Consider the following 55,787-nt stretch of genomic DNA (forward strand, 5'->3'; position numbering starts at 1 on the left):
AACCCCTGACCCCCTGCATGCCATGCAGGTGCGCTACCAGCTGCGCCACAGACCCGTATTCGTTTGTTGCGTTGTTTCGGGGCTCCCCGGACAACTCATTCAGCGTACTACACGCGGGCTACGCAACGAAAATCGGGGGCGCAGCCCGGGCGTGTGACACCGGCGGATCAGTCGAAGAGCTCGCTGAGCCTGTTCTCGCGCTTCTTCGTGTGGGGCCGCTGCCCGTATTCGTCGCGGCGGGCGTGCGTGTCCCGGCCCCGGTAATCGTCCTGAGCGGTGTGCGACGAATGTGCGGGCTGAGCGCGGTCGATGATCTTGTCGAGCTCGCCGCGGTCGAGCCAGACGCCCCGCACTGCGGCGCTATTCGGCGGTGTGCACCGGCAGCTCGAGCGGAAGCACCGGGCAGTCCTTCCAGAGCCGCTCGAGCGCGTAGTACATGCGGTCCTCCTCGTGGAAGACGTGCACGACGAGATCGCCGAAGTCGAGCAGGATCCAACGCCCCTCTGCTTTGCCCTCGCGCCGCAGCGTGCGCACACCGGCGTCGTTCAGGCGGTCCTCCACCTCCGACGCGATGGCGATGACGTTGCGCTCGACGGAGCCGGAGACCAACAGGAAAGCGTCGGTCAGCGGAAGCGGACCGGACACGTCGAGCGCGACGAGGTCGATACCCCCCTTCGCGTCGGCGGCGGCGGCCGCGATCTGCAGGATGTCCCGGGCGTGCGGGGAGGCGGTCACAGAGAGTCCTTCATGATTGAGCGGTGCGGCGTCGAGCGGGTCATCGGTTCACGCAGCATCAGAAGACGTTGAGGACGTAGGCCGCGATCAGGAGTCCGATCACCCCGACCGCGAGGACGCCGGCGGTCACCATGAGCACGACCGGCAGCGTGTTGCCGCGCTTCTTGGGCGGCGCGATCACTCCGCGGGTGGAGGTGTGCGTGCTGATGGCGCGGGAGGCGCGCACCGGCGCGACCTCCGACGTGTTGAACTCGTTCTCCTCGCCGTCGAGTAGACGGTCGATGTCGGACGAGTCGATGCGGTCGTGGGCACCGGTCGCGCCGAGTGTTCGCGGAAGATCGATCGAACCGGTCACCAGGATCTCGCCGGTACTCGTCAGCGGACCGGTCGCATCGGCCTGCGGGAGTGCGGGGAGGATCAATGCGTTGGTGGTCGTCGCGGCCGTCGAGTGCCCGACGTTGCGGGACGTGATCGGCTCGGACCCATCCTCCAGCTCGGCCGCCGTGGACCAGTGACCGGTCGGCGGCGTGAACGGGCGGCGCTCGTGCCCCGAGAGGTCCTCGTCGGAGTCTGCGGTCTCCACCCGCGCCGGCTGCGCCGGGGCGGCGGACGCCGTGGCCGCTGCGGCCGGAACCGCTGCGGTGGGCGCGCCGAACGCCGTGAACATCGAGGTGGGCGACGCGCTCACGTCGGTGTCGGAGCCACCATCGGCCCGACGTGCGCTCACCGGCGCTCCCGCCGCGGCCGCGGGAGCGCGCTGGTCGGTCGCGGCCGCGTCGGCGTCTGTGAACGTCACCGGGAACACCGGCTCCGCGATCGCCGGCGAGTGGTTGGCCTGTTGATTGGCGGCCTGCGCCTGCAGCATCGCGCGCAGTTCGCGGCGCGTCAACGTACGCTCCCCGCTCTCGTGCGCATCGGTCGACGCGGGAGCGGCAGCCGGCGTGGATGCGGCCGACGGCGAGGCAGGCGAGGTCGCCGGACGAGGCGCCGCCGCCGGCGCCGGCACGACCGCCATCGGCTGGGTCACCGGCTCGGGTTTGGACGGATCCGGCGCCTGCCGGAACAGATCGAAGGCCGACGCATCGGATGTGGCGTCGGCCTCGCTCCGCTTCGGAGCGCTGAAGACCAGGTTGTCGAAGCTGCCCGCGCCCGACGGCGAGGTCACACCGGGTTCGGCGAAGGCGGTGGCCGGGATGGAGACACCCCCGTCCTCAGCGACCGACGCGCCGGGGGTGGTGGACGTCTCGGGGATCTCGCCCGCAGGAGTGGGCTCAGAGGTGCCGGCCCGGCGCGCCGCCTGGCGCGCCGCAGTACGCTCGTTCTCTCTGGCCTGTCGCCGTGTCTGCGGCGGCTGGCTCGCTTCCGCTGGCTCTTCAGGCCAAGACGTCATGCCACACTCCGATACAAGTGATGTTTGGAGATGTACTGGACCACCCCGTCGGGGACGAGGTACCAGACGGGGAATCCCCTGCTCACCCGGCTCCGGCAGTCGGTGGACGAGATCGCCAGGGCCGGAACTTCCAACAAGCTTACGTCTTGTTTCGGCAATCCAGAAATATTGAGGTCGTGTCCCGGGCGACTCACAGCCACGAAGTGCGCGAGCTTCCAGAGCTCGTCGATGTCGCGCCAACTGAGGATCTGGGCGATGGCGTCCGCTCCCGTGATGAAGAACAGTTCGGCGTCGGGCCGCTCGTCGCGGAGGTCGCGCAAGGTGTCGATCGTGTAGGTCGGCCCGATGCGGTCGATGTCGACCCGGCTCACCGTGAATCGCGGGTTCGAGGCCGTGGCGATCACCGTCATGAGGTACCGGTGCTCGGCGGGGGTCACCTCGCCCTTCTGCCACGGCTGACCGGTGGGCACGAACACGACTTCGTCGAGGTCGAACGACTGCGCGACCTCGCTCGCGGCGACCAGGTGGCCGTGGTGGATGGGATCGAACGTTCCACCCATCACGCCGATGCGCGGTCGGCTCTTCTCGGTCAGCTCCATGCCGGGAGGCGGCTCAGTGCCCCTGGGTCGGGTGGCCGGTGCCGTGGTGCGTCGCGCCGGGAGCCCCCGCGTGCGACGCCGCGTCGGCTGCCGAACGGTGGCTGTGGCGGTTCGCGACGTCGCGGTAGCTGAAGAGGACACCGAGCAGCGCCAGGAAGGTGACGATGGCGATCGCGCCGAATGCCCAGGTGGGCATGGGCAGCTCGACGTGGGTCTCCGCCGCTGCGAGGATGGTCGTCAACTGGGACATCGGTGGTGTTCCTTTCGGGCGCTGTGATGTAGGCGCGGTGGCGCGTGGCCGCTGTTCAGTCTAGTGGGCGGTCACCCTCGGATCTGGCCGGACCCGCGGACGATCCACTTGGTGCTCGTCAGCTCCGGCAGACCCATGGGACCACGGGCGTGCAGCTTCTGCGTCGAGATGCCGACCTCGGCCCCGAAACCGAACTCCCCGCCGTCGGTGAACCGCGTCGATGCGTTGACCATGACGACGGCGGAGTCGACCTCGGCGAGGAAGCGCTCGGCGTTGCCGAGATCGTTCGTGACGATCGCCTCGGTGTGCTGGGTCGAGTAGCGGCGGATGTGTGCGATGGCGGCATCCAGGTCGTCGACGACACGCACCGAGATGTCGAGGCTCATGTGCTCCGTGGCGTAGTCCTCGTCGGTCACCGGCACGCCTCCCGGCGCGTACGGCAGAGCCGCTTCGTCGGCGTGGATGGTCACCCCGGCCTCGGCGAGCGAGCCGAGCACCGCCGGAAGAAGGCGGTCGGCGGCGGACCGGAGCACCAGCAGGGTCTCCACCGCGTTGCAGACGCTGGGTCGTTGCACCTTGGCGTTGCGGACGATGTCGACGGCCCAGTCTTCACGCGCGCTCTCGTCGAGCACGATGTGCACCACCCCGGCGCCGGTCTCGATCACCGGGACGCTCGACTGCGTGACGACCGCCTGGATCAGCTCGGCGCTCCCCCGCGGGATGAGCACGTCGACCAGGCCCCGGGCTCGCATCAGCTCGTTCGCGCCGTCGCGTCCGAACTCGTCGATGGTCTGCGCCGCATCGGCCGGAAGTCCCGCGCTGTCGAGCGCATCGCGGACGACACCGACGAGCACACGGTTGGTGTTGAGCGCGGCAGTCCCCCCGCGGAGGACGACCGCGTTGCCGCTCTTGATCGCGAGCGATGCGATGTCGACGGTGACGTTGGGCCGGGCCTCGTAGATGGCGCCGACGACGCCGAACGGAACGCGGGTCTGGGCGATCTTGACACCGTTCGGGAGGTCGCTGCCCCGGACGACCTGGCCGACCGGGTCGGTCAGGGCCACGACCTCCAGCACCGCGTCGGACAGAGCGCGGAGCCGGGCGGGACTCAGTGTCAACCGGTCCAGGAGACCGGCCGACAGGCCGTTCTCGCGACCGTTCGCGAGATCCAGCTCGTTCGCCGCCAGGACGGCCTGCTCGGCCGCGACCACCCCGGAGGCGATCGCACGCAGTGCGCTGTTCTTCTGCTCCGTGGTCGCCGTCGCCAGTCGCAGGGACGCGGCCTTCGCCGCGGAGAGACGGTCTGCGAGCGAAACCGGGACGGCAGTGGTCGAAGACATGAGTCGATTCTAGGCCGTGGCGTCGTCGGCGTACTCGGCGTAGGCGACATCGGCCGTACTCGGCGCGGGTGCGAACCACGTCCCGACCGGCTCGCCGCGGAGGGCCTCGGACACGAGGGCGGTCGACGTGAGGATGACAGCCGTGCCCTGCTCGGCGGCCTGGCGTGCAGCGGACACCTTGGTGAGGGCTCCCCCGGTTCCCACCCCGGAGAGGCCGGTCGAGCCGATCTCGACCCCCGCGAGCTCGTCGCCCCAGGCGACGACCGCGATGCGCTCGGCGCCGGGCTGCTGCGGCGGCTTCGTGTAGAGCGCGTCCACGTCCGAGAGCAGGACCAGCAAGTCCGCCTCGACCAGCAGTGCCACGAGCGCGGCCAGCCGGTCGTTGTCGCCGAAGCGGATCTCGTGGGTGGCGACGGTGTCGTTCTCATTCACGATCGGCAGGATCCGCAGGTCGAGCAGACGCTCCATCGCGCGCTTCGCGTTGCTCCGGTGCGTCGGGTTCTCCATGTCGCCCGCCGTCAGAAGCACCTGCCCCGCCACGATCTCGTAGCGGTCGAGGCTGTCCTGGTAGCGGTAGATGAGCACGTTCTGGCCGACGGCGGCAGCGGCCTGCTGGGTCGCCAGATCCGTCGGTCGTGCATCGAGCGACAGGTACGGGATGCCGGTGGCGATCGCACCGGACGACACCAGGATGACCTGGGTGCCGCGCCCGTGGGCTTCGGCGAGGGCGTCGACGAGCGGGCCGATCTGCCCGGCGTTCTCACCGCTGATCGACGACGAGCCGACCTTCACGACGATCCGTCGGGCGGTCGGGACCTGGGCGCGCTCGTCGATCGTCATTCCTTGCCCGTCTCACCTTCCGCCGCACCCCGGGAGCCCGAGTCCTGGCCGTCGTAGTCGTCGTAGTCGTCGTCCTGCCACAGACCCGCCTCCTTCTCGCGGAGGAGTTCGGCACGGGCCTCGGCCTTGCCGTCCATCCGGTCGAAGTAGTCCTCGCGGCGCTGGGCCCTGGTGGGCCGGTGCCCGGCGTCGATGCGGGCATCCGTGCCGCGCGGCGAGGTGATCAGCTCGGCGGTGGAGGTCAGTGTCGGCTCCCAGTCGAAGACCACGCCGTTGTCGCGGCCGATCACCACAGTGGAGCCGGCGACCGCACCCGCGCCGAACAGCCGGTCCTCGACTCCGAGCTTGGCCAGACGGTCGGCGAGGTACCCGACGGCCTCGTCGTTGGCGAAATCGGTCTGGGCGACCCAGCGTTCGGGCTTGGCGCCCAGGATCCGGTAGACCGGGCCGTCCGAGCCGCCCTCGACCTTCACGGTGAACCCCGAGTCGTCGACAGCCTTCGGGCGGATCACGATCCGCGGACGCACCTGGGCCTCGGACGCCTCGGCCTTCCTGGCGTCCTCGACCAGCTCGGCGAGGGCGAACGACAGGGCTCTCAGGCCCTCGTGGGAGGCGGTGGAGATCTCGAACACGCGGTAGCCGCGCGCTTCGAGGTCCGGACGGACGAACTCCGCCAGTTCCCGGGCGTCGGGCACATCGATCTTGTTGAGCGCGATCAGCTGCGGGCGCTCCAGCAGCGGCACCTGGCCCTCCGGAACCGGATAGGCGGCGAGCTCGTCCCGGATCACCTCGAGGTCGCTGATCGGGTCGCGCCCGGGCTCGAGCGTGGCGCAGTCGAGCACGTGCAGCAGCGCCGAGCAGCGCTCCACGTGCCGCAGGAATTCGAGCCCGAGCCCGCGGCCTTCGCTCGCGCCCTCGATCAGGCCCGGGACGTCGGCGACGGTGTAGCGCACGTCGCCGGCCTGTACCACGCCGAGGTTGGGGTGCAGCGTGGTGAACGGGTAATCGGCGATCTTCGGCTTCGCGGCCGACAGCGCGGCGATCAGGCTGGACTTGCCGGCGGAGGGGTAGCCGACGAGGGCCACGTCTGCGACGGTCTTCAGTTCGAGGAGGACGTCGCCCTCCCAGCCCGGCGTGCCGAGCAGGGCGAACCCCGGCGCCTTGCGCTTCGGAGTGGCGAGCGCCGCGTTGCCGAGACCGCCGAGGCCGCCGGCGGCGGCGACGAAGCGCATGCCGGGCTCGGTGAGGTCGGCCAGCTCTTCGCCGTCGGCGGACTTGACGACGGTGCCGACCGGCACGGGGAGTTCGAGCTCGCCGCCCGTGTGGCCGCTGCGGTGGTCGCCCATCCCGAAGCCGCCGTTGTCGCTCGAGCGGTGCGGGTGACGGTGGTAGCCAAGCAAGGTCGTCACCTGCGGGTCGGCCACGAGGACGATGTCACCGCCGTTGCCGCCGTTGCCGCCGTCGGGACCGGCGAGCGGTTTGAACTTCTCGCGGCGGACCGAGACGCACCCGTTGCCGCCGTTCCCCGCGCGCAGGTGGAGCGTCACGCGGTCGACGAACGTTGCCATGGGTACTCCTCGTTCCAGGGGGTAAACGACGGATGGGCGGGCCGAAGCCCGCCCATCCGTGAAGTGCAGTCGTGGGTGAGGCTCAGGCCTCGACGGCCACGATGTTGACGACCTTGCGGCCGCCCTTGTTGCCGAACTCGACCGAGCCCGCCGCGAGGGCGAACAGGGTGTCGTCGCCACCGCGGCCGACGTTGACGCCCGGGTGGAAGTGCGTGCCGCGCTGACGGACCAGGATCTCGCCGGCGTTGACGGTCTGGCCGCCGAAGCGCTTCACGCCGAGACGCTGCGCGTTCGAGTCACGACCGTTGCGAGTGGAGCTCGCTCCCTTTTTGTGTGCCATGTCTTCTTCTCCTCGAGACGTTCGCTGTCGGCTACTTGATGCCGGTGATCTTGACGCGCGTGAGCTCCTGGCGGTGGCCCTGGCGTTTCTTGTAGCCGGTCTTGTTCTTGAACTTCTGGATGACGATCTTCGGGCCGCGCAGGTCGCCGAGGACCTCGGCGGTCACCTTGACCTTCGCGAGGGACTTCGCGTCGGAGGTGATCTTGTCACCGTCGACGAGCAGGACGGCGGCCAGCTCGACGTTGCCGTCCTTGTCGGCCTTGATGCGGTCCATCGTCACGATGGTGCCGACCTCGACCTTCTCCTGCCGGCCACCGGCGCGCACAACTGCGTAAACCACTTTCACGTACCTTTTCGTCGGGGATCAGCTCCCGGCGTCGCCGTGGATCTGTCCTGCTCTTGATTGTTCAGGGAGTTACTGGTGAGCTCGCGCCCGTCGATGGCGACGGGTGGCTCTCAGAAAACCGCGAGGATGCACCGGCATACCGGCACACACCAACGGTCAACCTTACCCGACGCCACACGACCCGTCAATTCAACGAGGGGGCGTCGAGACCGCCCGGCACCCTGCACGGGGCCGGTTCCTAGAATCATTGTATGACGGTCCTGATCGATCCCCCGGCATGGCCCGCCCACGGCATGTTGTGGTCGCATCTGGTCAGCGATACGTCGCTTCAGGAACTGCACGCGTTCGCCGTCGCGGCCGACGTCCCTTCGCGTGCGTTCGACCTCGACCACTACGACGTACCGGACCGCCGCTACGACGAGCTGGTCGCAGCAGGCGCCGTGCCGGTCGACGGCAAGGAACTGGTGACCCGGCTCATCGCGAGCGGCCTCCGGGTGCGCGCACGCGACCGCGTCCGCCGGCACTGAAGGGTGACGGGGACGCGGTCGCAAAGAACCTGATCAGGCGTCGCTCTGATCGCCGGCGAGCTCGCCGCCGGTGATGACGGCCGTGCTGGCACGACGGCCCCGGCTCCGACCCTGGCTCGGCGTCTTCGGGTGCGGGAGCGCGTCGAGCACGGAGTCGAGCAGCAGCTCGGTCTCCACCGCGGATGGCGCGGGGGCATGAGCGGGCTGCTCGGCCGGCTCCGGCAGGTCGAGGAGCGGCAGGTCGACGTGCACGTGAGTCGCGGCCTGCGCCGGTTCCGGCTCTGCGGGCGGCGCGGCGGCCTCGCCCGCCCCCTGCTGCTCGGTCGCCGACGGCTGCTGGGGCGTCGACCGCTGCTCCGCCGCCTCGCCGCGCTGCTCGTCGCGCTGACCTTTGCTCTTCCGGCGGCGCTTCTTGGGAGCGCCGTCGGCTGCCGCCGCCTGGTCGGCCTCTGCGGCGGGAGCCGAAACGGCCGTCGCATCGCCACCGGCCGCGGCGTCGCCCTCGTGGTGCAGGTGGAGGGTCGAGGCCGCGATCTGTGCCAGAGCGTTCTTGGCGTCGTCCGTGATCGCGTGGGTGCCGTTGGTGTGCGGTGCGCTCGATGCGGGCTGACCGCCCCCGTTGCCGCCGCGCGCGCGACGACGCTCGTTCTGCGGCTGCTGCTGCGGCTGACGGTGCTTGACCACGGGATCGTGGTGGACGATCACGCCACGACCGGCGCAGACCTCGCACGCTTCGCTGAAGGTCTCCAGGAGCCCGAGCCCGAGCTTCTTGCGGGTCATCTGCACGAGTCCGAGCGAGGTGACCTCCGCGACCTGATGCTTGGTGCGGTCTCGGCTGAGGCACTCGATCAGGCGGCGCAGCACCAGATCGCGGTTCGACTCCAGGACCATGTCGATGAAGTCGACGACGATGATGCCGCCGATGTCGCGCAGCCGCAGCTGGCGGACGATCTCCTCCGCGGCCTCCAGGTTGTTCTTGGTGACGGTCTCCTCGAGGTTGCCGCCGGAACCCACGAACTTGCCGGTGTTCACATCGACGACGGTCATCGCCTCGGTGCGGTCGATCACCAGCGATCCGCCGGAGGGCAGCCAGACCTTGCGCTCGAGCGCCTTCTCGATCTGCTCGGTGATCCGGAACTCGTCGAAAGCGTCGCGGTCGCCGCTGTACGCCTCCACGCGGTCGATGAGGTCGGGCGCGACCTGCCGGAGGTAGCTCTCGATCGTCTGGCGCGCGTCGTCGCCGGCGATCACGAGCTTCTGGAAGTCCTCGTTGAAGACGTCGCGGATGATCTTGATCAGGAGGTCGGGCTCGCTGTGCAGGAGCGCGGGAGCCTGCTGCGTCTCGACCTGCCGGCTGATGTCGGCCCATTGCGCGGTGAGGCGGGTGACGTCGAGGGTGAGCTGTTCCTCGGTGGCGCCCTCGGCGGCCGTGCGCACGATCACGCCGGCGTTCTCGGGGAGAACCTCCTTGAGGATCTTCTTGAGCCGCGAGCGCTCGGTGTCGGGCAGCTTGCGGCTGATGCCGTTCATCGAGCCGTTCGGCACGTAGACAAGGTATCGGCCCGGCAGCGAGATCTGGCTGGTGAGACGGGCACCCTTGTGACCGACCGGGTCCTTCGTCACCTGCACGAGGACGCGGTCGCCCGCCTTCAGCGCCAGTTCGATGCGACGCGGCTGGTTGCCCGTCTCCACGGCATCCCAGTCGACCTCGCCGGAGTAGAGCACCGCGTTGCGCCCGCGACCGATGTCGACGAAAGCGGCCTCCATGCTCGGCAGCACGTTCTGCACGCGACCGAGGTAGACGTTGCCGATGAGCGACGCCTCCTGGGAGCGCGCCACGTAGTGCTCGACCAGCACCTTGTCCTCGAGGACGCCGATCTGGATGCGGCCGCCCTTCGACCGCACGACCATCTGCCGGTCGACCGACTCACGGCGTGCGAGGAACTCGGCCTCGGTGATCACCGGGCGGCGGCGCCCGGCATCGCGGCCGTCACGGCGCCGCTGCTTCTTGGCCTCCAGGCGGGTGGAGCCCTTGACCTTCTGCGGCTCGGTGATCAGCTCCGGCTCACGCGGAGTACGCACCTTGACCACGGTGTTCGCCGGGTCGTTAGCCTCGTTACGGCCGTTCTCGCCTGCGCGACGACGCGAACGACGGCGGACCGTGCCGGTCGGCTCGTCGTCGGGAAGCGGCGGCAGCGGGAGGATGTCGGGCGCCTGGAAGAGCAGGGTCGTCGGCGGGAGACCGGGCGCGAACGCCGCGGTCACCTCGGGCTGCTCCCCGTGCCGGTCGGGCAGGGCGGGAGGCTCGTGCCCGTCAGGCGCCGCGACGGCTTGCGGGGACGGCTGCCCGGCGGGCTGCTCCTCGGTCTGCGCGCTCGCGGCTTCGGGGGCATCCACCGTCGTCTCGGCGACGACCTGCTCGGCCGCGACCTGCTCGACGGCGACCTGCTCGACGGCGATCTGCTCAGCCGCGACCTCGCGTTCCTCCGCGAAGACGGGGGTCTCCGCGGTGCCGGCCGGGCGGCTGACCCGCCGGCCGCCGAAGAGACTGCGCCGCCTTCGCCCTCCCGTGCTCTGATCGCTGCTGTTCGTGTTGTCGATATTCTCGTTTTCCACCATCGCTGGTGCACTCCTCGACCGGCGGCGGCAACCCGCTCGCCGGGTACTCTCCGTCGGAGGTGCCGCTCGGCCCCTCCGTAATCCTTGATCGGACAGCGGTGCTCGTGGCACCCTCCGCCCGGCTTTCATTTGTCTTGTGCCGGTCGTGAGCGACCGGCTGTTCATTCGGGCGCACCTGGCGCCCTCAAGCCTTCTGTGGAGTCGGCCGGCACGCTGCCGGGACGACTTATCCAACGATTATCGCATGTCGAGGACGATCGACCGGCGCGACCCGCGTTCACAGAAGAGCCGCGTCGCGTCATGCCATAATCCGACTGTGCCTGCCTCGAAGACTGCGCCCACTGCTGCGACGACCGACCCCGCACCCGCGACATACCGGCGCCCCACCGCACTCGCCGTCTTCCTGATCGTCGCGGGGCTGATCGGGCTCTGGGCCGCTTACATGCTCACCGTGGACAAGTTCCACCTGCTCGCGAACCCCGACGCCCAGTTGTCCTGCAACTTCAGTGTGCTCGTCGGCTGCAGCAAGAACCTCAACTCGTGGCAGGGATCGCTGCTCGGTTTCCCCAATCCCATCCTCGGCCTCGGCGGCTGGACGGCGACGATCGCGGTCGGCGTCGGGCTCTTCGCCACTGCTTCGCGTTTCGCCCGCTGGTACTGGATCGCCTTCAACGTGGGCGTCGTGCTCGCGCTCGCGCTCGTCATCTTCCTGATCACCGAGTCGCTCACCGTGCTCAACGTGCTGTGCCCCTGGTGCATGGTCACCTGGACCGTCACGATCCCGACCTTCTGGGCGGTCACCCTCTACAACCTCAAAGAGGGGAACATCCCGGTGCCGGAGCGCGCCAGGACCTTCTTCGGCACGCTCTACGGCTGGGTCCCGCTGATCACGATCGTCTGCTATGCGATCGTCGCGATCCTCGCGCAGATCCAGCTCGACTGGATCCACCGGGCGTTCGTCTGAGCGCCGCAACGCGCACGGCCCCCGACCAGTCGGTCGGGGGCCGTGTCGTGTCGTCGGCGTTGCGCGCTCAGCCGAACCAGAGCGCGAGCTCGCGCTGGGCCGACTCGGGCGAGTCCGAGCCGTGGACGAGGTTCTGCTGCACCTTGAGTCCCCAATCGCGCGCCAGGTCGCCGCGGATCGTGCCGGGGAGGGCGGTGGTCGGGTCGGTCGCACCGGCGAGAGAGCGGAAGCCCTCGATCACGCGATTGCCTGCCACGCGCAGCGCGACGATCGGGCCGGACTCCATGAACTCCACGAGCGGCTCGTAGAACGGCTTGCCCTCGTGCTCGGCGTAGTGCTTCGCCAGCAGCTCGCGCTCGGCCTGCAGCATGCGCACGTCGACGAGCGAATAGCCCTTCGCCTCGATGCGGCGCAAGATCTCGCCCGTGAGATTGCGGGCGACTCCGTCGGGCTTGACGAGTACGAGGGTCTCTTCGACAGCGGTGGTCATCTGTTCTCCGTTCGGTTGTTCCGGTCGATGCGGGAAGCGGCGATCATGCAGTAGGTCCACATGGCCGTGAAGATCGCCCCCACGATGAAGAAGGCGGGCACCAGGAACCCGGCGGCGACGACGAGGAGCTGCACGATCCAGCCCAGCACGACGCCGACGCGGTTGCGCATCAGCCCGATGGCGGCGATCATCAGCATGACGACGGCCGCTCCCCCGCCCAACGCTATCCACGCCGGCAGGCTCTTGAGCCCGAAGAGCACGAGTGCCCCCAGGAAGACGACGATGAGCTCGAAGCCGAGCACGATCGAGCCCAGACTCTCGCGGAGGGACCGCTGTCGACGGGCTCGCGGCGGCTTCGCGGGCCGCGCGGGGCTCCCGGAGGTCTGATCGCTCACTCGGCCGCGTCCTTCCAGCCCTGCTCGTCTGCGTACGCCATCGCCGCTCCCACCAGCACGATCGAACCGGTGACCACGACGGCGCGCCGGGGCTCCTCGGCCGCCCACTCGCGGGCCGCCTCCACAGCGTCGAGGGCGTCGGAGTAGACGATCGTCGCCTCGTCGCCGGCCTCCTCGCGGACGATGTCGCCCAGCTCGTCGGCCGGCAGGGCGCGGTCGGAGGACGGCTCCGTCACGAAGAACTGCGTTGCGAGGGGCGTGAGCGCCCTCACCACACCCCGGGCGTCCTTGTCGCCCAGGCTGCCCAGCACGAAGGTGACCTCATCGAAGTCGAAGTAGCGGCGCAGGGCGTCGGCCAGCGTCGCCGCTCCCGCCGGGTTGTGCGCCGCGTCGACGAGGATGGTCGGCTCGATGCCGACCAGCTGCAGGCGCCCGGGCGAGGTCGCCGTGGCGAAGCCCTCCTCGACCAGATCGGCCTTGAGCGGCCGGCTGCCGCGACCGAGGAACGTCTCGACGGCGGCGACGGCGACGGCGGCGTTCTGAGCCTGATGATCGCCGTAGAGCGGGAGGAACACGTCTTCATACGTCGCGGCGCGCCCACGGACCGTCACCAGCTGGCCGCCCACGGCCACCCGGGTCTCCACGACGTCGAACGCCTGCGGCTGCGCGGCGAGGGTCGACTCGGTCAACCGCGCGGCCTCCTCCAGTTCGGCCATGGCCTCCGGAGCCTGGGCCGAGCTGACGACGTCGGCGGACGGCTTGATGATCCCGGACTTGGTGCGCGCGATCTCGCGCACCGTGTCGCCGAGTTGCTTGGTGTGATCGAGAGAGATCGGAGTGAAGACCGCGACCTGGCCGTCACCGACGTTGGTCGAATCCCACTCGCCACCCATCCCGACCTCGATCACCGCGACGTCGACGGGAGAATCGGCGAACGCGGCGAACGCCAGAGCCGTCAGGGCCTCGAAGAAAGTCAGCGGCGCCTTGCCCCGCTCCTCCAGCTCGGCGTCGACGATCTCCAGGTACGGACGGACGTCCTCCCAGTTGCGCACCAGCGCCTCGTCGGAGATCGGCTGGCCGTCGATCATGATCCGCTCGTTGAAGCGCACCAGATGGGGGCTCGTGAGCAGACCCGTGCGCAGCCCGTAGGCGCGCAGGATGCTCTCGGCGATGCGGCTAGTGGATGTCTTTCCGTTCGTCCCGGTGACGTGGATGATCGGGTACGCCCGCTGCGGGTCGCCGAGGAGCTCGACTGCGCGACGCGTCGCGTCGAGGCGACGTTCCGGGGCGCCTTCGCCGATGCGCGCGAGCAGCGCCTGGTAAACAGCCTCGGCGTCGTCGCGCAGCTCTTCGTCGTCGGTCATCGGGCGTCCTCCACCTTCGTCACGCCGACCGTGAACCGTCCCGCGTTCGCGAACTGGCCTGCTGCGAACTCCTTGACGAAGCCCTCGCCGTCGTCCGCGAGGTCGTCGTCCGCCGAGACGAACGCGAACTCCAGGGCCAGCGTCTCCGCCGCGATGTCGACGGCGTCTCCCGCCAGGGCGATGGCCCGGACATCGTCGTCGTGATCGAACGCGACGCTCAGCTCGATCCGGTCGCTCACGTCGAGCCCGGCCGCCTTGCGGGTGTCCTGCACCGCGCGGATGACGTCGCGGGCCAGACCCTCGGCCTCCAGTTCGGGCGTCGTGGCGGTGTCGAGCAGCACGAACCCCCCGCCGGGCAGCAGTGCCAGAGCCGACGAGGCATCCTCGTCGGCCTGCGCGGTCTCCAGCACCAGCTCGTACTCGCCCTCGACCAGCTCCACGCCGCCAACCGTAACGACTCCGTCGTGCTCCGACCAGTCACCGGAGCGAGCGGCCTGGATCACCTGCTGCACCTGCTTGCCGAGCCGCGGTCCGGCCGCGCGGGCGTTCACCGTCAACCGGCTGGTGATGCCGTAGGAGGCCGCGCTGTCGTCGGCGAGCTCGACCAGCTCGACCGCCTTGACGTTGAGCTCGTCGCGCAGGATCCCCTCGAACGGACGGAGGGCCTCCGCGTCGGCGGCGACCACCGTGAGCGACGCCAGCGGCAGGCGCACCCGGCGGCCGGACTGCTTGCGCAGCGAGAGGGTGGTCGAGCTGATCGCCCGGATGCGGTCCATCGCGTCGACGAGCTCGTCGTCGGCGGGGAAAAGGCCCGCCTCGGGCCAGTCCGTCAGGTGGACGCTGCGGCCGCCGGTGAGGTCCTTCCAGATCCGCTCGGCGACCAGGGGCAGCAGCGGGGCCGCCACCCGGGTCACCGTCTCGAGCACGGTGTAGAGGGTGTCGAACGCCTCGGTGCCGGCGCCGTCCTCCGACACTCCCACCCAGAACCGGTCGCGCGAGCGACGCACGTACCAGTTCGTGAGCACGTCGGCGAAGTCACGGAGCTTCGCAGCGGCGAGCGTCGAGTCCAGGCCCTCGAGGTCGGCGGTCACGGCCTCCACGAGGTCGCGCGTCTTCGCCAGCAGGTAGCGGTCGAGCACGTCGGTGGAGGCAGTCGAGTGCTTCGCCTCGTAGCCGGTGGCGTTCGCGTAGAGCGAGAAGAAGTACCAGGTGCTCCAGAGCGGCAGCAGGACCTGGCGGACACCTTCGCGGATGCCCTCCTCCGTCACGATCAGGTTGCCGCCGCGCAGCACGGGGCTCGACATCAGGAACCAGCGCATCGCGTCGGAGCCGTCGCGGTCGAAGACCTCGTTGACGTCGGGATAGTTGCGCAGCGACTTCGACATCTTCTGACCGTCGCTGCCGAGCACGATGCCGTGCGAGATCACGTTCTTGAACGCGGCGCGATCGAACAGGGCGGTGCCGAGCGTGTGCAGCAGGTAGAACCAGCCACGCGTCTGGCCGATGTACTCGACGATGAAGTCCGCGGGGTTGTGGCTGTCGAACCAGTCGTGGTTCTCGAACGGATAGTGCACCTGGGCGAACGGCATCGAACCCGAGTCGAACCAGACGTCGAGCACGTCGGGGATGCGGCGCATGGTCGACCGGCCCGTCGGGTCGTCGGGGTTGGGCCGGGTGAGCTCGTCGATGAACGGGCGGTGGAGGTCGGGCTCGCCGGCGGCGTTGACCGGCAGCCTCCCGAAGTCGCACTCGATCTCCTCCAGGGAGCCGTACACATCGACGCGCGGGTAGGCGGGGTCGTCGCTCTTCCACACCGGGATCGGCGAACCGAAGTAGCGGTTGCGCGACACCGACCAGTCGCGGGCGCCGGCGAGCCACTTGCCGAACTGGCCGTCCTTGACGTTCTCGGGAACCCAGTTGATGCCCTGGTTGAGCTCGACCATGCGGTCGCGGAACTCGGTGACGCGCACGAACCAGCTCGACACCGCCTTGTAGATGAGCGGGTTGCGGCACCGCCAGCAGTGCGGGTACGAGTGCTCGTAGCTCGCCTGACGCAGCAGGCGGCCTTGCTCGCGCAGCAGCGTCGTGAGCGGCTTGTTCGCCTCGAACACCTGAAGACCCGCGACGTCCTGCACCTCCGGGAGGAAGCGGGCGCCGTCGTCCACCGAGATGATGACCGGGATGCCGGCCGCCTCGCAGACACGCTGGTCGTCTTCGCCGTATGCGGGGGCCTGGTGGACGATGCCCGTGCCGTCCTCTGTCGTCACATAGTCGTCGACGAGGATCTGCCAGGCGTTCTGCGTGCCGTACTTCTCGGTGTCGGCGTAGTAGTCCCACAGCCGGTCGTACGTCACGCCCTCCAGCTCGCGGCCAGGGATCGTGCGCAGGACGGCCGCGCGGGCGGCCTCCGGAGATCCGTAGCCGAGGTCTTTCGCGTAGTTGCCGACCAGGTCGACGGCCAGCAGATACTCCCCGCTGAGCGATTCCTCCTCGTGCAGCCCGGCGGTGCGCCCTCCGCTCGCGTGTCCGTGGACATCGGCGGCGCCGTTCGGACCGGCGGGGACCACCGCGTACGAGATGTCGGGGCCGACCACCAGCGCGAGGTTCGTGGGCAGCGTCCACGGCGTCGTCGTCCAGGCCAGCGCACGCACGCCGGTCAGGCCCAGTGCCTCCGCTTTGGCTCCTGTCAGGGGGAAGGTCACGGTGACCGTCTGGTCCTGGCGCATCTTGTAGACGTCGTCGTCCATGCGCAGCTCGTGGTTGGACAGCGGGGTCTGGTCACGCCAACAGTACGGGAGCACGCGGTGGCCCTCGTAGGCGAGACCCTTCTCGTGCAACTGCTTGAACGCCCAGATCACCGACTCCATGTACGAGGTGTCGAGCGTTTTGTAGTCGTTGTCGAAGTCGACCCAGCGTGCCTGGCGGGTGACGTACTCCTGCCACTCGCGCGTGTACCGCAGCACGGAGTCCTTCGCGGCCTGGTTGAACGCCGCGAGCCCCATCTCCTCGATCTGGCTCTTGTCGGTGATGCCCAACTGCCGCTCGGCCTCCAACTCGGCGGGCAGCCCGTGGGTGTCCCAGCCGAAGCGGCGTTCGACCTTCTTGCCGCGCATGGTCTGGAAGCGCGGGAAGACGTCCTTCGCGTACCCGGTGAGCAGGTGACCGTAGTGCGGTAGGCCGTTCGCGAACGGCGGTCCGTCGTAGAACACCCACTCGGGCGCCCCCTCGCGGTTCTCGACCGACGCGCGGAACGTGCCGTCCTCAGCCCAGAAGGCGAGGACGTCGGTCTCGATCTCCGGGAACACCGGCGATGGCGTGACGTCCTGGCGCGGTTCGCGCCCGGACTCGGCGGATCCATCCGGCGCAGACTTGGGGTACGGCATCTCTCTCCTGGCAGTTCTCGTCTCTGCACGAGGACGCCGGACGCTTGCGCACCCGCCGCGGTACCACCCCGCTTGCCCCTTCCGCCTGCGGCGCCGGAGAGGGCCTCTCGTTCTGCGGCTGTGACGGGCCTGCCCCGTTCGGTTCTACTGAGCGGATGCGTTCCCGCTGTTCTTCCGAAGACTCGCCGGTGATTGCCGGGTCGACGTCGCTCCCGTCAGTCTATCGGTTCGTGAGGGCGGCTGCGTAGCCCGCGCACACCGGCTCGACGGCCTCGCGCATCACCGGAGTCAGCGGCCCGCGCCCGACCCCGGCGCGCGCCCACGCACCGGCCGCGGCGACCGCTGCGCCGACGACCGCCGTGGCAGCCGCCCGCGGGAGGAGGCCGTCGGCGTCGTCGCCCGAGCGCCGCGCGATCGCGGCCGACACCTGGCGCACGACGGCCAGGAAGCGCGGGAGCGCCGACGCCTGCAGCTCGGCGTCCGTGCCCATCAATTCCACCTGCGTCACCGCAAGGGGCAGGCGCTCCGGCCCGAAGCCGTCGGCCAGCCGCAGGACCGCGGCGAGGACGGCGGCCATGGGCTCCACGTCGTCGTTCGCGGCGGCGAGCATGCCGGGGAAGGCCGCCAACGACTCGTCGACCTCCAGCCAGAGCAGGTCGCTCTTGGAGGAGAAGTAGTTGAAGAAGGTCGCCCGGCTCACGCCCGCCCTTCGCGCGATGTCGTCCACGGTCGTCCCGGCGTAGGTCTGCTCGAGGAACAGTTCGGCAGCGGCCTCCGCCAGCATCCCCCGGGACGAGGCGCGGGGCCGGCCGGAAGCGGATGCACCCGCTCCCGCGGCCCGGTGACCGCTGCCTTCGCGGATGCTGGAATGGCGCGGTGTCATCGTGCGTTGTCTCCTCACGCCTAATATTGGACCCGGTTCAGATACCTCAGTCAGAAGGACACCCGTGACCTCCACCCCCACGATCGCCGTCAGCGAGACCGACCGCCCCGGGATCACTCCGGGCACGGCCCGCCGCGTCGCCATCGCTTCGTTCGTCGGAACCTCCCTCGAATCGTACGACTTCTATCTCTACGCATACTTCGCCGCCTTCTTCGTCGGCCCGCTCTTCTTCACGCCGCTCGGGGCGTTCGGCGGCGTGCTCGCCGGCTTCCTCGCGATCGCCGCCGGCTTCGTGATCCGACCGGTCGGCGCCGTCGTCTTCGGACACCTGGGCGACCGGATCGGGCGGCGCCCCGTGCTGCTGATGACGATCCTGCTCATGGGGGTCAGCACGGGCCTCGTCGGGCTGCTGCCGACGTACGCCGCCGCCGGCTGGTTCGGCGGTGTGGCGCTGGTGATCCTGCGCCTCGTGCAGGGCCTCTCGCTGGGTGGCGAGTGGGGAGGCTCGATCCTGCTCGCGACGGAGTACGCCAACCCGAAGCGCCGCGGGTTCTACGCCGCACTCCCCCAGCTCGGCTCACCGGTCGGCTCGATCCTGAGCGCCGTGGTCTTCATCGTCCTCACGCTCACCATGTCGCAGGCCGACATCGCCGCGTGGGGCTGGCGCATCCCGTTCCTGACGGCTTTCCCGCTGCTGCTGATCTCGCTCTACCTGCGCTGGTCGATCGACGAGACGCCGGTGTTCCGCAAGCTCGTGGAGACCGGCCGACGCGACCGCTTCCCGGTGATCGACGTCTTCGCCAAGGCGCCGACCGCGTTCATCATCGCGATCGGCGCCGCGGTGCTCGGCATCGGCTCGTACTCGCTGATGAACACCTACATGGTCGACTACGGCACGGCCGTGCTCGGATTCAAGTTCCAGGACCTCCTGGTCGCCACGACGATCGGCGGCCTGCTGCAGCTCGTCACCATCCCGCTGTTCGGACTCTGGGCCGCCAGGATCGGCTCGGCGCGTGTCGTGGCGATCGGAGCCATCGGCACGCTGATCGTCGCGTTCCCGATGTACTTCCTGCTGCAGTCCGCGTCGTTCGCAGTGCTCGTGGGGAGCATGATCATCGGAGGCATCCTCCCGACGCTCTCGTGGGCGGGCCTGGGCGGCCTGATGTCCGATCTCTTCCCGAGCCCGATCCGCTACAGCGCGCTCTCCGTGGCCTACAGCGTCGCGGCGCTGCTCACCTCGTTCGTGCCCGCGCTCACCCTGGTCTTCGGCAACGCGGTCGGCAACGCCTGGTGGCACCCGGGCATCGTGCTGGCGGTGATGTCCCTCATCACCCTCGTCGCCGCCTGGGCCGCCGCCCGGCGTCGCCCGATCCTCGACGAGGATGTCGCGCCCGCGGCAGAGACCGCCGCGGAGGCGACCGTCTGATCCGCCGGGTCATGGCTCTCCGGTACCCTGGAACGCGTTCCCACACTCAGGCACCCCGTTGACACGGTGCCGCACATATCGAATCGGAGAGCCATGACCGCCGCGAACCCCGTGCCCGACAAGCCAGCACTCGAAGGCCTGGAAGCGGTCTGGGGCGACCGCTGGCAGCAGGACGGCACCTTCGCCTTCGACCGCGACGGGGCGATCGCAGCCGGCCGCGACGCCGTCTATTCGATCGACACTCCGCCGCCCACGGCCTCCGGCTCGCTGCACATCGGTCACGTGTTCAGCTACACGCACACCGACATCGTCGCCCGCTTCCAGCGCATGCGCGGCAAGCGCGTCTTCTATCCGATGGGCTGGGACGACAACGGCCTGCCCACCGAGCGCCGCGTGCAGAACTACTACGGGGTGCGTTGCGACCCGTCGCTCCCGTACGAGCCCGACTTCGTGGCCCCCTTCGAGGGCGGCGACAACAAGAGCACCAAGGCCGCCGACCAGAAGCCGATCTCGCGCCGCAACTTCATCGAGCTCTGCGAGCGGCTGACGGCCGAGGACGAGAAGCAGTTCGAGGCGCTCTGGCGCACTCTCGGCCTCTCCGTCGACTGGTCGCAGACCTACCGGACCATCGGCCGCGAGGCCCTGCACACGTCGCAGCGCGCCTTCCTGCGCAACATCGCCCGCGGTGAGGCCTACCAGGCGCTCGCGCCGACGCTCTGGGACATCACCTTCCGCACCGCCGTCGCGCAGGCCGAACTGGAGGACCGCGAGCAGCCGAGCGCCTACCACCGGGTCGGCTTCCACGGCGCCGACGGCCCGATCTACATCGAGACCACCCGACCGGAGCTGCTCCCCGCCTGCGTCGCCCTGGTGGCGCATCCGGACGACGAGCGCTACCAGCCGCTGTTCGGATCCACCGTGCGCACCCCGCTGTTCGACGTCGAGGTGCCCGTGGTCGCCCACCACCTGGCCCAGCCCGACAAGGGCAGCGGCATCGCGATGATCTGCACGTTCGGAGACATCACCGACGTCACCTGGTGGCGCGAGCTCGACCTCCCGAACCGCGCGATCATCGGCTTCGACGGTCGCATCCTTCCCGAGCCGCCCGCCGTGATCGAAAGCGACGCCGGGCGCGAGGCGTACGCCCAGCTCGCCGGCAAGACCGTGTTCTCGGCGAAGCAGGCCGTGGTGGAGCTGCTCCGCGCCTCCGGCGACCTCGTCGGGGAGCCCAAGCCCATCCAGCACCCGGTCAAGTTCTTCGAGAAGGGCGACAAGCCGCTCGAGATCGTTTCGACCCGCCAGTGGTACGTCAAGAACGGCGCCAGGGACGAGCAGCTGCGCGAACGCCTCATCGAGCTGGGTCGCGGCATCGACTGGCACCCCGACTTCATGCGCGTGCGCTACGAGAACTGGGTCAACGGCCTCACCGGCGACTGGCTGATCTCGCGCCAGCGCTTCTTCGGGGTGCCGATCCCGGTCTGGTATCCGCTCGACGCCGACGGCAACCCGGTCTTCGACCAGCCGATCCTGCCGTCGGAGGAGAGCCTCCCCGTCGACCCGTCCTCCGACCCCGCGCCCGGCTTCGCCGAGGAGCAGCGCGGCCGGGCCGGCGGCTTCATCGGCGAGCACGACGTGATGGACACCTGGATGACCTCCTCGCTGACCCCGCAGCTCGCCGGCGGCTGGGTGGACGACCCGGAGCTCTTCCGCACGGTCTCGCCCTTCGACCTGCGCCCGCAGGGCCAGGACATCATTCGTACCTGGCTGTTCTCGACGCTGCTCCGCTCGCAGCTGGAGGACGGCACGGCCCCCTGGACGAACGCCGCCATCTCGGGCTTCATCGTCGACCCGGACCGCAAGAAGATGTCCAAGTCGAAGGGCAACGTCGTCACGCCCGCCGACATCCTCGAGCGCCACGGCTCCGACGCCGTGCGCTACTGGGCGGCGTCGTCGCGCCTCGGGACGGACGCGTCATTCGACCCGCAGAACCCGACCCAGATCAAGATCGGCCGCAGGCTCGCGATCAAGCTGCTCAACGCCGCCAAGTTCATCCACGGTTTCGACGCGCCCGCATCCCTCGACCTGGAGCAGGTCACCGCCCCGCTCGACCGCAGCATGCTGCAGCAGCTTTCCGTGGTCGTCGCCGACGCCACCGCGGCCCTCGACGGCTACGACCACGCGCGCGCGCTCGAGATCGCCGAGACGTTCTTCTGGACCTTCTGCGACGACTACCTGGAACTCGTGAAGGAGCGCGCATACGGCGAGCGGGACGCCGGCCAGGTGTCGGCCGTCGTCGCGCTCCGGATGGCCCTGTCGGTGTTCCTGCGCTTGTTCGCACCCGTTCTGCCGTTCGCCTCCGAAGAGGCGTGGAGCTGGTCGGAGACCGGTTCGGTGCACGTCGCCGCGTGGCCGCAGCCCGGCGAGGTCGCCGGCGACTGGCCGGACACGCGCGAGGTCCTGACCCAGGTGGGACGCGCCCTGACCGCGATCCGCGGCGCGAAGACGGCGGCCAAGGCATCCCAGCGCACCCCCGTCGACTCCGCAGTGATCAGCGGGCCTGCGGACGAGATCGCCGCGATCGCGTCGGCAGCCGCCGACCTCGCGTCGGTGGGCAGAATCGCCGAACTGCGTTTCGCATCCGCCGAAGAGCTCACGGTGACCGATATCCTCCTCACGCAGGTGCCCAGCGAGGAGGAACGATGACGGCTGCAGTGCGGCGTGTGGAGGACAACGAGTTCTTCACCTGGCTCGACCTCTACGCCGGATACGGCGAGTTCTACGAGACTCCGGTCACCGACGAGAAGGCCCTTCTCGTCTGGAGCTGGATCACCGACCCCGACAGCGGGATCGAGGCGTACTTCGCGGTCGACGAGGAGGGCACACCCATCGGGCTCGCGCACGTGCGCGAGTTCGCCCGGCCTCTGGACGGCAGTAAAGGCCTCTATCTCGACGACCTGTTCGTGATGCCCGGCGCGCGCGGTGCGGGCGCGGGCACGGCACTGCTCGAGGAGCTGCGTTCGGTCGCGAAGGGACGGGGTCTCTCGGTGGTCCGGTGGATCACAGCCAAGGACAATCAGGAGGCGCGCCGCCTCTACGACCGCGTGGCGGAGAAGACGAAGTGGGTCACCTACGACCTCGTCCCGTGAACAGGTCCGCGATATGGTCGGTACACGTCCCGTGCTCCAGGCCGGGTAGAAAAGGCGAATGGAGGGACTGATGTCGATCGAGATCCGACCGGTCAAGGATGGCGACTTCTTCGCCTGGCTCGATCTCTACGCGAAATACGCGGAGTTCTACAACACCGAGCTGACGGATCAGCGGGCGCTCGTGCTGTGGTCGTGGCTCACCGACGCCGATCACGAGGAGCAGGGTTTCGTCGCCGTCGACGGCGACCGCATCGTCGGGCTCGCCCACGTGCGTGAGTTCGCCCGCCCGCTGGAGGGCGACCGCGGTCTCTTCCTCGACGACCTCTACGTTCAGGAGGACGAGCGGGGCAAGGGCGTCGGTCACCGACTGATCGCCGCCGTCCGCTCACTCGCCGAGGAGCGCAAGCTCGGGGTGGTCCAGTGGATCACGGCGAACGACAACACCGACGCACAGCGCGTCTACGACTCCGTCGCCAGCAAGACCGGGTGGATCACGTACGAGATCGATCTCGTCGCCGCACCGAGCGCGGAGACGGCCTGATGCAGCTGGGCACCCGCTGGGCCGTTGGCGAGACGCCGCCCGTCACGCTCCCCGAAGTGGTGACCTACGCCGTGTCGACGGTCGAGGAGGAGCTGACGGCCACCGACGTCGAGACGGCGGGATGGCGCTGGACACTGACCTGGCTGGAGGGCAAGCCTGTCGTCGAGCTCGACGACGGCACCGTCATCCGTTACAACGAGGCGGAAGACTCGGCGACGATCACCCAGCTGGTCGAGACCGAGCCGTCCGATTACGACGAGGCCTAGCCTCCGTTCGCGGCGTCGGCGCGCAGCGTGTGCTCACCGCGGGAGCTGCGGGAGCATGCGGGCCGCGGTGTCGCGATGCTGCTCGACGGCGGCCACGAGGTCTGCGTGACGCCGGCGCCGCACGGGCTGTCGCATCCCCCACGCGGTGAGGGCGCGACCGAGCCGGAGTGCTGCGCGGTGGCTGAAGGGCCGGCGCACGGGCACGGTGATGGCGGTCATGATGCGGTTCCTTCCGAGATGGTCTGAGGTTCGGGGGCGGGGGCCGCAGGCGTCGGGCTCTGCCCGTAGCGGCTCGCACTGAGCAGGAGCCGCGTCGCGATCAGAGAGAGCACGACGACGATCGCGCCCCCGATCACGAACGGCAGCCTCAGGTCGATGCGTGCGACGAAGCCGCCCAGGACGGTGGCGATCGGGGTCAGCCCCCAGCCGATCGAGCGGACGATGCCCATCGCGCGGCCCAGCATCGGGCCCGGGATGACCGCTTGTCGCAGCGCTCCCCAGGGCACGTTCCAGACGGCGACACCGAAGGCGCCGATCGCGTACGCGAGAACGCCGACGACGACGTCGCCGGTCAGTCCGACACCGAGGATGCCGATGCCGCTGATGAGGATCGCCACGTACATCACCCGGCCCCGGCCGAAGCGGGCGACGAATCCGCTGGACAGCAGAGCGCCGGCCAGCGCGCCCACCCCGACGGCCGCCGTCACGACGCCGACGAGGGAGGCGGGAAGCGCGTAGGTCTGCAACAGGAGGAGCACGACGCTGCCCTGCGCGAACGACAGCGCCGACGCCGTGATCGACGTGAGCACGATCATCCTGCGCAGAAACCGGTCGTCCCAGAGGAAGCGGACGACGGCCTTCATCCCGGGCCGCGGCTCGGAGGCCTGCGCGTTCGCACGGGCGCCGGCCTGGTGCGCCCGCGCCGCCGCGAGGGGGATCGTCAGGACGAGCAACGCCGAGATGAGGAACCCACCGCCGGTGAGCCACATCGGCAGCGCGATCGCGGCCGCGAACAGGAAGCCCGCGATCGGGGTCGCGATGAAGTTCTGCACCACGATCTCGGCGGACTGCATCCGGCCGTTCGCGCGATCGAGCTGGTCACGGGTGACCAGGCTCGGCACCACCGTCGTGGTGGCGTTGTCGAACACCGTCTCCCCCAGACCGAACAGCAGCACACAGCCGTAGAGGCTCCAGATGGTGAGGCCGCCGGTGGCGATGAGCAGAGCCACCAGCGCCGCCACGGCGAACCGGAGTCCGTTGGCGACGGCCATCGCGAAGCGTCGGTCGACGCGGTCGAGCAGCATGCCCGCGGGGATGCCGAACAGCAGCCACGGCAGGAAGGTGATCGCCGTGAGCCCGGCGATCAGAGCCGGGTCGCGAGTGAGCGTCGTGGCGATCAGCGGAACGGCGGTGCGCCCGATGCCGTCTGCGAGGTTGCTGGCGATGGCAGCGCTCCACAGCCGGCCGAATCCGCCGCCGAGACGCGTGCGCGCGGGCTTCTCCGCGTTCATCGGTCTTCCTGCTCGACGAGCGGGAAGGCGTTGAACTGGACCTGGACGCGCTTGCGATCGTCGGAGGCCTCGGCCTTCCACTTCTCCTTGAGGCGGTTGACCATCCGGTAGTACTCGGTGGAGAGCTCGCCGAGCTGTTCGCGCGTCACCTCCAGGTGAGTGGTCGACAGGGCCGCAGCCTCCATCCACTCCATGCCGAAGGTGTCGAGCCCGCGGCGCAGGAACGTCTTCAGTCGACGCTCGTTGTTCTGCTGCCAATTGAGCGAGATCTGCTCGGTGATCTCACGGCCTGCTGGTGTCTCCAGCGTCTCCGCTCCCCCGATGCTGACTCCGCCCGGCGCCATCCGCCACCAGCGCTCGCGTCCGCTCCCCCGCTCCTCGTCTTCGACGACGATGTCGTGTTTGGCCAGCTGACGCAGGTGGTAGCTGGTGGATCCGCTCGACTCCCCCAGCCGTTCGGCGAGCATCGAGGCGGTGGCCGGCCCGAAGTCGGAGAGCTCGTTCATGATCTCGACACGAAGCGGGTGCGCGAGCGCCCGCAGGGCCGGCATGCCGATCGACTCGAAATGCGGCTCGTACTCGTCGGCCGGCGTAGCGGGGGTCGATGCGGCGGATTCGGGCGCGTCTGCGTTGGACATGACTCGATGCTAGCGATGCAAAGGTTTCTTTGCAACTACTTCTTTGCAACACAGTCTTTGCAATCGTCCCTTTGCAATGAAGTCTTTGCAACGGACTCCCGCGACCGCCCGCTCTACACGCGCGCGATGACCTCCCCGTGCGGCATGGCGTACCAGCCCGACGGGTCGCGGGACCACTCCAGCCACGCCTCCGAGATGAGTGACAACAGGCCCTCGTCGGCCAGGCCGGCTTCGAGCGCATGGGAACCCCAGTCCGAGCTCGTCACCCGCTCGCTCCAGAGTCCGCCCCACCACGACCGCTCCTCGTCGGAGGCGAAGCACCACACCGAGGCGGAGCTCGTCACGTCGGTGAAGCCGGCCTCGAGCGCCCACGACCGCAGCATGCGACCGGCGAAAGGCTCGCCGCCGTTGCCGCTCTGGACCGCCTGCATGATGCGCATCCACTCGTCGAGGCCGGGAAGCACTGGCGCCCAGATCGTGCCGCCCCAGTCCACGTCTCGCGCCACGACCATCCCTCCGGGGCGGGTCACGCGCCCGAACTCGCGCAGAACGGCCACCGGGTCGGAGACGTGCTGGAGCATCTGGTGCGCGTGGACGACATCGAACGTCCCGCGCGGATAGTCGAGTGCGTATGCATCCCCCTCGGCGAAGGTCACGTTCGCTGCTCCGCGCCGCTGAGCGGCCTCGCGCGCGTGCGCCACGATCCCCGCACTGCGATCCACGCCGACGACGGGTCCGGGTGCGACACGCTCCGCGATGTCGAACGTCAGCGTCCCCGGCCCGCTCCCGACATCGAGCACCCTCATCCCCGGGCGCAGGAGATCGGCGAAGTACGCTCCGGAATTGCCCAGATCCCGCCATTCGTGCGACCGGAGGACGCTCTCGTGATGACCGTGCATGTAGCGCTCGTCGACCTTCATGGACTCATCCTAGGCAGCGGCGCGGAGGCGTCCCGGAGTATGACGCGTGAACAGTCGGCGGCTCTAGGCTGGTCGCATGGCAGACACCGCGAACCCGTTCCTCTCGCCCAGCGCGCTCCCGTATCAGCTCCCCCCGTTCGCAGAGATCCGCGACGAGCACTACCGGCCCGCGTTCGACCACGGATTCGCCGAGCAGCTCGCCGAGGTCCAGGCGATCACGGCATCACAGGAGCCTCCGACCTTCGAGAACACGATGATCCCGCTCGAACGCTCAGGCCAGACGCTGCAGCGCGTCGCGGAGGTCTTCTTCAACAAGAGCTCCTCCGACAGCAGCGACTTCACGAACGCGCTCGAGGAGGAGATCGCTCCGGCGCTGTCGGCGCACCAGGACGCGATCCGGCTCGACCCCGTGCTGTACGGCCGCATCGAGGACCTGTACCGTCGTCGCGCTTCCCTGGGACTGGACCCCGAGAGCGTCTACCTGATCGAGCGCTACTACACCGAGTTCACTCTGGCCGGCGCCGGGCTCGACGATGACCAGAAGGGGCGCCTGCGCGACTTCAACCAGCGGCTCTCGACGCTCACGACGCGGTTCGAGAAGAACCTCCTCGCCGACACCAACGACCTCGCCGTCGTCTTCGACACCGCCGAGGAGCTCGCCGGCCTCGACGAGGGCGAGCTCTCCGCCGCGGCCGAGGCGGCCAAGGAGCGCGGACTGGACGGAAAGTATGTGGTCACCCTCGTACTGCCGACGGGTCACCCGTGGTTGGCCACCCTGACGAACCGCGCATCCCGCGAGCGGATCATGACCGCATCGCGCGCCCGCGGCACCCACGGCGGCGAGCACGACAACCGCGAGCTCGTGCTCGAGATCACGCGCCTGCGCGCCGAGCGCGCACGGTTGCTCGGCTTCGACACGCACGCCGCCTTCGTCACGGCGGACGAGACCGCGAAGACCCCGCAGGCCGTCGCCGACATGCTCGGCCGGCTCGCTGTGCCGGCGGCCCGCAACGCGCGCGCTGAGCAGGCCGACCTCCAGAAGCAGCTCGACGACGGTGAGACCGTGCAGAGCTGGGACTGGGCTGCGCTCACCGGCACGGTGCGCCAGGAGAAGTTCGACGTCGACTTCGCCGCCATGCGCCCGTACTTCGAGGCGGAACGCGTGCTGCGCGACGGCGTCTTCTACGCCGCGACCCGTCTCTACGGCATCACCTTCGAGGAACGTCCGGACCTGGTCGCCTACCACCCGGACGCCCGTGTCTTCGAGGTCCGCGACGAGGACGGCACCGGTATCGGGCTCTACATCCTCGATCTGTACACGCGCGACTCGAAGCGCGGCGGCGCGTGGATGAATCCGCTCATCTCCCAGTCCGCCCTGCTCGGCCATCCCACTGTCGTCGTGAACAACCTCAACGTCCCCAAGCCCGCAGCCGGCGAGCCGACGCTGCTCACCTACGACGAGACCAACACGCTCTTCCACGAGTTCGGGCACGCCCTCCACGGCATCTTCGCGCGCGTGACGTACCCCAAGTTCGCGGGAACCAACGTGTTCCGCGACTTCGTGGAGTTCCCCAGCCAGGTGAACGAGATGTGGATGCTGTGGCCGGAGATCGTGCAGAACTACGCCGTGCACCACCAGACCGGGGAGCGCATGCCGCAGGACCTCATCGACCGGCTGCACGCCTCGGAGTCGTTCAACGAAGGCTTCACCACCAGCGAATACCTGGCCGCGGCGCTGCTCGACCAGGCCTGGCACACGATCACGGCCGATGACGCCGTCACCGACGTCGCCGCCTTCGAGGCGGAGGCCCTCGCGGCCGCCGGCCTCGACAACCCGGCGGTGCCGCCCCGGTACGCGAGCACCTACTTCGCGCACACCTTCTCCGGCGGCTATGACGCGGGCTACTACTCCTACATCTGGAGCGAGGTGCTCGACGCCGACACCGTCGAATGGTTCAAGGAGAACGGCGGGCTCACGCGCGAGAACGGCGACCGGTTCCGCAGCCGGCTGCTGGGCGTCGGCGGGTCGAAGGATCCTCTGGAGGCCTACCGCGACTTCCGCGGCCGTGACGCGGTCATCGAGCCGCTCCTCGCGCGCCGCGGGCTCGAGGGTTAACGGGCTGCCCGGGTCCGGGTCCGGTTCCGGTTCCGGTTCCGGAACACCCTAGCCCCCTTCCCGCGCGAGGCTCTAGCCTGAGCGCAGCGTGGCCACGGACGCGCGGGGCCTCGCTGCGCGGGCCCGGCTGGAGACGGGTCCGCGCGGACCGGGAAGGGGTGCGCCATGACATCGACGGGACCGGAAGCCGAACTCAGCGCCCCGTCCGTGCGCTCGCTGCTGCTGCTCTCGGTGCCGGCCGTCGTGATCGGGGTCATCAGCGCTCTCACCCTCTGGGTCGTGGACGAGGTCGCCGGCGTCGTCGACGACGGCATCTGGAAGAACCTCCCGGCCGCGCTCGGCGTCGATCCGTCCTCCGGATGGTGGATCTTCCTCATCCTGACCGTCACCGGCCTGGCGGTCGGGCTCACCGTCTGGCTCGTCCCCGGCCATGCCGGGCCCGACTCGGCGACGACCGAGCTGGTCGCGGCCCCTCTGCGCATCGGGATCGTGCCCTCCCTCGCGCTCGCTGCGGTGCTCGGACTGGCGGGCGGCGTCAGCCTGGGGCCCGAGAACCCGATCATCGCCATCAATGTGAGCATCCTCGTGACGCTCGTGGGCAGGATCTGGAAGCCCGTGCCGGCGCAGCTCGTGATGCTCATGGCGGCCTCCGGGACGATCGGCGCCCTGTTCGGTACACCGGTCGCCGCAGCACTCGTGTTCACGGGCATCGTCGCGGCGGTCAAGGGCGGCGGAGCATTGTGGGACAAGCTCTTCCTGCCGCTGGTGTCGGCGGCCGCCGGATCGCTGACCATGACGCTCCTCGCCCATCCGCACCTGGCGATCCCGATGCCGGCCTACACGCAGGTGACGGGATGGGATGTGCTCGCGGCGCTGATCATCGGCGTGGTCGCCACCGCGCTCGGCCTGCTCGGGGCGGCGCTGTTCCCGCTGGTGCACCGGGCGTTCCACGCCCTGCGGCACCCCCTGCTGATCTCGCTCGCCGGCGGTATGGTGCTGGGACTCCTCGGCGCCGTCGGCGGTCCCATCACCCTGTTCAAGGGGCTGGAGCAGATGGGCACGCTGGTCGTGAACCGCGCCGACTACTCCGCGGAGCAGCTCGTGCTGATCGTCGTAGTGAAGCTGGCCGCGCTTCTGGTCGCGGCCAGTGCCGGCTTCCGCGGGGGGCGCGTGTTCCCCGCCGTCTTCATCGGCGCGGCGCTGGGGACTCTTGCGGTTGCGCTGGTGCCGGTCGTCCCGTTGCCGGTGGCCGTCGCGGCGGCCGTGATGGGCATCACTCTCGCGGTGACGCGCGACGGGTGGATCGCCATCTTCGTCGGCGTAGCCGTCACTCAGAACCTGCTGGTGCTGCCCATCCTGTCGCTGGCCGTCCTTCCGGCGTGGCTGATGGTGACGAAGGCACCCGAGTTCGTGATCACACCGAGGGCGATTACGCCGACTTCTCCTCGCGCCGCGGGCGGTGCGGGACGATAGTCGGAGCCGCGTTCTCGAGCACGGCCTCCTTGGTGACGACCACCCGGGCGACCTCCGAGCTCGAGGGGACCTCGAACATGATCGGCCCGAGCACCTCCTCCATGATCGCGCGCAGGCCACGAGCACCGGTCTTGCGCAGCACAGCGAGGTCGGCGATCGCCTCCAGGGCGGAGTGCTCGAACTCGAGCTGGACACCGTCGAGCTCGAACATCCGCTGATACTGACGAACGAGCGCGTTCTTCGGCTCGGTGAGGATCTGCATCAAGGCGTCCTGGTCGAGCGGCGTCACGGTCGTGACGACCGGCAGGCGACCGATGAACTCGGGGATGAGCCCGAACTTGTGCAGATCTTCCGGCAGCACCTCGCTGAACAGGTTGATGTCGTCGCCCTTGGAGTGCAGCGGGGCGCCGAAGCCGATGCCCTTCTTGCCGGCGCGCGACGAGATGATGTCTTCCAGCCCGGCGAACGCGCCCGCCACGATGAACAGGACGTTCGTCGTGTCGATCTGGATGAACTCCTGGTGCGGGTGCTTGCGGCCGCCCTGAGGCGGGACCGAGGCGACCGTGCCCTCCAGGATCTTGAGAAGCGCCTGCTGCACGCCCTCGCCGGACACGTCGCGCGTGATCGAGGGGTTCTCGGCCTTACGTGCGATCTTGTCGACCTCGTCGATGTAGATGATGCCGGTCTCGGCGCGCTTGACGTCGTAGTCCGCGGCCTGGATCAGCTTGAGGAGAATGTTCTCGACGTCTTCGCCGACGTAGCCGGCCTCCGTCAGCGCGGTGGCGTCGGCGACGGCGAACGGCACGTTCAGCCTCCGCGCGAGCGTCTGCGCGAGGTAGGTCTTGCCGCACCCGGTCGGACCGATCAGCAGGATGTTCGACTTGGCGATCTCGACGTCGTCGATCGCGTCGGCGGAGGTGAGGGTCTGCTTGGCGCGCACCCGCTTGTAGTGGTTGTACACGGCGACGGCCAGCGCGCGCTTGGCCTGCTCCTGGCCGATCACGTACTCCTCGAGGAAGCCGAAGATCTCCTTGGGCTTCGGGAGGTCGAACTCGCCGGAGGCCTCCTCGCCCGCTTCGGCCAGCCGCTCCTCGATGATCTCGTTGCAGAGCTCGACGCACTCGTCGCAGATGTACACGCCGGGACCGGCGATCAGCTGCTGCACCTGCTTCTGGCTCTTGCCGCAGAAGGAACACTTGAGCAGATCGGCGCTCTCCCCGATGCGTGCCATCCGTCTCCCCCTCCGTCTTCGGGTATCTTCGTCGAGCCTAACCCGTGACGACGACAATGGCGCGCACCAGGACGTTTTCGACACGCTGTGCCCGGCATTATGCCGACAGCAGACGGTGACACAGCTGCCGCCCACACGCACGACGCCCCCATCCGCATGGAATGGGGGCGTCGCACATCGCGGCCGGCCGGGATCATCCGGAGGATCATCCAGACGACGGCCGCCGGGTCACTTGACGAGCGCGGGCAGCGTCTTCCTGCTGGTCAGCACCTGGTCGATGAGGCCGTACTCGAGCGCCTCCTCGGCCGAGAGGATCTTGTCGCGGTCGATGTCCTTGTTGACCTGCTCGACCGACCGGTTGGAGTGCTTCGCGAGCGTCTCCTCCAGCCACGTGCGCATGCGCATGATCTCGTTGGCCTGGATCTCGATGTCCGACGCCTGCCCCTGACCGGCCTCGCCGACGGCGGGCTGGTGGATCAGGATGCGCGCGTTCGGCAGCGCGAGTCGCTTGCCGGGCGTTCCGGCCGCGGTCAGCACGGCGGCGGCGGATGCGGCCTGGCCGAGCACGACGGTCTGGATCTGCGGGCGGATGTACTGCATCGTGTCGTAGATCGCCGTCATCGCGGTGAACGAGCCGCCGGGCGAGTTGATGTACATGACGATGTCGCGGTCCGGGTCCTGGCTCTCGAGAACCAGGAGCTGGGCCATGATGTCGTCGGCCGAGGCGTCGTCCACCTGCACGCCGAGGAAGATGATCCGGTCCTCGAAGAGCTTGGCGTACGGATCCTGGCGCTTGTAGCCGTACGCGGTGCGCTCCTCGAAGCTGGGCAGGATGTAGCGGGCGCCGGGCGCCTGCACGCCGCCGAAGGCCTGGCCGCCGAGGGCTGAGCCGCCGAGCATGGGGGTGTTCATAGTCTTGTCCTTATCCTTCCGGCGGTTCCTACTTGGTCTCCTGGTCGGTGCCGCCGCCGCCCGAGACGTCCAGCGCGGACTCCCGGATGTGGTCGACGAAGCCGTAGTCCAGGGCCTCCTGAGCGGTGAACCAGCGGTCGCGGTCGCCGTCGGCGTTGATCTGCTCGACCGACTTGCCGGTCGCGGCAGCGGTGATCTCGGCCAGGCGCTTCTTCATGTCGAGGATCAGCTGGGCCTGCGTCTGGATGTCGCTCGCGGTGCCGCCGAAGCCGCCGTGGGGCTGGTGCAGCAGGACCCGAGCGTTCGGGGTGATGTACCGCTTGCCCTTGGTGCCGGCCGTGAGGAGCAGCTGCCCCATCGAGGCGGCCATTCCGATGCCGACGGTGACGATGTCGTTCGGCACGAACTGCATCGTGTCGTAGATCGCCATGCCCGCGGTGATCGAGCCGCCGGGCGAGTTGATGTAGAGGTAGATGTCGCGCTTGGGGTCCTCTGCGGCCAGGAGCAGCAGCTTCGCGGCGATCTCGTTGGCGTTCTCGTCGCGCACCTCGGAACCGAGCCAGATGATGCGGTCCTTCAGCAGTCTGTCGAAAACACTGGGCTGGATACCCATGTCGGCCATGTTCGCTCCGTTTCCTTTGTCGCTTGGCATCGAATCTATCGGAGCAGCACGCGCAATTCCGCGCTGTTCGCCCTGGGCAGAGTGGGTGTCGCACGTCCCGGTTCCTCTGGCGACGCCGTGGTCGCGTCGGCGTGGGGCACGCCCTCCGGCCGCCGTCAGCGATCGTCGTCGAGAGCTGCGGCGTAGGCCTCGATGGCGCGCCCATATCGGGGCAGATGCGGGGCGAGCGCGCCGAGAGCCTCCCGCAGGGCGTCGGCGGGGAGGCCGTCGTCGAACAGCGCCAGTGCGGCGAACGCCCGTGCCGCGTCGGCGAGGGGATGCTCGGGCTCGGCGAGCAGGAAGTCGCGCAGCAGGGCGAGCGACTCGTCCGGGCGGTCCAGGTTGCGCAGCGTGCTCGCGAGCTGGACGATCGCCTGCCCGCGCACGGGCTCGGCCAGGCCGTTCGCCAGAGCCGCGCGGTAGAGCGGCTCGGCCTCGGCCTCCCGGCCGGCGAAGTCGCGCGCGCCCGCCGCCTCGAACAGCGCGACCGGGTCGTCGTCCGCCCGCTCGGCCACGAGGGCGTCGATCGCCTGCAGCGTCGCGTCCTCCCCCGCGTCGTCGGCCGCCGCCCACACCGCATCGACGCGCTCTCGCCAGTCGTCCATGGGACCTCTCCTCGCCCGCGCCACAGGGGACGCGACTCGCCGTCATCCATCGTGCCAGACGGCGTGTCGCGTCCCCTGGATGCACGAAGGCCGGGCACCCCGTGGGGTGCCCGGCCTCGTGGGAAGCGGGAGCGGTGTTACTCGGCCTTCTTCTTGGCGGCGCGCTTCTTCGGCTTCTCCTCGGCGGCCGGCTCGTCGGCGGCCGGCTCGTCGGCCGGGGCCTCCGGAGCGGCGTCGGCAGCGTCGGCAGCGTCCGCGGCCTCCTCGTCGCTGTCGGGGAGGGCGACGAACTCGCTGAGGTCGACCTTGTTGCCGTTGGTGTCGACGACCTCGGTCTTGCCGAGGATGATCGCGAGCGCCTTGTTGCGGGCGACCTCACCGACCATCGACGGGATCTGGCCGTTCTCGCTGAGGATCTTGACGAACTCGTTCGGGTCCATGCCGTACTGGGCGGCGCCCTGCACGAGGTACTGGGTGAGCTCGTCCTGGCTGACCTTGACGTTCTCGGCCTGCGCCACCTCGTCGAGGAGGATCTGCGTGCGGAAGGTCTTCTCGCTCGACTCGGTCACCTCGGCGCGGTGCTCGTCGTCCTCGAGGCGGTTCTCCTGCTCGAGGTGGCGGTGCACCTCGTCCTCCACCAGCTGCGCCGGCACGGGGATCTCGACCAGCTCGAGCAGCTTGTCGACCAGCTGGTCGCGGGCCGCGGTGCCCTGACCGAACGCCTTGGCGCGCTCGACCTGGGTACGCAGGCTGGTGCGCAGCTCGCCGATGGTGTCGAACTCGCTCGCGATCTGTGCGAAGTCGTCATCGGCCTCCGGGAGCTCGCGCTCCTTGACGGCGTTGAGGGTGACGGTGATCTGCGCGTTCTCGCCCTCGTGGTCGCCGCCCATCAGCGGAGCCTCGAAGGTGGTGGTCTCGCCGGCGGTCAGCGTGTCGAGGGCCTCGTCGATGCCGTCGATCAGCTCGCCGGAGCCCAGCTCGTACGAGATGTTCGCGGCGGTGTCGACCTCCTCGCCGCCGATGGTGGCGACGAGGTCGATCTGCGCGAAGTCACCGGTCTTGGCGGGCCGGTCGACCGTGACGAGCGTGCCGAAACGGCTGCGCAGACGGTCGAGCTCCTCCTCGACGTCGTCCACCGACACCTCGGCGGCGTCGACGGTCAGGGTGATGTCGCTGAAGTCCGGCAGGGTGACCTCGGGCCGGGTGTCGACCTCGATGGTCAGCAGCAGGTCGCCCGAGAAGTCCTTCTCGTTCGGCCACTCGGTGATGTCGGCCTCCGGGCGGCCGAGGGGACGCACATCGTTCTCCTCCACCGCCTGACGGTAGAAGGTGTCGAGACCCTCATTGACCGCGTGCTCGAGCACGGCGGCCTTGCCGACCCGCTGGTCGATGATGGGCGGCGGCACCTTGCCCTTGCGGAAACCGGGAATGGTCACCTGCTCGGCGATGTGCTCGTACGCGTGCTTGATGGAAGGCTGCAGCTCCTCCGGCGTCACCGAGATGGTGAGCTTGGTGCGGGTGGGGCTGAGCTTCTCGACCGTGGTCTTCACGATGTCTGGGTTCTCCTGATGTTCGAACGATGGTCTACTCGCAAGGAACGAGGTCCTCGTCGGGGCGACAGGATTCGAACCTGCGACCTCCCGCTCCCAAAGCGGGCGCTCTAGCCAAGCTGAGCTACGCCCCGGCTTCAGCGGTGCGAAAGACCGTGCGCAAGTCTACTGCACGCGAGCAGTCGCTCGCGTGTACTACGATGGTCGTCGGCCGTCCGCGCAGGGCGGCCTTCGGGGATGTAGCTCAATGGTAGAGCCTCAGTCTTCCAAACTGATTACGCGGGTTCGATTCCCGTCATCCCCTCCGAATCTAGCCGCGAAGGGCGTCTTAACGCCCTTACGAGCGGGGTTTAGGGGCGTTTGGACGCCCCTCGGCAGCCCCTCAGCGCTGCAGCACCGCCAGCACCGCCAGTACGCGGCGGTGGTCGTCGCCCGAGTCCTCGAGTCCCAGCTTCTGGAAGATCGACGTGACGTTCTTCTCCACCGCGCCGACGCCGATGACCAGCCGGGAGGCGATCGCCGCGTTCGTGCGGCCCTCGGCCATCAGGCCGAGCACGTCGCGTTCGCGTGGAGTCAACGACTCCAGCGGGTCCGTGCGGCGCACCAGCAGCTCCCGGACGACCTCCGGGTCGAGCACCGTGCCGCCCGCGGCGACGCGCGTCACCGCGTCGCGCAGCTCGTCGAGCGATGCCACACGGTCCTTCAGCAGATAGCCCGTGCCGCCGCGGCCACTCGCCAGCAGCTCCTGGGCGTAAGTGCCCTCCACGTACTGACTGAGGAGCAGCACACCGACACCGGGGAACGACGAGCGCAGCTCCAGGGCAGCGCGCACTCCCTCGTCGCGGAACGTGGGAGGCATCCGCACGTCCAGGAGGGCGACGTCCGGTTGCAGCGACGGCAGGGCCGCGAGCAGCGTCTCGGCGTCGCCGTACGCGCCCACCGTCTCGAAGCCGGCCTCGTCGAGGAGGCGCACCAGGCCCTCCCGCAGCAGGACGGAGTCGTCCGCGACGACGAGGCGGAGCGGGGTGGTGGCAGGCACGCCACCACCCTACTGGGCCGCCGGAGTCAGGCCAGCGGCAGCCTCGCCCCGATGCGGGTCGGCCCGCCGACGGGGCTGTCGACGGTCAACTCGCCGCGGAGACCGTGCACGCGCTCCGCGAGCCCGCTGAGGCCGTGCCCCGGAATCATCGTCGCGCCGCCCGTGCCGTTGTCGGTCAGCCACACGGCCAGCCAGGGCCGCCCCTCCACATCGCCGGTGCTGTCGAGCACCAGCCGGGCCGCCGTCGCGCCCGAGTGCTTTGCCAGGTTCGCCGACAGCTCGGCGAGCACGTAGTAGGCGTTCCGCTCCACCTCGGGGCTGAACCGCTCCCCGGGTTGCAGCGACGACTCCACGGTCATCGGGATGGTGCTCCTCGACGCGAGCGACTCGACGGCTGCCTGCAGACCGCGGTCTTGCAGGATCGGCGGCGCGAAACCGCGCGACAGGGCACGCAGCTCCTCGAGCGTGTCACCGGCCTGCTTGCGGGCCTCGGCCAGCAACGCGGCCGCGGCCTCCGGGTCGTCCGCGAGCTTGCGCTCGGCCGACGCGATGTCCATCTGCAGGCGGATGAGACGCTGCTGCGGGCCGTCGTGGAGATCGCGCTCCAGCCGCCGCAGCGACCGGTCCTCCGCTGCGACAGCCGCACCGCGCTGCGCGGACAGATCGGCGACCTCCCGCTGCAGGGCCTCCGAACGCCACGCGCCCAGCAGCCCCTGCGCGACCGCCCGGTGCATCAGCGTGAGTCCGCGGGTCACGAACGGCAACGTCACTGCGAACACCACGCCGACGATCAGATAGAGCACGCGGTCGCCCGCGACCGGGTCGAACGTCGAATGGATGCCGAAGATCGCGTCGGCCAACACCCGCGAGAGGAAGAAGTCGCGGTCGCCCGTCGGGATGAAGCCCAACCAGAACCAACCGGTCAGCCCTCCGAGTGCGCCGGCGGTCCAGGTGATCGTGATGCTCCAGCTGATCACGCTCACGATCGGGTTGATGATCATCCCGTGCAGCAGGTACAGCCAATAGTGGCCGTTCGCCCACGGACCGAAGATGATCCGCCAGAAGGTGCGCGGGCGGTCGGCGGGCTCCCACACCGGTCGAGAGACAGGGGCGGCACCGGCCCAGTCGAGACGGATCAGTTCCACCGTTCCGAACGCCCGGGCCGTATAGAAGGTGGCGACCACGATGAAGAAGCCGACGTAGATGACGACAGTGCCGATGCCCGTCCAGAACAGCGACGCCAGCACCGACAGACCGATGATCGCGATCGGCATGGTCAGGACCAGGAACCCGAGCTCCCGGGGTACGCGACGCCACAACGACCCGTAGGTCGTGCGCGCGGCAGTCGCCGGAGGGATGGAGGACGCGGTCACAGCGACCACATTGCCAGACGGGCGGACGACCCAGACGGGCCGCCGGAGGCGGACGACCCGGCCGCGCCGGCGCCGTCTGCGGCCAGGCCCGCAGTGCTCGTTTCGTTCATATCCCCAGCCTTCCGCCCGAACGGCAGGCCACCCATACCGGCCGCCTCCGGATCCCTGCGGGGGTTAACCCGACCAGGCGTGGTGGTGATGAGCGCAGCCTCAGCTTCGTTGCGGAATTCCGGCTGCGCAGTAGCGTTGTCGTCAGGCAGAAGAAAGGACGCCATCATGACGGACATCGCCGCAAGCCAGAGCGTTTCGAACCCCGACGTCGCCGCGGGGGTCGCGCAGTTCCTCACCCCCGTGGTCATCGACCTCACCGCACTCGTCGTCAACGGCAAGCAGGCGCACTGGCACGTGCGCGGCGCCAACTTCATCGGCGTGCACGAGCTGCTCGACACGATCGTCGCCCACGCTCAGGAGTGGGCCGACCTCGCCGCGGAGCGGATCGTCGCCCTCGGCCTCCCTGTCGACGCGCGACTCGGCACAGTGGCCGCGAAGACCACCACCGGCGAGCTCACCGCCGGGTTCCGGCAGTCGAACGAGACAATCGCCGAGGTGATCGCCCAGCTCGATGCCGCGCTCGCGAGCGTCAACACCGCTGTCGCGGAGCTGGACGAGCTCGACCAGACCAGCCAGGACGTCGCGATCGAGATCGCCCGCGGCCTCGACAAGGACCGCTGGTTCCTGTTCGCCCACATCAGCGAGTAACGCAGCGCGTGCCGAAGGGCACGTCGTCATCGCTCTCCGGCTTCGGAAGCGACCACGACGTGCCCTTCGGCGTCCTCAGAGCGCGTTGTGGGTGAAACGGCCGGCGAGCAGCGTCGCCGCGACGGACATCGTGCGCAGCTCGTCCGGCGTCGCCGTGGACGGGTCGCGCTCGACGATCACGAGATCGGCCGGCTCTCCGACCGCGATGCGGGAGCGTGTGGAGGCCTCGATCGCGGCCTCCACCGGGATGCCCTGCTCGGGATGCCACGGCTCGCGACCGTCCCGCGCGCGGCCGACGGCCGACGCGATCGCAGCCCATGGATCGAGCGGCGCGACGGGAGCGTCGGAGCCGAAAGCGAGACGGGCTCCGGAGGCCAGCAGCGAGGCAAGCGGGAACGCGTGCAGGGAGCGGGCCGCCCACAGCCGATCGGCGACGTCGCGGTCGTCCATCGCGTGCTCGGGCTGCACGCTCGCCACCACACCCAAGGCTGCGAATCGCGGGATGTCGACGGGGTCGATGAGCTGCGCGTGCTCGATGCGGCCTCCCGACCCGAGCCGCTCGAACGCATCGAGCGCCAGCCGGTTCGCCTCGTCTCCGATCGCGTGGACGGCGGGCTCGATACCGCTGCCCACCGCGATCCGGAGATCGTCCAGAAGCTCGCCGGGTGTCAGATTGGCCACCCCCCGACCGCCGTCCGGGTACGGATGCAGGCAGAGCGCCGTCCGGGTGTTCAGCGAACCGTCCGAGATCACCTTGAACGGCCCCATCGTCAGGAGACCGCCGGTGCCCTCGACCGGGTCGCCGGTGCGCAAGCCCAGCCTGATCGCATCCTCCACCCGGTCGCGGTAGACCCCGAACTCGACCCGGATCGACCGGGCGCCCGCCGCGACCCGCCGGCTCCACGTCTCCAGGTTCCAGCCGTATTCGAGATCGACGACCCCGACGACGCCGCGCGCCGCCGCCGCGTCGGCCGCGTCGGACGCCCAGCGATCGAGGACGGCGTCGTCAGATGGTGTGAGCGCGCTCGTGAGGGCGAAGCTCGCATCCTCCCGCAGGAGCGCGCCCTCCACGTCGGGCGCGAAACGGGCGATCGCCGCGGAGTTCAGCCACGAGCAGTGGAGGTCGCCGGCGATCAGCACGACGGGCCTGTCGGCCGCCGCCGCATCGAGGAGCTCGCGGGTCGGGAGGTCGGGCCACAGCGCGTCGTGGAAGCCGAAACCGACGAGGACCTCCGAACCGGAATGCGAAGCGGCATGCGCGCGCACCAGGTCGGCGGCCTCCGCAGCAGAGCTCGCTCTCGACACGTCCAGCCGGCGCGCCGTCTGCGCCCACTGCGTGAAGTGCACGTGCTGATCCCACAGTCCGGGCATCAACCAGCGGCCGTCGAGCGGGACGCGCGCGAGACCGTGGTCGACCGGCGCGCCGGACGGCTGCACCGACGCGATCGACCCGTTGCGAACGACCACGTCCGCGAGCCGATCGCCGCCGGTCAGCCGAGCGCCGGTCAGGACGACGTTCATCGCGCAGCTCGGCGGCGGTCGTGCACGAGCTGCATCTCGCGCAGCAGCGCGGCGCTGGCGTACGGCGAGTCGCCGCCGAGCTCGGTCATGATCGAGTCGACGATGTGGTCGGGCCGGTTCTGGCTCATCTTCTGCTTGGCGACGATCTTCGTCGGCGTCAGACGGAGACCGACCGTGCCCGACGAGATGCGCTCCGCGTAACGCTCGTCCTCCAGCGTGCCGCGCATCCGGCGCGGGTTCGGGAGTTCGCGCTCGAAGTGGTCGACGAGCTTCTCGAGCACCTCGAGGTTCTCCTCCGCGCTCAGGAGCTCCGGCACGCCCGAGAGGTGGATCGCGACGAAGTTCCAGGTCGGCACGGCCGGGTCGGCGTCGTACCACGACGACGAGATGTACCCGTGCGGCCCCTGCACGATGACCAGGAGTTCGTGTTCGCCGAGCTCATGGAGCTGCTCGTCGGGACGACCGACGTGACTGACGATGCTGAGCTCCTCTTGAGTGTCGTCGAGGATCACCGGGTAATGCGAAGCCACGAGACCCGTCGAGGCAGTGCTGACGAAGGTCCCCCACGGGTTCTCGCGGATGATCCGCTCGATCTCGGCGCGTTCGGCGAGGGTGAAGCTGGGATTCTGACGCACGTGATCTCTCCTCGGCTCTCGGCGCACTCGCTCGGGGTCCGCCGAACTGTAACACGGTGGTTCGCCGCCCGGCGGCGGCCCCCTGAAGGCGGGTGAGCGGCAGGGCCGAGGCCGTTGGTAGCTTTCGAGCGGGCCTTCTGACTGCGAAAGGGAACGCCATGACCGCACACGACATCCCCGACACCGCCGAGATCCGCACACGGATGGCCGAGAGCCAGCAGCAGGGACTGACCGCGCTCGGGCTGAAGCCGACCGGTGTGGAGATCTGGGAGGACGGCTATCGCGCCGCGGACGCGGAGGATTCGACCTTCGAGTGGTGGTACTTCGACTGCCAGTTCGACGACGGCTCGACACTCGTCGTGACCTTCTCGAACAAGCCGCACACCGATCCCTCCGGACCGCTCACGCCCACGGTCCTGATCATCCGTCAGCTCGCCGACGGCACGCGGTTGCACCTCGAGCCGACGTTCCCCGCCTCGGAGTTCCATGCGGCGACGGACCGCTGCGACGTGCGGATCGGCCCGAACACCGTCACCGGCGACCTCGACCACTACGTGCTGCACGTGGAGGGCGACGGAATCGTCGCCGACGTCACGATCGACCGCGAGGCGCCGTCGTGGCGCCCGGGCGCCGGCATCAACTACTTCGACTCGGCCCGGACCCACTATCTGGCATGGGTCGTCCCGGTGCCGTACGGGCGTGTCTCCGCGACCATCACCGAGTCCGGAGCGACCACCCAGGTCAGCGGAAGCGCCTACCACGACCACAACTGGGGCAACCACCTGATGGGGTCGTTCCTCGACCACTGGTACTGGGGCCGGGCCCACGTCGCCGATTACACGGTCGTGTATGTGCGCATGACGACGAAGGGCCTCCTGGGCTTCGGCGCGCTGAACATCCCGACCTTCTATCTGGCGAAGGGCGACACGCTCGTCACCGACGACCTGCTGCCGCTGCGGCTGGAGACCAGCGGGGACGTTCCGGGTCCGGGGCACCAGACCTACCCCACGCGGATGGTGTGGTCGTGGTCGTCGGAGCGCGGAACGATCACCATGACGGCGACCGACCCGAAGCTCATCGAGTCGCTCGACATGAGTGTCGCTCGGCGCGGCCTGTCCCGCGTCCTGCACGCCGGCGAGCACCCGATGTACTACGACTTCAATGCGGACTTCGAACTCGACATCGCCCTGGACGACCTGACCGACCAGGTCACCGGGCGCACCCTCTACGAGAAGATGATGTTCCGCTGACCGAGACTCAGGCCTGGTCTTTGGGGCACCAGTAGAGCTTCCGCCCTCCCAGCTCCTCCATCAGGATGTGCGTGCCGCAGACCCGGCACGGCAGTCCCTCGCGCTTGTAGACCCAGTGCCGGTCCTCCCGCTTGGCCATCGCCTTGCGGTACGACTCCTCATCGAGGTCGTCCATCGTCATCATCTGACCGGTCTCGACACCGATCTGCAGCAGGTGCACCCAGTCGCGCCAGAGTGCGCGCACGGTCTCCTCGGGCACGAGCTTGCCCGGCGTGTGCGGGTTCTGCCGCGCGCGGAACAGCAGTTCGGCTCGGTAGACGTTGCCGATGCCGCTGACCACGCTCTGGTCCATCAGCAGCAGGGCGATCGCGGTCGGCTTCTTGCGCACCTTCGTGACGAAGGCCTCCTCAGCCTCCGGGCCGGCGTCGACCTGAGGATCGGGCCCGAGCTTGGCGATCACGGCATCCACCTCGGCGGGGTCGAGCACTTCACAGGCCGTCGGCCCGCGGAGATCGGCGACCGCTGTGTCGGTCAGCAGCCGGACCCGCACCTGCCCGACCGGCTCCGGTGGGAAGGTGTCGATGTCGGCCTCCACCTTCTCGGACTCGGACATGCGCAACCGCGTGCGGCGCGGCGCCCCGATCGAGTGCAGCGAGTTCTCTCCCGCTTCGTCGAGGATCGTGCCGGACTGGTTGGTCTGCCCCATCCGGCCGTTGGCGCTCGCGATGGTCGGATCGATGCTGATGTCGCCGGCGAAGTCCCAGGCACCGTAGATCCCGAGATGGACGCGCAACCAGAGCTCGTTATCGAACTCGAGGAACATCTGCTTGCCCACGGCCTTGGCCGCGACCATCGTGTGCCCGTCGATGCGCATCGCGTCCGCGGCGAACCGGCCCTGCGGGGAGGACACCGCGACGCGGTGACCCACGAAGTTGACCGCGAACTGCTTCGCGATGCGGTGGACGGAATGGCCCTCGGGCATCAGCGGTCCACGTTCTTGCCCGCGATGTCGCCCGTGGCCTCGAACTCGGCCAGCTGTGCGATGCGGCGCACGTGACGCTCCTCGAGGGAGAACGGCTCGGCGATGAAGACGTCGATGAAGCGCGTCGCCTCCTCGACGGTGTGCTGACGCGCTCCGATCGAGATCACGTTGGCGTCGTTGTGCTGGCGCGCCAGCTCGGCGGTGCTCTCGTTCCAGACCAGCGCGGCCCGCACGCCGAGGACCTTGTTCGCCGCGATCTGCTCGCCGTTGCCCGAGCCGCCGAACACCACGCCCAGCGCCTCCACCCCGGCCTGCTGATCGCGCACGACGGCCTTGGCCGCGTTGATGCAGAACGCCGGGTAGTCGTCGATCGGGTCGTACTCCTGCGGACCGTGGTCGACGACCTCATGACCGGCCTCGCGCAGGTGCTGCTGGAGGTGCGTGCTGAACTCGAGACCGGCGTGATCGGTGGCGATGTGGATGCGCATGCTCACAGTCTAGGGAAGGCCGCCGACGCCGCCGCCGCGCCCGCGGCGCGACCTCACTAAGGTGGATTCGGTGGACACGATCCACACCCCATCCGCTTTTCCAAGGAGTCAGCGTTGCCCGGAGAAAACCTCACCCGCATCGAAGCCCAGGAGCGCGCGTCGCTCGTCCGCACCCACAGCTACGACGTGGCCCTCGACCTGACCACGGGTCCGGAGACCTTCCGCAGCACCACCACCATCCGCTTCTCAGCGACGCCGGGTGCCTCGACCTTCATCGACGCGATCACGCGCACCGTCCACTCCGTGGTGCTGAACGGCGTGGAGCTGGACCCTGCCGTGGTCTCCGACGGCGTGCGCATCCAGCTGGACGGCCTGCAGGCCGAGAACGAGCTCAGGGTCGACGCCGACGCGATCTACACCAACACCGGTGAGGGCCTGCACCGCTTCGTCGACCCGGTCGACGGCGAGGTGTACCTCTACTCCCAGTTCGAGGTGCCGGACTCCCGCCGCATGTTCGCGGTGTTCGAGCAGCCCGACCTCAAGGCCGAGTTCACGTTCACCGTCACGGCGCCGGCGCACTGGGCCGTCGTGAGCAACTCCCCCACCCCCGAGCCGACCGACGCCGGCGAGGGTGCGAAGACCTGGTCCTTCGCCCCGACCCCGGTGATCTCCTCCTACATCACGGCCCTGATCGCCGGTCCGTACGAGTCGGTGCACAGCGAGCTGACCAGCCGCGACGGCCGCACGATCCCGCTCGGGGTGTACGCGCGCAAGAGCCTCGCCGGCTTCCTCGACGCCGACTACATCTTCGAGAAGACCCGCGAGGGCTTCGCCTTCTACGAGGAGAAGTTCGACTACGCCTACCCGTTCGAGAAGTACGACCAGCTCTTCGTGCCCGAGTTCAACGCCGGCGCGATGGAGAACGCCGGGGCTGTCACCTTCACCGAGACCTACGTGTTCCGCTCCAAGGTCACCGACGCCATCAAGGAGCGCCGGGTCGTCACGATCCTGCACGAGCTCGCCCACATGTGGTTCGGCGACCTGGTCACCATGAAGTGGTGGAACGACCTGTGGCTGAACGAGTCGTTCGCGGAGTACGCCTCCACCCTCGCCACGGCGGAGGCCACCGAGTGGACCGAGGCGTGGACGACGTTCGCCGCGATGGAGAAGAGCTGGGCGTACAAGCAGGACCAGCTGCCCTCCACCCACCCGATCGTCGCGACGATCAACGACCTGGAGGACGTGCAGGTCAACTTCGACGGCATCACCTACGCGAAGGGCGCCTCGGTGCTCAAGCAGCTGGTCGCCTGGGTCGGCCAGGACGACTTCCTCGCCGGTGTCGCGCAGTACTTCAAGAAGCACCAGCACGGCAACGCCGAGCTGACCGACCTCCTGGTCGAGCTGGAGGCCACCAGCGGCCGCGACCTCACCGACTGGTCGAAGAAGTGGCTCGAGACCGCAGGCGTCAACACCCTCCGACCGGAGATCGCGGTGGACGCCGACGGGACGATCACCTCGTTCGCGATCCTGCAGACCGCGGCAGCCGACTACCCGACGATCCGCCCCCACCGCCTCGCCGTCGGCTTCTACGACCTGGTCGACGGCCGGCTCGTGCGCACCTCGCGCATCGAACTCGACGTGGACGGCGACCGCACCGAGGTCGCCGAGCTCGTCGGCCAGCGGCGGCCCGCGCTCGTCCTCCTCAACGACGACGACCTCGCCTACGCGAAGATCCGCCTCGACGAGGAGTCGCACCGCGTCGCCCTCGAGCACCTCTCATCGATCGAGAGCCCGCTCGCGCGCTCGCTGGTCTGGGGCGCGGTGTGGGATGCCACCCGCGACGCCGAGTCCAGCGCGAGCGACTACGTGCGCCTGGTGCTCGGCAACATCGCGTCGGAGACCGAGTCGACGACGCTGCGCACCACGCTCAACCAGCTGGTGCTCGCCGCGGGGAGCTACGTCGCCCCGGAGCGTCAGAAGCAGACGGGCGAGGAGGCGGCCTCCGCGCTCTGGCAGCTCGCCCGGCAGGCCGAGGCCGGCAGCGACGCGCAGTTCCAGTTCGTCAAGTTCTTCGCGGCGCTGGCCTCCACCCCGGAGCAGCTCGCGACCGTGGCACAGCTGCGCGACGGCTCGCTGACCCTGCCGGGCCTCACGGTCGACACGGACCTGGGCTGGGAACTCCTGATCGCCCTGGTCGCCGGCGGCGCGGCCGGCAACACCGAGGTGGATGCGGCCCTCGCGGAAGACAACACCGCCAACGGCGCGCAGTTCGCTGCGCAGGCGCGCGCGTCGATCCCGACGCTCGAGGGCAAGCAGGCGGCCTGGGACTCGGTGTTCGGCTCGGACAGCCTGCCGAACACGATCGTCCGGTTCACCGGACTCGGCTTCCAGCGGGCGGCGGACAAGGAGGTGCTGGCGGCCTTCGTGGAGCCGTATTTCGCGGCCCTGCAGGACGTGTGGACCTCGCGCACCTACAAGATCGCCGAGTACCTCGTGGCCGGGATGTACCCGGCTCCGCTGGCGAACGCCGCTCTGCGCGACGCGACCCGCGCCTGGCTCGACGCCAACCCCGAGCCGGCCGCGCTCCGCCGTCTGGTGGTGGAGAACCTGGCCGGCGTCGAGCGCGCGCTGGCGGCCCAGGAGCGCGACGCACAGGCGTAGGTCCGAGGGCTGATGTCCGAACGGGGAGCCCGGCCGGTGCCGGGCTCCCCGTTTCGTCGCTGTCAGTCCGGCGAGGCTCCGCCAGGACGACGACGCGGACAGTGGTACTGCGGTTCGATGACGCCGCCCCCGCCGCGGCCCTAGTCTCGGTCTCATGATCCAACTCGACAACCTCACCAAGACGTTCGGGAGCAAAACCGCCGTCGACGGCATCTCGGCGACGATCCAGCCGGGGAAGGTCACCGGCTTCCTCGGCCCGAACGGTGCGGGCAAGTCCACCACCATGCGCATGATCATGGGTCTGGACCGCCCCACCCGCGGCACCGCGACCATCAACGGCAAGCGGTACACCGAGCTGCGCTCGCCGCTCGGAGAGGTGGGTGCCCTGCTGGACGCCAAGGCGGTGCACACCGGCCGAACGGCCTACAACCACCTCCTGGCGATGGCCGCGACCCACGGCATCTCCAAGCGCCGTGTGCACGAGGTGATCGGCCTCACCGGCTTGGAGTCCGTGGCCGGCAAAAGGGTCGGCGGATTCTCCCTCGGCATGGGCCAGCGCCTCGGCATCGCCGCCGCCATGCTCGGCGACCCCGCCACCCTCATCCTGGACGAACCGGTCAACGGCCTCGACCCGGAGGGCGTCCTCTGGGTGCGCCAGTTCGCCCGTCACCTCGCCGGCCAGGGCCGCACCGTCTTCCTCTCCTCCCACCTGATGAGCGAGATGGCCCAGACCGCCGACCACATCATCGTGCTCGGCCGCGGCCGCATCCTCGCCGACGCACCCGTCGACCAGATCCTCGCCGGTGCGACTCGCAGCGCCGTGCGTGTGCGCACTCCCGAGGTCGAGCGCCTCGTCGCGGCGATCAACGGCCCCGACATCACCGTCACCGGCGTGGAGGCTCAGCTGCTCGAGATCAGCGGGATCAGCGCCGCCCAGATCGGCGACGCGGCGGCGGCCTCCGGCATCGCGCTCCACGAGCTCACCCCGCTCAGCGCCTCCCTGGAGGAGGCGTACCTCGAACTCACCCAGGACGACGTCGAATACCACTCGGAGGTCACTCGATGAGCACCGCAACCGCCACCGCCGCACCGCACCAGCACTCGGAGATCGGTCGGCTCAGCTTCCTCCGAGTGCTCCGCTCGGAGTGGATCAAGCTCGTGACCCTCCGGTCCACCTTCTGGACACTCGTGGGCGTCCTCGTCCTGATCGTCGGCCTCTCAGCCCTTCTCTCCGCTGTGGTGCCCGAGGCCTCCGTGCTGGAGCAGCGGGCCGCCTCCGCTCAGGCAGGCTCGGCGTTCGTCACCCGGGCCGCGACCGCCGGTCTCACCTTCGCTCCGCTCGTGATCGCGGTTCTCGGCGTGCTGGCCATCAGCGGCGAGTTCTCCACGGGGATGATCCGTTCCTCCTTCGCCGCCGTTCCTCACCGGTTCCCCGTCTTCGCGGGCAAGGCGATCGTGCTCTTCGTCGTCTCCGGCCTCGTCGGGCTCATCAGCCTCACGGCATCGTGGGCGATCGCGGTGCCGCTCCTGACATCGAAGGGATACAAGGGCGACTTCTTCTCCGATTCGACCCTCTGGTCGATCCTGGGTGGCGCGGCCTTCCTCGGTCTGGTCGCGGTGTTCGCGCTCGGGGTGGGCGCCATCGTCAAGGCCAGCGCCGGCGGGATCGCGATCACTCTCGGCGTCCTGTTCCTGCTCCCGATCATCGTCGCGCTCCTCGAGGCGCTGCTTCCGGCGCAGACCTGGATCCGAGACTGGTCGCACTATCTACTCAGCGAGGGCGGCAACGGCATGGCGGGGCTGGGCAATGGCACGCTCGAGCCGTGGCAGAACATCCTCACCGTGGCCATCTGGGGCGCCGTCTCGTTCATCGTGGGCGCGATCCTGCTGCAGCGGCGGGACGCGTGACCTCCCGGTGACCGCCCCCGAACCCGCCCCGGCCGACCTCGAACTCCCGAGGCCGCCCGGGGCGGTTCGGCGCTTCTTCGCCGCGCACCCGCTCCTGGTGGATGCGTTGGTGGCGGGCGTCTATCTCGTGCCGGCTCTCGGCGAGGGCACCGTGCACATGGTCCAGCACCCGAGCGGGCAGGGGGCGGTCGAACTGCTGCTCGCGGCGGTCGTCGGGACGGCGTTGTTCGCCCGCCGGGTCTACCCGCGCGCCGTCTTCGCCATCGCGCTCGCGGTGCTCGTCCTGAGCGTGTTCGTCGGCCGCAACGTGGACTTCCTGCCGACCGTCTTCGCCTTGTACGCGCTCGCGGTGTATCGCTCGGCGCGCTCGGCCTGGATCGCCTACGCGATCACGGCGGTGGCGACCGTCGTCGTGCTCGTCGTCACCGAGATCGTGGTCGCCGCGCACGTCTTCGGTCCCCTATCGACGGAGGCCATTCCGTCGGGCTTCGCCGCGCTCTCCTTCTGCACGGTCGCCGTGCTGGTCGGCACCAACGTCGGCAACCGGCGCCGGTATCTCGACGCGCTGATCGACCGCGCGCGCCAGTTGGCGCGCGAGCGGGACCAGCAGGCCGAGATCGCCACGGCGGCCGAGCGCAGCCGGGTCGCACGCGAGATGCACGACATCGTCTCCCACAGCCTCACCGTGATGATCACGCTCGCCGACGGATCGGCCGGACTCGTCGCCACCGCTCCGGATCGATCCGCCGAGACGATGCGGCTCGTGGCCGAGACCGGACGGAGCGCGCTCGGAGACATGCGTCGCCTGCTCGGCGTGCTCCGCGCCGGCGACGACGAGAGCGCGGCCCACGCACCGCAACCGGGCCTCGGCGAGCTCGGCGAGCTGGTCGAACGGTTCCGGGCCGCCGGCCTCCCGGTGCGGATCACGGTCTCCGGCGCGCCACCCGCCGATGTCGGTCAGCAGCTGACGGTCTTCCGGGTGGTGCAGGAGGCGCTCACCAACACCCTCCGGCACGGACCTCTCGCCACCGTCGTCACGGTGACGATCGAATTCGGCGACGATCGCATCCACATCGTCGTCGAAGACGATGCGACCGTGCACACCGGCTCCGTCCAGGGGTCGGGCAGTGGACTGCTCGGCCTCCGCGAGCGCGTCGCCCTCTACGGCGGCACACTGGAGGCCGGCCCGCGTCGCGGCGGCGGCTGGCGGGTGGCGGCCGACATCCCGACCGTGGGGCCGGGCGGCACAGCGGTCTCCCCCGCGCCGCAGTCCTCTCCGTCGTCGTCCTCGGCAGCGCCGACCCCGCACTCCGCCGCATCAGCGGCTCCCTCGCTCACCGCACCACCACCCAGGAGTCACGAATGACCGTCCCCCGCACCGAGTCCGACCGGCCTCTGCGCATCCTCCTCGTCGACGACCAGGCGCTCGTCCGCCTCGGCTTCCGGATGGTGCTCGAGGCCGAGGCCGACCTCCACGTCGTCGGCGAGGCCGCCGACGGGGTCGATGCGGTCCGGCTCGCGGTCGAGACCCGGCCGGATGTGATCCTGATGGACGTGCGCATGCCGAACCTCGACGGGATCGAGGCGACCCGGCGGATCGTCGCCGCGAACCCGGCCGCCCGCATCATCATCCTCACGACGTTCGACCTCGACGAGTACGCGTTCGGTGGATTGCGTGCCGGAGCCAGCGGCTTCCTGCTCAAAGACGCGCGACCCTCCGAGCTCACCACGGCCATCCGCGCGGTGGCGACGGGCGACGCCGCCGTCAGCGGCCGGGTCACCCGCGCGATGCTCGAACTCTTCGCCGACCGTCTGCCGGCCTCCGGCGCCGTGCCGGCGGGCCTCGACCCGGCAGCCGCACTGACCCCACGCGAGCGTGAAATCCTGCTCGCGATGGCGGACGGGCTGACCAACGGCGAGATCGGCGCCAAGTTCTTCCTCACCGAATCGACGGTGAAGACGCACGTCGGCCGGGTGCTCTCCAAGCTGCAGCTGCGCGACCGCGTCCACGCCGTGATCTTCGCCTACGACAACGGACTCGTCGAGCGCTGACCACGCCGCCCGGTCCAGCGGACGCCAAGGCCCCGCTCGATAGGATTCCGTGCGTATGGGAATTCTGAAAGCGGACTTCTGGGCCGAAGTCGGGACGTGGCTGACAGCAGCGGGCTGGAACCTGCTGCACGCGGCTCTGATCGTCGTCGGCGCCCTCGTGCTCAGCTGGATCCTGCGGGTGCTGATCCGGCGTGTGGTCAGACAGATCGTCAGCGGGGTGAAGAAGGGGCAGAGCGTCACCGATACACAGGCGCTCGTCGCCTCGCCGCTCGCGGCGGTGCGGGTCGTGCAACGCACCCGCACCCTCGGCTCCGTGCTCAGCAACATCGTCAACGTGACGATCGGCATCATCACGATCATCCTGGTCATCCAGGTGTTCGCACCCGGGGCCCTCACGTCCTTCGCGCTTCTCACGGCCGCCATCGGCGCCGGCCTCGGTTTCGGTGCGCAGAACATCGTCAAAGACGTGCTGAACGGTCTCTTCATGGTCATGGAGGATCAGCTCGGCGTCGGCGATGTGGTCGATCTCGGGTCGGCGACCGGAGTCGTGGAAGCCGTCGGCATCCGCATCACCCAGGTGCGCGACGTCAACGGAACGCTCTGGTTCGTCCGCAACGGCGAGATCCTCCGCGTCGGCAACATGTCGCAGGGCTGGTCGCGCGTGATCGTCGACCTGGCTGTTCCCTACGACGCCGACATCGAGGCGGTCCAGACCGCGATGATGGAGGCCGCGACGGCCCTGGCGACCAGCCCCAAGTGGCGATCCCGCGTCCTCGACAAGCCCGAGCTCTGGGGGCTGGAGTCGGTGTCCGCGGACGCGATGGTCATCCGGATCGTGCTCAAGACGCGCACCACGGCGAAGGACGACGTCTCGCGCGAGCTGCGCCTGCGTCTCAAGCAGGCCACGGACGGACTCGGCATCAAGCTGCCGTCGCTGGAGGCGGTCGTGCTCAGCGGGTTCGACAGTGCAGGCAGCGTCAACGGCGCCAAGCCGCCGCGCACGCGCCCCACTCCCGTGGTGCCGGAGAAGCCGGTGAGCGGACGCAAGGCGCGCGCTGCCGCCAAGCGGGCGCCGAAGGCCGTGGCCGATCCCGGCGCGATCCGCATCCGACCGGCGCTCGAGAGTACGCATGACAGCGGGGCCGGCAGCGCTCCCGCCGCGAACGCCGCTCCGGGCACCGAGGCCGGCCCGGACACGCCCGGCGCTACCCGCGCCCCGCGCGGCCCCAAGCAGCCTCCCGCTCAGCCCCCGACGACGGAGTGAGATGACGACCATCCCCGTGGGGCCGCCCACCGGCCCGTCCTTCTTCGAGCAGATCGGCGGACACGACACGTTCGTCCGCCTCGTGGACACGTTCTACCGCGGAGTCGCCGACGATGCCGTCCTGCGGCCGATGTACCCCGAGCAGGACCTGGGGCCCGCCCGCGAGCGACTCACTCTCTTCCTCGAGCAGTACTGGGGCGGCCCGACCACCTACAGCGCGCAGCGCGGGCACCCGCGCCTGCGGATGCGGCACAACCCGTTCAAGGTGAACCCGGACGCACGCGACCGCTGGCTCGCGCACATGCGGGTGGCCGTCGACGAGCTCGACCTGCCTCCGCTGCAGCAGGAGACGCTGTGGAGCTATCTGGAGCGGGCCGCGTTCGCTATGGTCAACACATTCGAGGATTAGCCCCTCCACCGACGTGCCGAAGGAGACACGCCATGACCCGAGAACCCGACTGCATCGTCGTGGGCGCCGGCCTGGCCGGACTGGTCGCCGCGAGTGAGCTGCTCGACGCCGGCAAGATCGTCACGATCGTCGATCAGGAACCCGCGGCCTCTCTCGGCGGACAGGCGTTCTGGTCGTTCGGAGGCCTGTTCCTGGTCGACTCGCCCGAGCAACGCCGCATGGGCGTGCACGACTCGCTCGCCCTCGCCCGGCAGGACTGGTTCGGCAGCGCCGCGTTCGACCGCGACGAGGACCAGTGGCCCCGGCGCTGGGCGGAGGCCTACCTCCAGTTCGCCGCCGGCGAGAAGCGCGCCTGGCTGCACGAGAAAGGCGTCCGGTTCTTCCCGGTCGTCGGCTGGGCCGAGCGCGGGGACGGGACTGCGGGCGGCCACGGCAACTCGGTGCCGCGCTTCCACATCACCTGGGGCACCGGGCCCGGCGTGCTCGAACCCTTCGTCCGTCGCGTCCAGGCCGCCGCCGCGACCGGACAGGCACAGCTGCTGCACCGGCACCGCGTCGACGAGCTCGTGGTCGAGGACGGGCGCGTCTCGGGCGTGCGGGGCGAGATCCTGAAGCCCGACACCGCCCGGCGTGGGGCCCCGAGCAACCGTGAGCGGATCGGAGACTTCGACCTCCGTGCTCCCGCCGTGGTGGTCGCCGGCGGCGGCATCGGCGGCAACCACGACCTGGTGCGAGCGGCCTGGCCGGAACGGCTCGGCACTCCCCCGGACTTCATGCTGTCGGGAGTGCCTGCGCACGTCGACGGCCGGATGCTCGGCATCGCGGAGAAAGCGGGCGCACACCTCATCAACGGCGACCGGATGTGGCACTACACCGAGGGCATCCAGAACTGGGATCCGATCTGGGAGCGCCACGGCATCCGCATCCTCCCCGGTCCGTCGTCGCTGTGGCTCGACGCCCGGGGCGAGCGACTGCCGGCGCCCCTGTTTCCCGGTTTCGACACGCTCGGCACCCTGGAGCACCTGCGCCGCACGGGATCGGACTACAGCTGGTTCATCCTCACCCAGAAGATCATCGAGAAGGAGTTCGCGCTCTCCGGCAGCGAGCAGAATCCGGATCTGACCGGCAAAGACCTCGGACTGCTCGCCAAGCGGGTCGCGCCGGGCGCGCCCGGCCCCGTCGAGGCGTTCAAACAGAAAGGCGCCGACTTCGTCGTGGCCGACACGCTCGATGAGCTGCTGGCCGGGATGAAGCGGCTCTCGGAGGTGCCACTCGATCTCGACCTCGTCGCCCGCCACGTGCGCGAGCGCGACCGCGAGCTCGACAACGACTTCGGCAAGGACCTGCAGCTGGCAGCCGTCCGCGCCGCCCGCGCCTACCGGGGGGACAAGCTCATCCGGGTCGCGTCGCCGCACAAGCTGACCGACCCGAAAGCCGGCCCGATGATCGCGGTGAAGCTGCACATCCTCACCCGCAAGAGCCTCGGCGGCATCGAGACCGACCTCGACGGGCGGGTACTGTCGGCCGACGGCACCCCGGTTCCCGGCCTGTACGCGGCGGGCGAGGCGAGCGGCTTCGGCGGCGGCGGCGTGCACGGCTACCGGGCGCTGGAGGGCACGTTCCTCGGCGGTTGCCTCTTCTCGGGACGCCAAGCCGGCCGCGCGATCGCGCGAGCGGCCTGAGCACCTCAGCGCCGAATGTCGCTTCCGGAGGGGGCAGCAGCGTGGATGCGCGGCGCACCCCTCGCGGTGGTCAGCCGCGCAGGCTCCAGGCCTGCCGACGGATGAGCGTGTGGCCTCTGCGCGTCGTCAGCCGGGTCCACGGGCCCGTCTCGAGGATGGTCACCGGCTCTCCCTCGGCGAGGAACCCGAGACTCTCCGCAGCGAAGGCGGCGCCGGCCGGAACATACTCCAAGCCCTCGATCGGTCGCCCCCACACCTCTGCGCGCACGCGCTGGACGAGCTGCTCGCCCGTGCCGGTGGGCACGGCGTCCGCCACCTCGGCGATCCCGGCGGCCGCGGTCGACTGCAGCAGCCCGTAGGACGTCTCACCGACCTGACGCCAGCCTCCGCGCGGCGGCGAGATGCCCGCCCAGGTCACCGACGGCGCCTCCATCGGCAGCCGCACGTCCAGGGGCGCGCTCTCGACCGCGCCGTCCAGGGCAGCGTTCTCGTCGCCGCCCTCCTCGTCGACCGCGTTCCGCTCGGACGCCGCCGCCGCATTCTCGGCCGCCTCGCGCACGCGAGCCAGGCGGTCGAGCAGAGAACGGATCGGCACGACCACGTCGAAGGTCACGTCGGGCGCGGTCAGGAAGGTGCGCAGCCCGAGCACCGTGGGCGTCTGATCGAGAAGACCCCGTGGGTACAGGATGGCGGTGTACACGGCCAGCACGCCCGATCCCGCGATCAGGCGCACCGACCCCTCCTCGACGCGGGCGGCCCGAGACAGGTACGTCTGCAGATCGGCGGCGGCGAGGGTGTCCTGGAGAGAAAACGACTGGCTCATCTGCACTCTAAGCTACTAGAGACATCGGACGGAGACACCGTGACAGAGCCCCTGGAGTCGCTGCTCAGCGCACTCGACCTCACCGACACCGGTGCCCGCACCAGCGAGGACATCTTCACCGGGCCGTCCCAGTGGATGCCGCTGGGCCGCGTGTTCGGCGGCCAGGTGCTCGCCCAGTCGATCGTCGCGGCGACACGCACGGTCGACGACGACCGGAGCATCCACTCGATGCACGGCTACTTCCTGCGGCCCGGCGATGTCAACTTCCCGATCACCTTCTCGGTCGACCGGATCCACGACGGCCGCTCGTTCTCCACCCGGCGCACCCAGGCCTACCAGAACGGCCTGCCCATCCTGTCGATGATCGCGTCGTATCAGACCGAGGACGACGGCGTGGAGCACCAGGTCACGATGCCGCAGGGCCTCCCCGACCCCGAGTCGCTTCCCAGTTCAGCGGCGACACTCGAAGACGTCGAGCACCCGGTCGCCCAGTACTGGGCGAGCCAGCGGCCGTTCGACATGCGGCACGTGCCATCGCCTGTCTACCTGTCGGTGGAGGGCCCCCATGTCGCCCACCAGGCCGTCTGGTTCCGTGCCATCGGAACGCTGCCCGACGACCCGGCGCTGCACCGCGCCGCCCTCGCCTACGCGAGCGACTACACCATCATGGAGTCGGTGATGCGCCGGCACGGGGTGGCCTGGGCGACCCCGGGGCTCAAGGCCGCGAGCCTCGACCACGCGATGTGGTGGCACCGGCCGGCGCGCGTCGACGAGTGGCTGCTCTACACTCAGGAGTCGCCGAGCGCCGGCGGCGGCCGCGGGCTCTCCCTCGGCCGGATCTTCAGCCGCGACGGCCGCCTGGTCGCCAGTGTGGCTCAGGAGGCGACCATCCGCGTCCCCTCGTCGGCGTCGCGCGACTGAGCACGGTCCGGTCCGCCGGCGCGCAGCGCCGCTGCGACCTCGCGGCGCTAACCGAACTTGCTCCGCAGCAGCACCGTGCCGTTGACCGCGGCCCGGATGTCGATGGCGGCGATGTCCGAGATCGGAACACTGGTCGTGGCGGTCGGTACGACCGTCGTGCCCTCGGCCGCAGTCCAGGTCGAGATCTGGGTCTGGTGCCCGGCGCGGTCGGTGACCACCATGGCGTACGTCCAGGTGTGGCCTCCGTCGTCGCCGCCGACCTTGGCGTACGAGCAGCGCGAGTCGATCCGGGTACCCCACGGCTCGGAGGTCAGCCGGAGATCGGCGGACAGCGCGCTCGGCTCCACCTGCTCCATGGCGACGCTCGTGCCGGGAGGCGATGACGGGAGCACCGCGGGCAGCGCGATCGCGAGCACGCCCACCAGCACCGCCGCTGCGGCCGCGGCGAGGCCGCCGACCAGCCAACGCGACCGCCTGCGCCGACGTCGCGCCTGGTCGAGCAGCGATGGCAGCACTTCGGCGCCGAGCCCGGCATCGCGCGGCGCCTCCTCGTCGAGGAGGGCGAACGCCTGCTCCCGCGGCACCCGGCCGAGCAGGCCGGGCATCCCCGTCAACTCGGCGACAGCGGTGGCGCAGCGATCGCACGCGTGCAGGTGCTCCTCGAACCGCTTGCGCTCGCCGGGCGAGAGCGAGCCGAGCACGTACGCGGCGTCCCAGGTGGAGAACTCGTCGTGGTTCATCGTTCCGTCACCCCTCGCTCCTGCAGCGACAGCCGCATGGCGCGCAGCCCGTAGTGCAACCGGGACTTGACCGTGCCCTCCGGGATGTCGAGCTCGCGCGCGATCTCCGCGATGGACCGACCGCCGTAGTAGGCGTGGACGATGACCGCGCGGTGCTCGTCGGAGAGCTCGGCCAGAGCGTCGGAGACCAGCCAGGCATCGAGGACCGCATCGGCGCTGTCGTCCGCCGACGGCCGCTCCGGAAGGGTGCC

The 55,787-nt window shown here is 69.6% G+C and carries 54 protein-coding genes and 2 tRNA genes (1 of these 56 running past the window's edge); 21 read left to right on the forward strand and 35 right to left on the reverse strand.

Annotated elements, in window-relative coordinates; genetic code table 11:
- Positions 1-167 precede the first annotated feature (167 nt).
- From Q0Q23_RS05845 to rplU, 10 genes are all read right to left on the reverse strand, one after another.
- On the reverse strand, positions 168-353 hold the full coding sequence (locus Q0Q23_RS05845) for a zf-TFIIB domain-containing protein (protein ID WP_295120798.1): 186 nt from the start codon (positions 351-353) through the stop codon (positions 168-170).
- 7 nt (positions 354-360) lie between these two features.
- The gene (rsfS, locus tag Q0Q23_RS05850) at positions 361-735 is read right to left on the reverse strand and encodes a ribosome silencing factor (protein WP_295120801.1); all 375 of its coding nucleotides are present in this window, start codon (positions 733-735) and stop codon (positions 361-363) included.
- A gap of 58 nt (positions 736-793) precedes the next feature.
- Positions 794-2,125 (reverse strand): hypothetical protein, encoded by a 1,332-nt coding sequence (locus tag Q0Q23_RS05855; protein WP_295120804.1) that lies wholly within the window; start codon positions 2,123-2,125, stop codon positions 794-796.
- Positions 2,122-2,724 carry a nicotinate-nucleotide adenylyltransferase gene (nadD, locus tag Q0Q23_RS05860; protein ID WP_295120807.1) on the reverse strand — a complete coding sequence of 201 codons (603 nt, stop codon included), beginning with the start codon at positions 2,722-2,724 and terminating at the stop codon, positions 2,122-2,124. The genes Q0Q23_RS05855 and nadD overlap by 4 nt, the downstream gene beginning before the upstream one ends.
- Positions 2,725-2,737: 13 nt before the next feature.
- Entirely contained in the window at positions 2,738-2,974 is a 237-nt protein-coding gene (locus Q0Q23_RS05865) for a hypothetical protein (protein ID WP_295120810.1), read from the reverse strand.
- A 71-nt stretch (positions 2,975-3,045) separates the two neighbouring features.
- Entirely contained in the window at positions 3,046-4,314 is a 1,269-nt protein-coding gene (locus Q0Q23_RS05870; RefSeq protein ID WP_295120812.1) for a glutamate-5-semialdehyde dehydrogenase, read from the reverse strand.
- Positions 4,315-4,323: 9 nt separating this feature from the next.
- Complete coding sequence (proB, locus tag Q0Q23_RS05875) at positions 4,324-5,154, reverse strand: glutamate 5-kinase (protein ID WP_295120815.1); 831 nt, start codon at positions 5,152-5,154, stop codon at positions 4,324-4,326.
- Positions 5,151-6,722 (reverse strand): GTPase ObgE, encoded by a 1,572-nt coding sequence (gene obgE / locus Q0Q23_RS05880; RefSeq protein WP_295120818.1) that lies wholly within the window; start codon positions 6,720-6,722, stop codon positions 5,151-5,153. Before obgE ends, proB begins: the two co-directional genes overlap by 4 nt.
- 82 nt (positions 6,723-6,804) lie before the next feature.
- On the reverse strand, positions 6,805-7,062 hold the full coding sequence (rpmA, locus tag Q0Q23_RS05885) for a 50S ribosomal protein L27 (protein ID WP_055916380.1): 258 nt from the start codon (positions 7,060-7,062) through the stop codon (positions 6,805-6,807).
- A 31-nt stretch (positions 7,063-7,093) separates the two neighbouring features.
- On the reverse strand, positions 7,094-7,402 hold the full coding sequence (gene rplU, locus Q0Q23_RS05890) for a 50S ribosomal protein L21 (protein ID WP_055916382.1): 309 nt from the start codon (positions 7,400-7,402) through the stop codon (positions 7,094-7,096).
- 257 nt (positions 7,403-7,659) lie between these two features.
- Here rplU and Q0Q23_RS05895 point away from each other — a divergent pair, with 257 nt between their 5' ends.
- Positions 7,660-7,935 (forward strand): DUF4031 domain-containing protein, encoded by a 276-nt coding sequence (locus Q0Q23_RS05895; RefSeq protein WP_295120824.1) that lies wholly within the window; start codon positions 7,660-7,662, stop codon positions 7,933-7,935.
- A gap of 33 nt (positions 7,936-7,968) precedes the next feature.
- Here Q0Q23_RS05895 and Q0Q23_RS05900 read toward each other — a convergent pair whose 3' ends face one another.
- Positions 7,969-10,554, reverse strand: coding sequence for an Rne/Rng family ribonuclease (locus Q0Q23_RS05900; RefSeq protein ID WP_295120827.1), 2,586 nt, complete (start codon positions 10,552-10,554; stop codon positions 7,969-7,971).
- A gap of 316 nt (positions 10,555-10,870) precedes the next feature.
- Here Q0Q23_RS05900 and Q0Q23_RS05905 point away from each other — a divergent pair, with 316 nt between their 5' ends.
- Entirely contained in the window at positions 10,871-11,518 is a 648-nt protein-coding gene (locus tag Q0Q23_RS05905) for a vitamin K epoxide reductase family protein (RefSeq protein ID WP_295120830.1), read from the forward strand.
- 67 nt (positions 11,519-11,585) lie between these two features.
- Here the strand turns inward: Q0Q23_RS05905 and ndk are convergent, their stop codons facing one another.
- From ndk to Q0Q23_RS05930, 5 genes are all read right to left on the reverse strand, one after another.
- Positions 11,586-12,008: a nucleoside-diphosphate kinase gene (ndk, locus tag Q0Q23_RS05910; RefSeq protein ID WP_295120833.1), complete on the reverse strand. Its 423-nt coding sequence runs from the start codon at positions 12,006-12,008 to the stop codon at positions 11,586-11,588.
- Positions 12,005-12,403: a DUF4233 domain-containing protein gene (locus Q0Q23_RS05915; protein ID WP_295120836.1), complete on the reverse strand. Its 399-nt coding sequence runs from the start codon at positions 12,401-12,403 to the stop codon at positions 12,005-12,007. The genes ndk and Q0Q23_RS05915 overlap by 4 nt, the downstream gene beginning before the upstream one ends.
- Positions 12,400-13,767, reverse strand: a complete 1,368-nt coding sequence (locus tag Q0Q23_RS05920; RefSeq protein WP_295120839.1) for a folylpolyglutamate synthase/dihydrofolate synthase family protein — start codon at positions 13,765-13,767, stop codon at positions 12,400-12,402. The genes Q0Q23_RS05915 and Q0Q23_RS05920 overlap by 4 nt, the downstream gene beginning before the upstream one ends.
- Positions 13,764-17,150 (reverse strand): isoleucine--tRNA ligase, encoded by a 3,387-nt coding sequence (gene ileS, locus Q0Q23_RS05925; protein WP_295120844.1) that lies wholly within the window; start codon positions 17,148-17,150, stop codon positions 13,764-13,766. Before ileS ends, Q0Q23_RS05920 begins: the two co-directional genes overlap by 4 nt.
- Before the next feature lie 220 nt (positions 17,151-17,370).
- Positions 17,371-18,033 (reverse strand): TetR/AcrR family transcriptional regulator, encoded by a 663-nt coding sequence (locus Q0Q23_RS05930; RefSeq protein ID WP_295120847.1) that lies wholly within the window; start codon positions 18,031-18,033, stop codon positions 17,371-17,373.
- 64 nt (positions 18,034-18,097) lie between these two features.
- Between Q0Q23_RS05930 and Q0Q23_RS05935 the strand changes: the two genes are divergently transcribed.
- The 5 genes from Q0Q23_RS05935 (at position 18,098) to Q0Q23_RS05955 (ending at position 23,412) form a co-directional block, all read left to right on the forward strand.
- Positions 18,098-19,459: an MFS transporter gene (locus Q0Q23_RS05935; protein ID WP_295120850.1), complete on the forward strand. Its 1,362-nt coding sequence runs from the start codon at positions 18,098-18,100 to the stop codon at positions 19,457-19,459.
- 93 nt (positions 19,460-19,552) lie between these two features.
- On the forward strand, positions 19,553-22,162 hold the full coding sequence (valS, locus tag Q0Q23_RS05940; protein WP_295120853.1) for a valine--tRNA ligase: 2,610 nt from the start codon (positions 19,553-19,555) through the stop codon (positions 22,160-22,162).
- Positions 22,159-22,605 (forward strand): GNAT family N-acetyltransferase, encoded by a 447-nt coding sequence (locus Q0Q23_RS05945; RefSeq protein WP_295120855.1) that lies wholly within the window; start codon positions 22,159-22,161, stop codon positions 22,603-22,605. The genes valS and Q0Q23_RS05945 overlap by 4 nt, the downstream gene beginning before the upstream one ends.
- A gap of 70 nt (positions 22,606-22,675) precedes the next feature.
- Positions 22,676-23,146 (forward strand): GNAT family N-acetyltransferase, encoded by a 471-nt coding sequence (locus Q0Q23_RS05950; protein ID WP_295120858.1) that lies wholly within the window; start codon positions 22,676-22,678, stop codon positions 23,144-23,146.
- Complete coding sequence (locus Q0Q23_RS05955; protein ID WP_295120861.1) at positions 23,146-23,412, forward strand: hypothetical protein; 267 nt, start codon at positions 23,146-23,148, stop codon at positions 23,410-23,412. Before Q0Q23_RS05950 ends, Q0Q23_RS05955 begins: the two co-directional genes overlap by 1 nt.
- A 33-nt stretch (positions 23,413-23,445) precedes the next feature.
- Here Q0Q23_RS05955 and Q0Q23_RS05960 read toward each other — a convergent pair whose 3' ends face one another.
- From Q0Q23_RS05960 to Q0Q23_RS05975, 4 genes are all read right to left on the reverse strand, one after another.
- Positions 23,446-23,631, reverse strand: coding sequence for a hypothetical protein (locus Q0Q23_RS05960; protein WP_295120864.1), 186 nt, complete (start codon positions 23,629-23,631; stop codon positions 23,446-23,448).
- A complete protein-coding gene (locus Q0Q23_RS05965) occupies positions 23,628-24,923 on the reverse strand; it encodes an MFS transporter (protein WP_295120868.1) in 1,296 nt (431 codons plus the stop codon). The genes Q0Q23_RS05960 and Q0Q23_RS05965 overlap by 4 nt, the downstream gene beginning before the upstream one ends.
- Positions 24,920-25,561, reverse strand: a complete 642-nt coding sequence (locus Q0Q23_RS05970) for a winged helix-turn-helix domain-containing protein (RefSeq protein ID WP_295120872.1) — start codon at positions 25,559-25,561, stop codon at positions 24,920-24,922. Before Q0Q23_RS05970 ends, Q0Q23_RS05965 begins: the two co-directional genes overlap by 4 nt.
- A 113-nt stretch (positions 25,562-25,674) precedes the next feature.
- On the reverse strand, positions 25,675-26,481 hold the full coding sequence (locus Q0Q23_RS05975; protein WP_295120875.1) for a methyltransferase domain-containing protein: 807 nt from the start codon (positions 26,479-26,481) through the stop codon (positions 25,675-25,677).
- 76 nt (positions 26,482-26,557) lie between these two features.
- On the opposite strand from Q0Q23_RS05975, the gene Q0Q23_RS05980 reads away from it, so the two are divergent.
- Together Q0Q23_RS05980 and Q0Q23_RS05985 are read left to right on the forward strand one after the other, a co-directional pair.
- Positions 26,558-28,597 carry a M3 family metallopeptidase gene (locus tag Q0Q23_RS05980; protein ID WP_295120878.1) on the forward strand — a complete coding sequence of 680 codons (2,040 nt, stop codon included), beginning with the start codon at positions 26,558-26,560 and terminating at the stop codon, positions 28,595-28,597.
- A 165-nt stretch (positions 28,598-28,762) separates the two neighbouring features.
- Positions 28,763-30,070: an ion channel protein gene (locus Q0Q23_RS05985; protein WP_295120880.1), complete on the forward strand. Its 1,308-nt coding sequence runs from the start codon at positions 28,763-28,765 to the stop codon at positions 30,068-30,070.
- On the opposite strand, the gene clpX is transcribed toward Q0Q23_RS05985, so the two are convergent.
- The 6 genes from clpX to Q0Q23_RS06015 all read right to left on the reverse strand — a co-directional run bounded on the left by clpX (position 30,027) and on the right by Q0Q23_RS06015 (position 35,163).
- Positions 30,027-31,301, reverse strand: coding sequence for an ATP-dependent Clp protease ATP-binding subunit ClpX (gene clpX / locus Q0Q23_RS05990; protein ID WP_179606227.1), 1,275 nt, complete (start codon positions 31,299-31,301; stop codon positions 30,027-30,029). The genes Q0Q23_RS05985 and clpX overlap by 44 nt on opposite strands.
- A 228-nt stretch (positions 31,302-31,529) precedes the next feature.
- Positions 31,530-32,201 (reverse strand): ATP-dependent Clp protease proteolytic subunit, encoded by a 672-nt coding sequence (locus Q0Q23_RS05995; RefSeq protein ID WP_295121120.1) that lies wholly within the window; start codon positions 32,199-32,201, stop codon positions 31,530-31,532.
- A gap of 40 nt (positions 32,202-32,241) precedes the next feature.
- Positions 32,242-32,835, reverse strand: coding sequence for an ATP-dependent Clp protease proteolytic subunit (locus tag Q0Q23_RS06000; protein ID WP_208042038.1), 594 nt, complete (start codon positions 32,833-32,835; stop codon positions 32,242-32,244).
- Positions 32,836-32,990: 155 nt separating this feature from the next.
- Positions 32,991-33,479, reverse strand: coding sequence for a tetratricopeptide repeat protein (locus Q0Q23_RS06005; RefSeq protein ID WP_295120888.1), 489 nt, complete (start codon positions 33,477-33,479; stop codon positions 32,991-32,993).
- A gap of 137 nt (positions 33,480-33,616) precedes the next feature.
- Complete coding sequence (gene tig / locus Q0Q23_RS06010; RefSeq protein ID WP_295120891.1) at positions 33,617-35,029, reverse strand: trigger factor; 1,413 nt, start codon at positions 35,027-35,029, stop codon at positions 33,617-33,619.
- Positions 35,030-35,088: 59 nt separating this feature from the next.
- Positions 35,089-35,163: transfer RNA gene (locus tag Q0Q23_RS06015), tRNA-Pro, on the reverse strand.
- Positions 35,164-35,262: 99 nt separating this feature from the next.
- Here Q0Q23_RS06015 and Q0Q23_RS06020 point away from each other — a divergent pair.
- Positions 35,263-35,333: transfer RNA gene (locus Q0Q23_RS06020), tRNA-Gly, on the forward strand.
- Positions 35,334-35,411: 78 nt separating this feature from the next.
- Here the strand turns inward: Q0Q23_RS06020 and Q0Q23_RS06025 are convergent.
- Positions 35,412-36,068, reverse strand: a complete 657-nt coding sequence (locus Q0Q23_RS06025) for a response regulator transcription factor (protein ID WP_295120894.1) — start codon at positions 36,066-36,068, stop codon at positions 35,412-35,414.
- A 26-nt stretch (positions 36,069-36,094) separates the two neighbouring features.
- Positions 36,095-37,441 carry a sensor domain-containing protein gene (locus Q0Q23_RS06030; RefSeq protein WP_295120897.1) on the reverse strand — a complete coding sequence of 449 codons (1,347 nt, stop codon included), beginning with the start codon at positions 37,439-37,441 and terminating at the stop codon, positions 36,095-36,097.
- Positions 37,442-37,717: 276 nt separating this feature from the next.
- Between Q0Q23_RS06030 and Q0Q23_RS06035 the strand changes: the two genes are divergently transcribed.
- Positions 37,718-38,200, forward strand: a complete 483-nt coding sequence (locus tag Q0Q23_RS06035; RefSeq protein ID WP_295120900.1) for a Dps family protein — start codon at positions 37,718-37,720, stop codon at positions 38,198-38,200.
- Positions 38,201-38,275: 75 nt separating this feature from the next.
- Here the strand turns inward: Q0Q23_RS06035 and Q0Q23_RS06040 are convergent, their stop codons facing one another.
- Both Q0Q23_RS06040 and Q0Q23_RS06045 read right to left on the reverse strand, forming a co-directional pair.
- Entirely contained in the window at positions 38,276-39,721 is a 1,446-nt protein-coding gene (locus Q0Q23_RS06040; protein ID WP_295120904.1) for an amidohydrolase, read from the reverse strand.
- The gene (locus Q0Q23_RS06045) at positions 39,718-40,356 is read right to left on the reverse strand and encodes an FMN-binding negative transcriptional regulator (protein ID WP_295120907.1); all 639 of its coding nucleotides are present in this window, start codon (positions 40,354-40,356) and stop codon (positions 39,718-39,720) included. The genes Q0Q23_RS06040 and Q0Q23_RS06045 overlap by 4 nt, the downstream gene beginning before the upstream one ends.
- A gap of 158 nt (positions 40,357-40,514) precedes the next feature.
- Here Q0Q23_RS06045 and Q0Q23_RS06050 point away from each other — a divergent pair, with 158 nt between their 5' ends.
- Positions 40,515-41,606, forward strand: a complete 1,092-nt coding sequence (locus Q0Q23_RS06050; RefSeq protein ID WP_295120910.1) for a hypothetical protein — start codon at positions 40,515-40,517, stop codon at positions 41,604-41,606.
- 7 nt (positions 41,607-41,613) lie between these two features.
- Here Q0Q23_RS06050 and Q0Q23_RS06055 read toward each other — a convergent pair whose 3' ends face one another.
- Entirely contained in the window at positions 41,614-42,588 is a 975-nt protein-coding gene (locus Q0Q23_RS06055; protein ID WP_295120913.1) for an Fpg/Nei family DNA glycosylase, read from the reverse strand.
- Positions 42,588-43,076 (reverse strand): ribose-5-phosphate isomerase, encoded by a 489-nt coding sequence (locus Q0Q23_RS06060; RefSeq protein ID WP_295120915.1) that lies wholly within the window; start codon positions 43,074-43,076, stop codon positions 42,588-42,590. Before Q0Q23_RS06060 ends, Q0Q23_RS06055 begins: the two co-directional genes overlap by 1 nt.
- A 114-nt stretch (positions 43,077-43,190) precedes the next feature.
- On the opposite strand from Q0Q23_RS06060, the gene pepN reads away from it, so the two are divergent.
- The 8 genes from pepN to Q0Q23_RS06100 all read left to right on the forward strand — a co-directional run bounded on the left by pepN (position 43,191) and on the right by Q0Q23_RS06100 (position 53,052).
- On the forward strand, positions 43,191-45,737 hold the full coding sequence (gene pepN / locus Q0Q23_RS06065; RefSeq protein WP_295120918.1) for an aminopeptidase N: 2,547 nt from the start codon (positions 43,191-43,193) through the stop codon (positions 45,735-45,737).
- 154 nt (positions 45,738-45,891) lie between these two features.
- The gene (locus Q0Q23_RS06070) at positions 45,892-46,803 is read left to right on the forward strand and encodes an ABC transporter ATP-binding protein (protein WP_295120921.1); all 912 of its coding nucleotides are present in this window, start codon (positions 45,892-45,894) and stop codon (positions 46,801-46,803) included.
- Complete coding sequence (locus tag Q0Q23_RS06075) at positions 46,800-47,645, forward strand: ABC transporter permease subunit (RefSeq protein ID WP_295120924.1); 846 nt, start codon at positions 46,800-46,802, stop codon at positions 47,643-47,645. The genes Q0Q23_RS06070 and Q0Q23_RS06075 overlap by 4 nt, the downstream gene beginning before the upstream one ends.
- A 7-nt stretch (positions 47,646-47,652) precedes the next feature.
- Entirely contained in the window at positions 47,653-49,011 is a 1,359-nt protein-coding gene (locus Q0Q23_RS06080; RefSeq protein WP_295120927.1) for a sensor histidine kinase, read from the forward strand.
- Complete coding sequence (locus Q0Q23_RS06085) at positions 49,008-49,697, forward strand: response regulator transcription factor (protein WP_295120930.1); 690 nt, start codon at positions 49,008-49,010, stop codon at positions 49,695-49,697. Before Q0Q23_RS06080 ends, Q0Q23_RS06085 begins: the two co-directional genes overlap by 4 nt.
- Positions 49,698-49,752: 55 nt before the next feature.
- Positions 49,753-50,961: a mechanosensitive ion channel family protein gene (locus Q0Q23_RS06090; RefSeq protein ID WP_295120933.1), complete on the forward strand. Its 1,209-nt coding sequence runs from the start codon at positions 49,753-49,755 to the stop codon at positions 50,959-50,961.
- A 1-nt stretch (position 50,962) separates the two neighbouring features.
- Positions 50,963-51,370 carry a globin gene (locus Q0Q23_RS06095; protein ID WP_295120936.1) on the forward strand — a complete coding sequence of 136 codons (408 nt, stop codon included), beginning with the start codon at positions 50,963-50,965 and terminating at the stop codon, positions 51,368-51,370.
- 32 nt (positions 51,371-51,402) lie between these two features.
- Positions 51,403-53,052, forward strand: coding sequence for an FAD-binding dehydrogenase (locus Q0Q23_RS06100; protein ID WP_295120938.1), 1,650 nt, complete (start codon positions 51,403-51,405; stop codon positions 53,050-53,052).
- Positions 53,053-53,122: 70 nt separating this feature from the next.
- On the opposite strand, the gene Q0Q23_RS06105 is transcribed toward Q0Q23_RS06100, so the two are convergent.
- Positions 53,123-53,875: a hypothetical protein gene (locus tag Q0Q23_RS06105; RefSeq protein ID WP_295120941.1), complete on the reverse strand. Its 753-nt coding sequence runs from the start codon at positions 53,873-53,875 to the stop codon at positions 53,123-53,125.
- A gap of 39 nt (positions 53,876-53,914) precedes the next feature.
- Between Q0Q23_RS06105 and Q0Q23_RS06110 the strand changes: the two genes are divergently transcribed.
- On the forward strand, positions 53,915-54,796 hold the full coding sequence (locus Q0Q23_RS06110; protein ID WP_295120944.1) for an acyl-CoA thioesterase II: 882 nt from the start codon (positions 53,915-53,917) through the stop codon (positions 54,794-54,796).
- Between the two features lie 47 nt (positions 54,797-54,843).
- Here Q0Q23_RS06110 and Q0Q23_RS06115 read toward each other — a convergent pair whose 3' ends face one another.
- Positions 54,844-55,536 (reverse strand): anti-sigma factor, encoded by a 693-nt coding sequence (locus tag Q0Q23_RS06115; RefSeq protein WP_295120947.1) that lies wholly within the window; start codon positions 55,534-55,536, stop codon positions 54,844-54,846.
- A protein-coding gene (locus tag Q0Q23_RS06120; protein WP_295120950.1) for a sigma-70 family RNA polymerase sigma factor crosses the window boundary here: on the reverse strand, positions 55,533-55,787 show its final stretch. It continues 258 nt past the right edge of the window; 255 of the gene's 513 nt are visible here — the last part of the coding sequence; its start codon lies off the right edge, out of view — the gene reads right to left on this strand; its stop codon occupies positions 55,533-55,535. Before Q0Q23_RS06120 ends, Q0Q23_RS06115 begins: the two co-directional genes overlap by 4 nt.

It is taken from the genome of uncultured Leifsonia sp., assembly GCF_945957465.1.
GTDB lineage: Bacteria > Actinomycetota > Actinomycetes > Actinomycetales > Microbacteriaceae > Leifsonia.

Coding starts and splice junctions, on each gene's coding strand:
- ileS (WP_295120844.1), bottom strand. CDS start 17,150: ATGCCGTACCCCAAGTCTGCGCCGGATGGATCCGCCGAGTCCGGGCGC.
- Q0Q23_RS05950 (WP_295120858.1), top strand. CDS start 22,676: ATGTCGATCGAGATCCGACCGGTCAAGGATGGCGACTTCTTCGCCTGG.
- Q0Q23_RS05965 (WP_295120868.1), bottom strand. CDS start 24,923: ATGAACGCGGAGAAGCCCGCGCGCACGCGTCTCGGCGGCGGATTCGGC.
- nadD (WP_295120807.1), bottom strand. CDS start 2,724: ATGGAGCTGACCGAGAAGAGCCGACCGCGCATCGGCGTGATGGGTGGA.
- Q0Q23_RS05955 (WP_295120861.1), top strand. CDS start 23,146: ATGCAGCTGGGCACCCGCTGGGCCGTTGGCGAGACGCCGCCCGTCACG.
- rpmA (WP_055916380.1), bottom strand. CDS start 7,062: ATGGCACACAAAAAGGGAGCGAGCTCCACTCGCAACGGTCGTGACTCG.
- Q0Q23_RS05995 (WP_295121120.1), bottom strand. CDS start 32,201: ATGCTCGGCGGCTCAGCCCTCGGCGGCCAGGCCTTCGGCGGCGTGCAG.
- valS (WP_295120853.1), top strand. CDS start 19,553: ATGACCGCCGCGAACCCCGTGCCCGACAAGCCAGCACTCGAAGGCCTG.
- Q0Q23_RS06035 (WP_295120900.1), top strand. CDS start 37,718: ATGACGGACATCGCCGCAAGCCAGAGCGTTTCGAACCCCGACGTCGCC.
- Q0Q23_RS05855 (WP_295120804.1), bottom strand. CDS start 2,125: ATGACGTCTTGGCCTGAAGAGCCAGCGGAAGCGAGCCAGCCGCCGCAG.
- obgE (WP_295120818.1), bottom strand. CDS start 6,722: ATGGCAACGTTCGTCGACCGCGTGACGCTCCACCTGCGCGCGGGGAAC.
- Q0Q23_RS05930 (WP_295120847.1), bottom strand. CDS start 18,033: ATGACACCGCGCCATTCCAGCATCCGCGAAGGCAGCGGTCACCGGGCC.
- Q0Q23_RS06085 (WP_295120930.1), top strand. CDS start 49,008: ATGACCGTCCCCCGCACCGAGTCCGACCGGCCTCTGCGCATCCTCCTC.
- Q0Q23_RS06040 (WP_295120904.1), bottom strand. CDS start 39,721: ATGAACGTCGTCCTGACCGGCGCTCGGCTGACCGGCGGCGATCGGCTC.
- proB (WP_295120815.1), bottom strand. CDS start 5,154: ATGACGATCGACGAGCGCGCCCAGGTCCCGACCGCCCGACGGATCGTC.
- Q0Q23_RS06055 (WP_295120913.1), bottom strand. CDS start 42,588: ATGCCCGAGGGCCATTCCGTCCACCGCATCGCGAAGCAGTTCGCGGTC.
- Q0Q23_RS05980 (WP_295120878.1), top strand. CDS start 26,558: ATGGCAGACACCGCGAACCCGTTCCTCTCGCCCAGCGCGCTCCCGTAT.
- Q0Q23_RS05945 (WP_295120855.1), top strand. CDS start 22,159: ATGACGGCTGCAGTGCGGCGTGTGGAGGACAACGAGTTCTTCACCTGG.
- Q0Q23_RS06005 (WP_295120888.1), bottom strand. CDS start 33,479: ATGGACGACTGGCGAGAGCGCGTCGATGCGGTGTGGGCGGCGGCCGAC.
- Q0Q23_RS05895 (WP_295120824.1), top strand. CDS start 7,660: ATGACGGTCCTGATCGATCCCCCGGCATGGCCCGCCCACGGCATGTTG.
- Q0Q23_RS06115 (WP_295120947.1), bottom strand. CDS start 55,536: ATGAACCACGACGAGTTCTCCACCTGGGACGCCGCGTACGTGCTCGGC.
- Q0Q23_RS06090 (WP_295120933.1), top strand. CDS start 49,753: ATGGGAATTCTGAAAGCGGACTTCTGGGCCGAAGTCGGGACGTGGCTG.
- Q0Q23_RS06070 (WP_295120921.1), top strand. CDS start 45,892: ATGATCCAACTCGACAACCTCACCAAGACGTTCGGGAGCAAAACCGCC.
- Q0Q23_RS05970 (WP_295120872.1), bottom strand. CDS start 25,561: ATGTCCAACGCAGACGCGCCCGAATCCGCCGCATCGACCCCCGCTACG.
- Q0Q23_RS06095 (WP_295120936.1), top strand. CDS start 50,963: ATGACGACCATCCCCGTGGGGCCGCCCACCGGCCCGTCCTTCTTCGAG.
- Q0Q23_RS05960 (WP_295120864.1), bottom strand. CDS start 23,631: ATGACCGCCATCACCGTGCCCGTGCGCCGGCCCTTCAGCCACCGCGCA.
- clpX (WP_179606227.1), bottom strand. CDS start 31,301: ATGGCACGCATCGGGGAGAGCGCCGATCTGCTCAAGTGTTCCTTCTGC.
- Q0Q23_RS05985 (WP_295120880.1), top strand. CDS start 28,763: ATGACATCGACGGGACCGGAAGCCGAACTCAGCGCCCCGTCCGTGCGC.
- Q0Q23_RS06060 (WP_295120915.1), bottom strand. CDS start 43,076: ATGCGCATCCACATCGCCACCGATCACGCCGGTCTCGAGTTCAGCACG.
- Q0Q23_RS05920 (WP_295120839.1), bottom strand. CDS start 13,767: ATGACCGACGACGAAGAGCTGCGCGACGACGCCGAGGCTGTTTACCAG.
- Q0Q23_RS05975 (WP_295120875.1), bottom strand. CDS start 26,481: ATGAAGGTCGACGAGCGCTACATGCACGGTCATCACGAGAGCGTCCTC.
- Q0Q23_RS06050 (WP_295120910.1), top strand. CDS start 40,515: ATGACCGCACACGACATCCCCGACACCGCCGAGATCCGCACACGGATG.
- Q0Q23_RS05865 (WP_295120810.1), bottom strand. CDS start 2,974: ATGTCCCAGTTGACGACCATCCTCGCAGCGGCGGAGACCCACGTCGAG.
- Q0Q23_RS06075 (WP_295120924.1), top strand. CDS start 46,800: ATGAGCACCGCAACCGCCACCGCCGCACCGCACCAGCACTCGGAGATC.
- Q0Q23_RS06105 (WP_295120941.1), bottom strand. CDS start 53,875: ATGAGCCAGTCGTTTTCTCTCCAGGACACCCTCGCCGCCGCCGATCTG.
- Q0Q23_RS06000 (WP_208042038.1), bottom strand. CDS start 32,835: ATGGCCGACATGGGTATCCAGCCCAGTGTTTTCGACAGACTGCTGAAG.
- Q0Q23_RS05900 (WP_295120827.1), bottom strand. CDS start 10,554: ATGGTGGAAAACGAGAATATCGACAACACGAACAGCAGCGATCAGAGC.
- Q0Q23_RS05870 (WP_295120812.1), bottom strand. CDS start 4,314: ATGTCTTCGACCACTGCCGTCCCGGTTTCGCTCGCAGACCGTCTCTCC.
- Q0Q23_RS06100 (WP_295120938.1), top strand. CDS start 51,403: ATGACCCGAGAACCCGACTGCATCGTCGTGGGCGCCGGCCTGGCCGGA.
- ndk (WP_295120833.1), bottom strand. CDS start 12,008: ATGACCACCGCTGTCGAAGAGACCCTCGTACTCGTCAAGCCCGACGGA.